Genomic DNA, 57,671 nt, shown 5'->3' with positions numbered 1-57,671 from the left:
CGAATGGCCCCCATGACCCCGACCCACGCCCCCCAGCTCGAACAGGACGCTCAGGATCCGGGACTGATCCGGCTGTCCGGCCACTGGACCCTCAAGACCGCGCTGGCCGCGGCCGAAGTGCTGCGTGGCGTTCCGGACAAGCTGACCGGCATCGACGCCACCGGCATCGAGCTGCTCGACTCGGCCGGCGTGCTGCAGGTGCTGCGCGTCGCCCATCGTGCCGATCTCGGTGAACACGCGCTGCAGTTCCGCCCGGACCACCAGGCGCTGGTGTGCACCATCGAAGAAGTGGCCGACGACCGTCCGAAGCCGAAGCGTGACTTCGGCGTGCTGGCGGCGCTGGAGCGGCTGGGCGTCAGCGTCCACGCCACGGGCCACAACATCAAGGCGCTGTGCAGCTTCCTCGGTGAGAACCTGGTCAAGGCCGCACGCCTGGTCAAGGAACCCCGGCGTTTCCGCCTGACCGCGACCGTGCACCAGATGGAGCAGGTCGGGCTGGATGCGGTGCCGCTGGTGGCACTGTTGTCCTACCTGGTCGGCGCAGTGATCGCCTTCCTCGGCTCGACCATCCTGCGCGATTTCGGCGCGGAGATCTTCGTGGTCGAACTGGTGAACATCGCCTTCCTGCGCGAATTCGCCGTGCTGCTGACCGCGATCGTGCTGGCCGGCCGCACCGCCAGTGCCTTCACCGCGCAGATCGGTGCAATGAAGGCACGCGAGGAAATCGATGCGATGCGCACCCTGGGGCTCGACCCCATCGACCTGCTGGTGCTGCCGCGCCTGGTCGCGCTGCTGGTGACGCTGCCGCTGCTGACCTTCATCGCGATGGTCGCCGGCCTGGCTGGCGGCATCACCGTCGGCGCGTTCGACCTCGACATTCCGCCGCAGATGTACATCGCGCGCATGCACGACACGATGGAAGTGCGGCACATGCTGGTGGGCCTGTCCAAGGCGCCGGTATTTGCGCTGGTGATCGGCCTGATCGGTTGCCTGGAAGGCCTGAAGGTCGAAGGCACAGCGCAGTCGGTCGGCGAGCGCACCACCTCCAGCGTGGTGCAGACGATCTCGCTGGTGATCATCATCGACGCCTTCGCGGCGTTGTGGTTCATGCACATGGACTGGTGACATGAGCACGCATCCGATCCCCGAAGAAGTGCCCATGCAGGACGACGCCGGCCACGACCTGGCCATCCGCGTGCGCGGGCTGGTCAACCGCTTTGGCAGCCAGACCGTGCACGAAGGGCTGGACCTGGACGTGCGCCGTGGCGAGATCCTTGGCGTGGTGGGTGGTTCGGGCACCGGCAAATCGGTGCTGATGCGCTCGATCCTCGGACTGCGCGTGCCGGATGAAGGGCAGATCGAAGTGCTCGGTCGCGACGCGCGTGCCGACGACGCCGAGAGCCGCCTGCACATCGAACGCAATACCGGCGTGCTGTTCCAGGACGGCGCCCTGTTCTCGTCGCTGACCGTGGGCGAAAACGTGCAGGTGCCGCTGAAGGAACACCACCGCGAACTGCCCGAGCGCTGGCACTACGAGCTGGCCCTGCTGAAGGTGAAGCTGGCCGGTCTGCCCGCCGATGCGATCAACAAGCTGCCCTCGCAGCTGTCCGGCGGCATGCGCAAGCGCGCCGGCTTGGCACGAGCATTGGCGCTGGATCCGCCGCTGCTGTTCCTGGATGAACCCACCGCCGGGCTGGACCCGATCGGTGCGGCCGCGTTCGACCGCCTGATCAAGACCCTGCAGGAAGCGCTGGGGCTGACCGTGTTCCTGATCACCCACGACCTGGACACGCTGTATGCGATCTGCGACCGGGTGGCGGTCATCGCCGACCGCAAGGTGGTGGCCAATGCGCCGCTGCCGGAAATCGAGAGACTGGATCATCCGTGGATCCAGGAATACTTCCACGGACCCCGCGCGCGCGCCGCGCGTGGCGAACAGATCGAGAGTGCCTGAGCCATGGAAACAAAAGCCAACTACGTGCTGATCGGCGCGTTCACCCTGATCACCGGCCTGGCCCTGCTGGCCTTCGGCCTGTGGGCCGCCAAGTACTCCTCCGACCGTACCTGGCAGGAATATCGCGTGGTGTTCCGCGAGGCCGTGACCGGCCTGTCGGTCGGCAGCCCGGTGCAGTACAACGGCATCGCGGTGGGCTCGATCACCGAACTGAACCTGGTGCCGGACGATCCGCGCCAGGTGGTCGCACGCATCCGCCTGAACTCGACCACGCCGGTCAAGACCGATACCCGCGCCAAGCTGGCGATCACCAGCCTGACCGGTCCGTCGATCATCCAGCTCAGCGGCGGCACGCCGCAGTCGCCGGCGCTGACCACGGTCAACAAGGACCCGGCACCGATCATCCCGACCACGCCGTCGGCGCTGCAGAACATCACCGATGTGGCCAACCGCATCGTTGAGCGCATGGACCAGATCCTCAGCGACCGCAATGTCGCCTCGATCAACGCCACCCTGGCCAACCTGGAAACGATCAGTGGCGGCCTGGCCGACCGCGACCAGGGCACGCAGTCGCTGCTGCTCAGCGCGCGCGATGCCGCGCGCAGCCTGGACACCACCCTGAAGACCACCAATGGCACCATCGAGCGCCTGGACAAGAACCTGGTGCAGCAGCTGCCGGGCATCATCGACAAGCTCGACGCCACCCTGGCCAAGCTTGATTCGGCCGCTGGCAATGCCGATTCGATCCTTGGCGAGAACCGCGCCGCCATCAACAGCTTCGCCAATGACGGCCTCGGCCAGCTCGGCCCGACGCTGGGTGAACTGCGTGGCTTGATCCGCGACCTGCGCCGGGTCAGCGACCGTCTCGAGAACAACCCCGCGCGCTACCTGCTCGGCCGCGACGCCCCGAAGGAGTTCGAACCCAAATGAGCCCGACCACCCTTCCGCGCCTGTTGTTGGCAGCGTCGCTGGCCACCCTGCTGGGTGGCTGCTCGATCCTCGGCAGCGGCGACAAGAACCCCGTCACCCTGTATTCGCCGGCCGTGCAGGTCAAGGTCGACCCCAGCTGGCCACAGGCCGACTGGCAACTGGTGCTGGCCAAGCCCAGCGCCGCGCGCATGGTCGACAGCCCGCGCATCAACGTGCGGCCGACGCCGTCGGAGCTGGAGATCTACAAGGGTGCCAGCTGGGCGCAGCCGGCCACCGACATGATCGAAGACACCCTGCTGCGTGGTTTCGAGGATTCCGGCCGCATCCACGGCGTGGCCCGCGTCGCCGCCGGCATCCGCGCCGACTACAAGCTGTCGACCGACATCCGTCGCTTCGAATCGGACTACCAGGGCCAGGCAACGCCGACGGTCGTCATCGAGATCAACGCCAAGCTGATCGATGTGACCAACCAGCGCGTGGTCGCCGACCGCACCTTCCGTCAGCTGCAGCCGGTAGGCAGCACTGATGTGTCGGCGGTGGCAGCGGCCTTCGAGCGTGGCCTGCAGCAGGTAGCGCAGGACGTGGTGGGCTGGACGCTGACCAGCGGGCAGAACGACAAGCAGGCGCTGAAGCGCTGATCGGTTTCCGCTGATTACGCCGGGCCTGGTCCCGCGATGCGGGTAGATCCACGCCATGCGTGGATGAATGCTCCGGGACCTGCGTCAGGTCCGCGGCGTGATCCACCGGAACGTCAGGTTGATGCGTTCACCCTGTATCCGCGCCATCTTCGGCAGCGCGTGCTGGTAGTGGCGCTGGGTCTGCCCGGCCATCAACAGCAGATCGCCGTGGCCGAGCAGGTATTCGGCCTTGCGCGCAGGATCGTCACGTCGACGCAGCAGGAACCGTCGCGCCGCTCCGAGGCTCAACGAAGCAATCAGCGGCGCCGGCCCCAGCTCCGGCTCGTCATCGCTGTGCCAGCCCATGTAGTCGGTGCCGCCGCGATAGCGGTTGAGCAGCACGCTGTTGAATCGACCCACGCCCTGCGCTTGCAGCCGGTCGCGCAATGCCCCCAGCACAAGCGGCCACGGATGGGGCACGAACTCGGCGCCTGAATAGCGGTAGCGCGCCTGCGGATCGCCGATCCAGCAGCTCAACCGGGGTGAGTCCACCCAGTTGCCGAACATGCGGATGCGGTGGGTTTCCCAAGGAATTTCCTGTGCCAATGCCTCCTGCAGAGCGTCGGCTTCAGCGGCGGGCAGCCACCCGGTCAGGTGGCGGACGTCGGCGTCTGGCAGGTCATGGGGGAACAGCATTGGCCAACGCTAGCACGGTGATGTTTGCCCCGACGGCCGCCAACGCTGAAAATGGAGAAATGACCGACATCTACGTTGCCAAACCCTGCTCACGCGCCCTCCTGAACGAGCACGTGAGATGACCGGCATCAACCTGCGCCGGGCACTGTTCCCGCTGCTGCGCGCGGCCTTTCGGGCGCTGCCGCTGTCACAGGGGCAGCGTGATCGCCTGCGCACCCGCTTTCTGGCCGGCCATGGCGACTGGGTGCCGCCACCGCCGAAAGGACAGCAGGACGCCGGCGGACCGCGCGCCAATGCCCAATTGCGGTGGCGCGCCGACGAACCAGCGATCGGCCACGTTCCCTGGCGCGAAGGCATCCTGCCCTCGCCACTGCCCGCCACCCTGGTGGCGTTCTACCTGCCGCAGTTCCACACGTTCCCGCAGAACGATGCCTGGTGGGGCAAGGGCTTTACGGAATGGCGCAATGTCACCCGCGCCCTGCCGCAGTTCGAAGGCCATGTGCAGCCACGTCTGCCTGCCGACCTGGGCTTCTACGACCTGCGCAATCCGCAGGTGATGCGTGACCAGGCGCGTTTGGCTGCGGAGTATGGCATCGGCGCGTTCTGCTTCTACTACTACTGGTTCAGCGGTCGCACGCTGATGGAAGACCCGCTGCGCCAATGGCTGGACGACGACGCCATCGACCTGCCGTTCTGCCTGTGCTGGGCCAACGAGAACTGGGCACGGCGCTGGGACGGGCGCGACGATGACATCCTGATCGGCCAGCAGCACAGCGCCGAAGACGATCTGGCCTTCATCGCCCACATCGCACCCTATCTGCGCGACCGCCGTGCATTGAAAGTCGATGGCCTGCCGATGTTGCTGGTCTACCGACCCCACCTGCTGCCCGATGCCCGGGCGACTGCCGAACGCTGGCGTCGCTGGTGTCGCGACAATGGCGTGGGCGAGATCCATCTGGCCTACGTTCAAGGCTTCGAGCGCCCCGACCCTCGTGACATCGGATTCGACGCTGCGGTCGAATTCCCTCCAAACATGAGCAACCCTTCCTCGCTGTCGGCGCGGCAGTGGCTGCTCAATCCCGATTTCAATGGCGACGTGCGCGACTGGCGTGAACTGGCTGCCGAGATCAGCGCACGTCCGCTGCCGGACTATCCGCTCTACCCCGGCGTGAATCCGGGCTGGGACAACGAGGCTCGCCGTTCGGGGCGCGGCCGGGTGTACCTGCATGCATCGCCCAGAGGCTATCGTGATTGGCTGCGCAGCACGATCGAGAAGCGCCTTGCTGCCGCGCCCACGAACAAGCGCATGGTATTCATCAACGCCTGGAACGAATGGGCCGAGGGCGCCGTGCTGGAACCGGATGCAAGGCTGGGTCATGCGTGGCTGCAGGCCACCCGTGATGCGCTGTCACCGACCGCTGCACCAGTCCAGCAGCCAGCGGTGCATCTCCATGCCTGGTACCTGGAGACGCTGCCGGAAGTCCTGTCTGCACTACACGATGCAGCGCTGCCCTGGCGGATCGTGGTGACCACTCCGGCGCAGCACGTGGACGCAGTGCATCAGGCGCTTGCCGCACATGGCCTGCAGGGCGAGGTCATGGCTGTGGAAAACCATGGCCGGGACATCCTGCCGTTCCTTGAAGTGGCTGAACTGCTGCAGGACCAGCACGATGTGATCCTGAAGCTGCATACGAAACGTTCCAGCCATCGGTCCGATGGCGATCAGTGGCGGCAGGAACTGCTGCAGCGCCTGGTACAGGGCGGGCGAGCCGCACGCATCCACGCTGCGTTCCAGGCCGATCCCAGCTTGGGCATGGTCGTCGCCGAGGGCCACCTGCTGCCGGTTGCCGAGTACATTGGTGGCAATGGTCCGGCACTGCAACGGCTCCAGGCGCGGGTCGGCCTGCACGCTGCAGCAGACGGCAGCCAGTTCGGTGCCGGCAGCATGGGCTGGTGGCGGCTGCGGGCCCTGCGCCCGCTGCTGGACGCACACCTCTACCGAAGCAACTTCGAGGCTGAGCACGGCCAGATAGATGGAACGCTCGCCCATGCCATCGAACGCGTGTTCGGTACATGCTGTGAACACGCCGGACTACGTGTAGCGACAGCGGCCGCATGCGTCGGCGAGCCCGACGCCCACGGCAGCGAATACGCCTACGCCCGACGCAGCTGACCGACAGGAGGGACCGCACACCTCCTGTCGCGGATCAATCAGGCGCGCTTGAAGGACACGCCCGTCTTTTCCTTCAACTCGCCATCGCCAACTCCGGGCGCGGCTTCCACCAGCACCAGACCGTCATCGGTCACATCGAATACCGCCAGGTCGGTGATGATGCGATCGACCACGCCCACACCAGTCAGCGGCAGCGTGCATTCGGCCAGGATCTTGTGTTCGCCGTTCTTGGCGGTGTGCTCCATCAGCACCACCACCCGCTGTACGCCGGCCACCAGATCCATCGCCCCGCCCATGCCCTTGACCATCTTGCCGGGCACCATCCAGTTGGCCAGGTCACCCTGGTCGGTGACCTGCATCGCGCCGAGGATGGCCAGGTTGACGTGGCCACCGCGGATCATCGCGAAGCTGTCATGGCTGCCGAAATAGCTGGCCCCCGCACGTGCGGTGACGGTCTGCTTGCCGGCATTGATCAGGTCGGCATCCACTTCGCTTTCGGTCGGGAACGGACCAATGCCGAGCAAGCCGTTTTCCGACTGCAGCCACACATCCACGCCGTCGGGAATGTGATTGGCCACCAGCGTCGGCAGGCCGATGCCCAGGTTCACGTAGGCGCCATCGGTCAGTTCACGCGCAGCGCGCGCCGCCATCTCGTCGCGGGTCCATGCCATCTCAGTTGCCCTCCGCACGGATGGTGCGCTGTTCGATACGTTTTTCGGGAGTGGGGTTGTGCACGATGCGGTGCACGTAGATACCCGGCAGGTGCACCTGGTCCGGGTCGATGCTGCCGACCGGCACCACCTCCTCCACTTCCACGATGCAGACCTTGCCGGCCATCGCACAGGCCGGGTTGAAATTGCGCGCGGTCTTGCGGAACACCAGGTTGCCGGCCTCGTCGGCCTTCCAGGCCTTGACCAGTGCCACGTCGGCGCGCAGCGCGGTTTCCATCACGTAGTGCTTGCCGTCGAACTCACGGGTTTCCTTGCCTTCGGCCACCACCGTGCCATAGCCGGTAGCGGTGAAGAACGCCGGGATACCCGCACCACCGGCACGCAGGCGTTCGGCCAGGGTGCCCTGCGGATTGAATTCCAACTCCAGCTCGCCGGCCAGGAACTGCCGTTCGAACTCCTTGTTCTCGCCCACGTAGGACGAAATCATCTTCCTGATCTGCCGGGTTTCCAGCAGCTGGCCCAGGCCGAAGCCATCCACGCCGGCGTTGTTGGAGATCACGGTCAGGCCCTTGGCCCCACTGTCGCGCAGTGCGGCGATCAGTGCTTCAGGAATACCGCACAGGCCGAAGCCACCCACGGCCAGAACCTGGCCATCAGCGACCACGCCCTGCAGGGCATCCGCCGCAGAGGCGAAACGCTTGCTGCGCGTGCCGCTGGAAGTCGATTGCTGCATCTCTACTGCCCTACCCGGTGAGAATGCCGCCATTCTAGCGGTACACCCGTTGCCGGCTGGGATGCGCCGCAGCATGAACCAGCATGCCGGGCCCTCAATCCGTAGAATGTCCGCTTCCCCGCTTGCGGTGCCCTCGGCAACGCGTGCTGCAGATGGAGAGGACAGGACGACGCATGGCCGTAGTATTCACCGGAGGGGAACTGTCCCGCTGGCTGGATGCCGGGACACTGGGAAAGGGCAACCACCTCGTTTCGGCAGTGCGTGAACTGCGCTACCAGTCACCGCTGCTGACCGCCCAGCTCGAGGGCTGGCAGGTGTCGATCGACCTGGATGCCAGCGCCCGCACACCGCACAGCCCCCTGCAGAGTCGCTGCACCTGTCCGGTTGGCGGGCACTGCGAGCATGTCGCCGCCGTACTGCTGGCCGCGCTGGCAACCTCCCTGGAGGGTACGCCGGGCCTGCTGCGCCCGGCCGCCAAGCCAACGCTGCCCACCCTGCAGACCCAGGCGATGACGCCGATCCTCCATCTGCACAGCATGGAATACCGTCCCGCCTGGCTCACCGAACGCGATGCCTCGCAGTGGCTCGACGTTGCCACCGTCGCTTTCGAGTACGGCGAACACGTGCGTTTTCTCGACGACCCGTCGCTGTTCGTGCATGGCGCCGAGGGCCAGCTCTACCTGCTGCCGCGTGACCTGGCCGGGGAGGCACGGCGTGAAGCGGAATTGCACAGCGTCCACCTGCACCGCGAGCGGCAACCGCGCATCGTGCTGGACGGCGGCGGTCCATTGTTCGAGCTGCGCAGTTTCGACTGGACCCGCTTCCTGCTGGAGGATGTGCTGCGGTTGGAAGCGCTGGGCTGGAAGATCGAGACTGACGATGCCTTCCGCCATCGCATTACCCGGGTGGAGGAGATCGACCTGGATGTGCGGTCGATGTCCACCGACAGCGCTGCGTTCGACCTGGCCCTGACCATCGACGTCGATGGCCGCAGCGTTGCACTGGTTCCGCTGTTGCAGGGCGTACTGCAGTCTGATCCGCGCTGGCTGCGCGGTCAGCTGGACGCGATCGGCGATGACGAGAACGTACTGCTGACGACGTCGGGCAATGAACGCCTGGCACTGCGCGCGGGACGTCTGAAACCGGTGATCGCGCTGCTGGCGGATCTGTTCGGCGACCACGGGCAACCGCTGCGCCTGCAGGTGCACGACCGCGGGCGCCTGCAGGCACTGCAGGACGCCGCGCAGCTGCGACTGCACAGCAGCAACGATACCCGCGCACGCGTGCAGCGCCTGCTGGACGCACCGGCGATGACCGCTGTCCCGGCGCCGCAGGGCTTGCGCGCGACGCTGCGCAGCTACCAGCTTGAGGGCCTGTCCTGGCTGCAGTACCTGCGCCAGCAGGGCTTGGGCGGCGTGCTGGCCGACGACATGGGCCTGGGCAAGACACTGCAGACCCTGGCCCATCTCCTGGTTGAAAAACAGAGCGGCCGCCTGGACAAACCGGCGCTGGTGGTCATGCCGACGTCACTGTTGCACAACTGGCAGAGTGAAGCTGCGCGCTTCACCCCGGATCTGCGCGTACTGGCCCTGCACGGACCTGCGCGTGACACGCAGTTCGATGCCATTGCCGCACATGATCTGATACTGACCACCTATCCCCTGCTCTGGCGCGACGAACAGGCGCTGCAGGCGCATTCCTATCACCTGCTGATCCTGGACGAGGCACAGCAGGTGAAGAACCCCAGGTCGCGTGCAGCGGCCACGCTGCGCACGCTGCAGGCCCGTCATCGACTGTGCCTGACCGGCACACCGCTGGAAAACCATCTGGGCGAGCTGTGGACGCAGTTCGACTTCCTGCTGCCCGGGCTGCTCGGCAGCGAAAAGCAGTTCAACCAGCACTGGCGCCACCCCATCGAGCGCGGCAGCGACCGCCGGCGCGCACAGCTGCTGGCCCAGCGCATGCGCCCTTTCATCCTGCGCCGACGCAAGGACCAGGTCGCCTCCGAACTTCCGCCGAAGACGGTCATCACCCGCACCGTGGCGATGGAAGGCGGCCAGCGCGAACTGTACGAAACCGTGCGCGCGGCAATGGAAAAACAGGTCCGCGAAGCGATCAACGGCAGTGGGTTGGCGCGCAATCACATCGTGGTGCTGGACGCGTTGCTGAAGCTGCGCCAGGTCTGCTGCGATCCGCGTCTGCTGCCGGGCCATGCACCCGCGCGCACTGCCGGCTCGGCCAAGCTGGACCTGCTGCGCGAGATGCTGCCGTCCATGGTCGAAGAAGGACGTCGCATCCTGCTGTTCTCGCAGTTCACCGGCATGCTGGCCCTGATCGCGCAGGCATTGGATGCACTGGGCCTTGCCTACGTGACCCTGACCGGCGACACCCAGAACCGGGTCACACCGGTGCAGCGCTTCATGGACGGCGAGGTTCCCGTGTTCCTGATCAGCCTGAAGGCCGGCGGCGTGGGCTTGAATCTGACCGCCGCCGACACCGTCATCCACTTCGATCCATGGTGGAACCCGGCCGCCGAGAACCAGGCCACCGACCGTGCCCATCGCATCGGCCAGGATCAGCCCGTGTTCGTCTACAAGCTGATCGCCGCAGGCAGCGTCGAAGAACGCATCGCCGAGCTGCAACAACGCAAGGCCGAGCTGGCCGATGCAATCCTGGAGGGTGCTGGTGGCGCAGGTCCGCGCTTCGACGCAGCAGACCTGGAGGCGCTGCTGGCGCCGCTGCCGGGAGCCCCGCAGAAGTCGCGCAGGGTACTGCGCAGATCCTGAGTTGCAATCCCAGCAATGCAGGCAGACAGGGCTGAATTTCTTCAGGCTGGCGCAATCTCCGCCATTACCCGCTTCAGGCCATCCTGCCACGTCGGCAGCGCGATGCCGAAATCCTGCTGCAGCTTGCGGTTGTCCAGCACCGACCATGCCGGGCGCTGAGCCGGCGTCGGATACTCGGAGCTGGGAATCGCCTCGACGGCCGGCACCTTCGCCAACACGCCGGTAGCCAGCGCTTCGGCGAAGATCGCTTCGGCAAACCCGTGCCAACTGGTCTGCCCATCGGCCGTCAGATGCCAGGTACCGGACAACGATCCCGGATGCTGCAGCGCTTGTGCGGTGACATCGGCGATCAGCGCCGCAGGGGTCGGCGTACCGATCTGGTCGACCACCACCCGCAGCTGATCGCGTTCGGCACCCACGCGCAGCATCGTGCACAGGAAGTTCGCACCATGCGAGGCATATACCCACGCCGTGCGGAAGATCAGGTGGCGGCCACCCGCCGCACGCACCGCATCCTCCCCATCGCGCTTGCTGTTGCCGTAGACACCCAGCGGCGCGGTCGGCTCGTCCTCGCGGTAGGGCGTGCTGCCCTGACCATCGAAAACATAGTCGGTGGAGTAATGCACGAAAGGCACGCCATGCGCCGCACACCAGCGCGCGATCACGCCGGGAGCCTGCGCGTTGGCCGCGAACGCGGCCTTCGCGTCCTGCTCTGCGCGATCGACAGCGGTGTACGCGGCCGCGTTGATCACGACCGACGGCTGCAGGCGATCAAGCAATGCTGGCAGGCTGTCGGGCTGGCTGAAGTCAGCCACTTCGCAGGCGCTGCCATCGGGAAGCTGGCCGCTACGGGTCGTCGCAATCAACGGGCCCAGCGGGGCCAGCGCGCGCAGCAGTTCCTGACCGAGCTGACCGTTGCCACCGAACACCAGCATGCTCATGGCATGTACACCGGCAGGCGATCTTCGGTGATGTCCTTCAGGAACGGTGCGCTCTCGTCCTTGGCTGACAGCGTCGGGGCGCTGAGCGGCCAGTCCACGGCGATGTCGGCATCGTTCCAGCGTACGCCGGCGTCCACTTCCTTCACGTAGACATCGGTGCACAGATAGTGGAACAACGCCGTATCGGACAGCACGGCAAAGCCGTGCGCGAATCCTTCCGGAATCCAGAACTGTCGTTTGTTCTGCGCACTCAGGACCACCGCCTCCCACTGGCCAAAGGTCGGCGAGCCGCGGCGGATATCCACGGCTACGTCATACACCTCGCCTTCCAGCACGCTGACCAGCTTGCCCTGCGGTCGCGGCCACTGGTAATGCAGCCCCCGCAGCACGCCCTTGCTGGACGAGGAAACATTGCTCTGCACGAAACGATCCGGCAGCCCCAACCCACCAAATCGAGCAGCGTTCCAGCCCTCGAAGAAGAAGCCGCGCTCGTCTCCGAACACTGCCGGCTCGATCACCACGCAACCAGGCAGCTTGGTTTGAATCACTTTCACGGAACGACTCCACGTAGAGCGAGCTTGTGCAGGTATTGGCCATAGCCATTCTTGATCAGCGGCGCAGCCAGTGCTTCCAGCTGCTCTGCGCTGATCCACCGCTGACCGAAGGCGATTTCCTCCGGGCAGCAGATCTGCAGGCCCTGCCGGGTCTGGATGGTCTCGATGAAGTTGGATGCTTCCAGCAGCGACTGGTGGGTGCCGGTGTCGAGCCAGGCGTAGCCACGACCCAGCGCTTCCAGGTGCAGGTTGCCTTCGGCAAGGTAGCGCTTGTTGAGATCGGTGATCTCCAGCTCGCCACGCGGTGACGGCTTGAGCTCGGCGGCGTAGGCGCTGGCATTGCCGTCGTAGAAGTACAAACCGGTCACCGCATAATTGGAGCGGGGCTGTTCCGGCTTTTCCACCAGGTCTATGACCCTGCCGCTCTTGTCGAATTCGGCCACACCATAGCGCTGGGGATCGTTGACCCAGTAACCGAACACCGTCGCCCCGTGATCGCGGGTATCAGCCCGCCGCAGCATTTCGCTCAGCCCATGGCCGTGGAAGATGTTGTCACCCAGCACCAGGCAGCTCGGCTTGCCGCCGACGAAGTCCTTGCCGATCAGATAGGCCTGCGCCAGGCCATCGGGACTGGGCTGCACGGCGTACTGGATATCCATGCCCCACTGCGAACCGTCACCCAGCAACTGCTGGAACAACACCTGTTCGTGCGGGGTATTGATGATCAGCACTTCACGGATGCCCGCCAGCATCAGCACGCTCAGCGGGTAGTAGATCATCGGCTTGTCGTACACCGGCAGCAGCTGCTTGCTGACGCCTTTGGTGATCGGATACAGCCGGGTGCCGGAACCGCCGGCGAGGATGATGCCCTTGCGTTGGGTCATGTCGTGTCCTTGGTTCAGGCCGTGGTGCCGATGCGCTGCAGGCGATAGCTGCCGTCGAGCACGCCGTTCACCCATTCCTGGTTGTCCAGGTACCAGTCAACGGTGAAGCCGATTCCCTGTTCAAAGGTGTAGGCCGGTTCCCAGCCCAGGTCGTTCTTCAGCTTGGAGGCGTCGATCGCATAGCGGCGGTCATGGCCCGGGCGGTCGGTGACGTAAGTGATCTGGCTGCTGCGCGGCTGGCCATCCGCACGCGGGCGGCGCTGGTCCAGCAGCGCACAGATTGCCTGCACCACTTCGATGTTCTGCTTTTCCGAGTTGCCGCCGACGTTGTAGGTCTCGCCGACCTGACCCTTGGCCAGCACGGTACGGATCGCTTCGCAGTGGTCGGACACGAACAGCCAGTCACGCACCTGCTTGCCGTCGCCGTACACCGGCAGCGGCTCGCCGGCCAGCGCCTTGGCGATCACCAGTGGGATCAGCTTCTCGGGGAAGTGATAGGGGCCGTAGTTGTTGGAGCAGTTGGTGGTCAGCACCGGCAACCCGTAGGTGTGGTGGAACGCACGCACCAGGTGGTCCGAGGCTGCCTTGGATGCCGAGTACGGCGAATTGGGGGCGTACGGGGTGGTTTCGCTGAACTTGCCGGTCTCGCCCAGGGTGCCGTACACCTCGTCGGTCGAGACATGCAGGAAGCGGAAGGCTGCGCCCTGTTCAGCCGGCATCGCCTTCCAGTAATCGCGTACCGCCTCGAGCAGGCCGAGGGTGCCGACGACATTGGTCTGGATGAACGCGCCGGGGCCATCGATGGAGCGGTCAACGTGGCTTTCAGCAGCGAAGTTCAGCACCGCGTCCGGCTGGTACTCGGCCAGCAGGCGGGCAACCAGCGCGCTGTCGCCGATGTCACCATGCACGAACACGTGGTTGGGATTGCCGTCCAGGCTGGACAGGGTCTTCAGGTTGCCGGCATAGGTCAGCGCATCGAGATTGACGACCTTGACGCCGCGGGCGGCAGCCTCGAGAACGAAGTTACCGCCAATGAATCCGGCGCCGCCGGTGACAAGCCATGTGGGCACTACCTGATTCTCCTGTTCAATATGCACCTCGGCGCTGGGCACTCCGGCAACCTGAAAGGATACATCGGGCGCTCGTTCAGCACTGCTTCCCGGCCGTGAACAGCGCGCAGGGATCCCCTTGGAATGCGGCGCCGCAGCAAAACCATACGCATTCGCATGGTCGCCTTCGGCCAGTTAGAATCGGGGTCCCACCCCCGAACCGGTTGCTGTCGCAGAGCCGGACGTTCTCCAGCAACTGTGAGCCGGCCAGCGACCGGCACTACAAGGATCTCGTACCAGATGAAAATCCTCGTCGCGTACAAGCGCGTGGTGGACTACAACGTCCGCATTCAGGTCAAGCCGGACGGTTCCGGCGTGGTCACCGACGGCGTCAAGCTGTCCCCCAATCCCTTCGATGAAATCGCCCTGGAAGAAGCGTTGCGCCTGCGCGACAAGGGCATCGCCAGCGAAGTCGTGGTTGCCACCATCGCGCCGGCCGACGCCCAGGCGCATCTGCGCAACGGCCTGGCCATGGGTGCCAACCGTGCCATCCACGTGGTCACCGACCAGGCCATCCAGCCGCTGACCGCCGCCCGCACCCTGCTCAAGCTGATCGAGAAGGAACAGCCGGATCTGGTGATCCTGGGCAAGCAGGCCATTGACGACGACGCCAACCAGACCGGCCAGATGCTGGCCACCCTCTGGGGCCGTCCGCAGGCGACCTTCGCCAGCAAGCTCGAGATCGCCGACGGCAAGGCCACGGTGACCCGTGAAGTCGATGCTGGCCTTGAAACGCTGGAAGTCGATCTGCCCGCCGTGGTCACCACCGACCTGCGCCTGAACGAGCCGCGCTTCATCAAGCTGCCCGACATCATGAAGGCCAAGGCGAAGCCGCTGGAGACCCTGCAGCTGGCCGACCTCGGTGTTGAAGCCGCCGATACCTTCAAGACCACCCAGTACGCCGCGCCGTCCAAGCGCAGCAAGGGTGTGATGGTCAAGGACGCGGCCGAACTGGTCGCCGCACTCAAGCAGAAGGGGTTGCTGTAATGAGCAGGATTCTCGTCATCGCCGAGCACCACGACGGCAAGCTCAACGCCGCCACCGCCAAGACCGTCAGCGCTGCGGCCGCCATTTCCGGCGCCAGCATCGATGTGCTGGTGCTGGCTGCCGACCCGAACGCCGTTGCTGCTGAAGCGGCGAAGATCGCAGGCGTCGCCAAGGTCCTGACCGTGGCCAACGCTGCCAACGCACAGGCGTTGGCCCAGGTACTGGCCCCGCAGATCGCGCAGCTGGCCAAGGGCTACACGCACGTGTTCGGCCCGTCGACCACCTTCGGCAAGGACCTGATGCCGTGCGTGGCCGCCCTGCTCGGCGTCAACCAGGTTTCGGACCTGATGGCCGTCGAAGGCAGCCACACCTTCAAGCGCCCGATCTACGCCGGTAACGTGATCATCACCGTCGAAGCGCCGGCCGACCAGATCGTGGTCGCCACCGTGCGTGCCGCGTCGTGGCCGGAAGCCGCCCAGGGTGGCAGTGCCTCGGTTGAAGCCGCCAGCGTCGATGCGGCCCTGCCGAGCCACACCCGTTTCGTCGGCCTGGCCGCCGGCGCCAGCGACCGCCCGGACCTGCAGAGCGCCAAGCGCGTGGTCTCCGGTGGCCGTGGCGTCGGTTCGGAAGAGAACTTCAAGGTCATCTTCCAGCTGGCCGACAAGCTCGGTGCCGCCGTCGGTGCCTCGCGCGCCGCGGTCGATGCCGGCTACGTGCCCAGCGATCTGCAGGTCGGCCAGACCGGCAAGATCATTTCGCCGGAGCTGTACGTGGCCGTCGGCATCAGCGGTGCGATCCAGCACCTGACCGGCATCAAGGATGCCGGCACGATCGTGGCGATCAACAAGGATGGCGACGCGCCGATCTTCGAGATTGCCGATATCGGCCTGGTCGGGGATCTGTTCACGATCCTTCCGGAGCTGGAAAAGGCGCTGGCCTGAACCAAGCTCGGAGATGCCATGTAATCAAAGGGTTACATGGCATCCCTGATCGTATTGAGGCTCGCAGGGACGCGGCGCCGGATCACCCGTCCATGCAGCGCCTGTCGTTATAATCCGGGGTCAACCCGTGTAAGGACTGCATTGATGACGCTTCCGTGTTTCAAGGCCTACGACATCCGCGGCCGCGTCCCGGATGAGCTGGATGAGCGCCTTGCCCGGCGCATTGGCGCTGGTACGGCAGGATTGCTCGGCCCGGGACCGGTGGTTGTGGGGCACGACATCCGGCTGAGCAGCCCGGCCCTGTTGCAGGCAGCCATTGAAGGCTTGACCGCCAGCGGGCGCGAAGTCATCGACATCGGCATGTGTGGCACCGAGGAAGTGTATTTCCAGACGTTCCACCGCAAGGCGGCGGGCGGGATCATGGTAACGGCCAGCCACAATCCAATGGATTACAACGGGATGAAGCTGGTGCGCGACAGCGCCAAGCCGATCAGCGGCGACACCGGCCTGTTCGATATCCGCGACTTTGCTGCTTCCGACGCCCCGTTGGGCGACGGCAAGGGAACCGTCTCCAGCGATACCGACAAGACCGCCTATATCCAGCACCTGCTGGGTTATGTCGATGTAACCGCGTTGAAGCCGCTGAAGATCGTCACCAATCCGGGCAACGGTGGTGCCGGCATGATCATCGACGAGCTGGCCCCGCACCTGCCCTTCGAGTTCATCCGCATCCAGCATGAGCCCGATGGCAGCTTCCCGAACGGCATTCCCAATCCGCTGCTGCCGGAGAACCGCGCAGCTACCCGTGACGCGGTGCGCGCCAACGGTGCGGACTTCGGCATCGCCTGGGATGGTGATTTCGACCGTTGCTTCTTCTTCGATGCCGACGGCAATTTCATCGAAGGCTATTACCTGGTCGGCCTGCTGGCCACGGCACTGCTCGCCCGCCAGCCCGGCGGCAAGATCATCCACGACCCGCGCCTGACCTGGAACACCGTGGAGATGGTCGAGCAGGCCGGCGGCGTGCCGGTGATGAGCAAGACCGGACATGCTTTCATCAAGGAGCGCATGCGCGCCGAAGATGCCATCTATGGCGGCGAGATGAGCGCACACCACTACTTCCGCGAGTTCGCCTACTGCGATTCGGGCATGATCCCCTGGCTGCTGATTGCACAGCTGGTGTCGAGCAGCGGAAAGTCGCTGGGCGAACTGGTCGCCGACCGCATGAAGGCGTATCCCTGCAGCGGTGAAATCAACTTCCGCGTCGAGGATGCCAAGGCGACCGTGGCACGCGTGCTGGCCCATTTCGAACCGCAGCACCCGGTGCTGGATCGTACCGACGGGGTCAGCGCGGATTTCGCGGAATGGCGCTTCAACCTGCGCAGCTCCAACACCGAGCCGCTGTTGCGCCTGAACATCGAAACGCGCGGCAATGAGGCCCTGCTGCAGGACCGCATCCGTGAACTGACCGACTTGATCGGCGGCACGCCGGCAAATCACTGAGTAAAGGACGCATCATGACTCCCATCGTTCCCGTCATTCTTTCCGGCGGCTCCGGCACACGTCTGTGGCCGCTGTCGCGCGAGGCATACCCCAAGCAGTTCCTGCCGCTGGTCGGCGATGACACGATGCTGCAGGCCACCTGGAAGCGCGTCGCTTCCATTGCTGGTGCCGCGCCGATCGTGGTCGCCAACCAGGAACATCGTTTCATGGCTGCCGAGCAGCTTCGCGAGTGCAAGGTCCTGCCGCAGGCGTTGATCCTGGAGCCCGTGGGCCGCAATACCGCTCCGGCCATCGCCATCGCGGCCCTGCAGGCGCTGGCCGGTGGCAATGATGCATTGCTGCTGGTGTTGCCTTCCGACCATGTCGTGCGTAACGAAGCAGCCTTCCATGCGGCCGTGAAGCAGGCCGCAGTAGCCGCCGAAGCCGGCAAGCTGGTGACCTTCGGCATCGTGCCGACTGCTCCGGAAACCGGCTATGGCTACATCAAGGCCGCCACCGGCGAAGGCGTACGCGCGGTCGACCGGTTCGTGGAGAAGCCCGACCAGGCCACTGCCGAGAAGTACGTCGCCTCCGGCGAGTACTACTGGAACAGCGGCATGTTCCTGTTCAAGGCCTCGCGTTACCTGAAAGAGCTGGAGACCCTGCAGCCTGCGATCCTTGCGGCCTGCCGCGCCGCACTCGACAAGGCCGCCCGTGACAACGACTTCATCCGCCTGGATGCGGAAGCCTTCGCCGCCAGCCCGAACGACTCGATCGACTATGCGGTGATGGAAAAGACCGCCGATGCCGCGGTGGTTCCGCTGGATGCCGGCTGGAACGACGTGGGCTCGTGGTCCGCACTGTGGGAGGTATCCGACAAGGATTCCGACGGCAATGCCTGCCACGGCGACGTGATCGCGCTGGACTGCAAGGACAGCTATGCCTATGGCAATCGACTGATCGCGATGGTCGGCCTTCAGGACGTGGTCGTGGTGGAAACCGATGACGCCGTGTTTGTCGGCCACAAGGACCGCGTACAGGACGTCAAGGAAATCGTTGGCCAGATCAAGCGCGATGGGCGCAGCGAAGCTGCTGCACATCGCAAGGTCTACCGTCCATGGGGCGCGTATGACTCCATCGACAATGGTGCCCGGTTCCAGGTCAAGCGCATCACCGTCAAACCGGGTGCGACCCTGAGCCTGCAGATGCACCATCACCGTGCCGAGCACTGGATCGTGGTCAGCGGCACGGCCGAGGTTACCCGCGGCGACGAGGTCATCCTGTTGTCCGAGAACCAGAGCACCTACATCCCGCTGGGCGTGACCCATCGCCTGAAGAATCCGGGCAAGCTGCCGCTGGAACTGATCGAGGTCCAGTCGGGCAGCTATCTGGGTGAGGACGACATCGTGAGGTTCGAAGATCAATACGGCCGCGCGGGGGCCTGATCGGTGAGCGCATCCGGTGCCGGCCAGACAAGGCCTTTGTGTATTGACCTGGACGGCACCCTGCTGCTCAGCGACCTGCTTTACGAGACCTTCCTGCGGATGCTTGCACGACGGCCGTGGATGCTGTTCTTGTTGCCGGTCTGGTTGTTGCGCGGCAAAGCACACCTCAAGCATCAACTGGCCGTATACGGCGCTGGCGATCCGGCACTGCTTCCCTACGACCCGCGCGTGGTGGAGTTGCTGCAGGCCAGCAGCAATCGCAGGCGCGTACTGTGCACAGCATCCGACGCGGCGCTGGTGGAGCCGATCGCGCGCCACCTTGGCGTGTTCGACGACGTGTTCTGCAGTGACGGGCAAACCAATCTGGCTGGCCATCGCAAGGCCGAACTGCTGGTCAAGCAGTTTGGTGAGCGCGGCTTCGACTACATGGGCAACGCCCGGGTCGATCTTGCGATCTGGAAACACGCCCATTCGGCCTGGGTGGTCAATGCCAGCGCAGGCGTGGCGCGTGCGGCGGCCGGCTGCTCGCAGCTCGCCGCACACTGGCCCCGCGAAGGAGGCGGCCTGCGGGCGTGGCTCAAGGCAATGCGCATCCACCAGTGGCTGAAGAACCTGCTGGTGTTCGTGCCGCTACTGGCCAGCCACCGCTTTCTTGAACTGGAGACCTCGCTCGAGGCGGCAATGGCGTTCCTGGCGTTCGGGCTGTGTGCGTCCGGCGTGTATCTGTTCAACGATCTGCTTGATCTTGATTCGGACCGCCAGCACCCGCGCAAGCGCAAGCGCCCCTTCGCCTGTGGCAGGTTGGACCTGCGCTCTGGACTGCTGGCCACGCCGGTGCTCACCCTGGCCGGCTTCGCATTGGCTGCGGTGGTGGCGCCGTCGTTCCTGCTGGTGCTGGGCATCTACTTCTGCCTCACTCTGGCCTATTCGTTGCGGCTGAAGCAGGTGGTGATGATCGATGTGGTGATGCTGGCTGCGCTCTATACCATCCGCATCGTCGGTGGTGCGGCAGCGATCGACGTCACCCTGTCGTTCTGGCTGCTGACATTCTCGATGTTCATCTTCCTCAGTCTGGCCATGCTCAAGCGCTACACCGAGCTGCGCCTCACCCTGGCCAGTGGCAAGCAGAAGCCCAGCGGGCGCGGCTACCACGTCGAGGACCTTGGCCTGGTGCAGAACCTGGGCACCGCTTCGGGCCTGGCCTCGGTGCTGGTGCTGTGCCTGTACATCAACGCACCGGAAAGCCAGAACCTGTACGGGCACCCACTGTTCCTGTGGCTGCTGTGCCCAGTGCTGCTTTACTGGATCTGCCGCACCTGGCTGCTGGCCCATCGTGGGCAGATGCACGATGACCCCGTCGTGTTCGCGGTCAAGGATCCCGGCAGCCTGGTGACCGTGCTGGTGGGTGGTCTTTCGGTGTTGGCCGCGATCTGAGCGGCCTTGGCCCGCCCGGCTGGCGAAGGCACGCCGGGCTGCGGCTCAGCGTGCCTGAGCGTCCCGTGCGCTGTTCAGCAGCATGGCTTCCTGCAGATCGAAAAAGCGCCGCAGTGGGTAGGCCCGCAAGGCCTGTTCGCGCACGCCGGCCCGGCTGAGCACCCCCTGGCTTGCCATCAGACGCTGCATTGCCCCGGCCAGCGCCACGGCATCGCCAATCGGCACGACCTCGCCATTGCCGGTGTTCTGCACGATGGTCCGGACGCCGGGCAGGTTTGAAGCAATCACCCGCGCGCCGCTCAGCATCGCCTCCAGCTGCACCATGCCGAATGCTTCGTAGCGGTTGACGCTGGGCAGGACCAGTACGTCCAAGTCCGCATAGAACGCCTGCAGCTCCTGCTCGCTGACGCGACCGCGCACTTCCACGGCATCACCCAGCGCTGCGATGCTGCCGTGGATGGCATCCATTATTCCGCCGCCCGCGATGTTGTGGGTATCGCCAACCAGTACCAAGCGAACACGATCGCCATGTTGGGCATGGACCTGGGCGAATGCGTCCAGCAGCACGGGCAGGCCTTTCTCGACCACGAATCGCCCGACGAAGCCGAAGCGGAACACGTCGTCCGTGGGGGCCTGGACTTCACTCCAGGGCATTGCCTTCATCGGCGCCAGCACCTCGTGCTGTTTGTCGCGGATTCCGGACAACCACGCCGACGAACTGGCGTAGTCATGGGTGAGGACACCGACGTCGCGAGCGCGCCGAGTAGCCAGCCAGCAGGATATGCGGGTGACATTGACCGCCAGCCGATCCAGCAGCCCCCCCACCACGGCCATGTCGCACTGGTAGTTCACCACCAGCTTGCGACGCGGAACCAGCATCGCCAACACGCCGGATTCAAGCATCGGCATGTGAAGGTTCACCACATCGTGCTGCTTGGCAAGCTGCCGGAACCAAGTGATGAACTTCCAGCTCAGCACGCCCTTGTGCATGCGGGCGAAGACCGGGGCGCGCACCACACGTACGCCATTGAGCGTTTCCTCCACCGGCAGCGCCACGTCGTGCTGGGTAGTCAGCACGGTGATCTCATGCCGATGGGCAAGGTCTTCGGCCAACATTCGCGCGAACTCGGTCACGCCGCTCATATAGGGCGTGTAGTAGGTCAGAACGATCAGGATCTTCATGCTCAGCTCGCGCTCACCAGAACCACACCCAGCACGATCAGGCCGATGCCGGCCATGCGCAGCGGGCCCACCTGCTCACCCAGGAACAGCACGGCCAGTACCGGCGTCACCACGTAGGTCAGAGCAATCATCGGCTGCAGCTTGGTGAGCGGCATGAACTTGAGCAGTACCACCCACGACACCAGCGGAATCATCTGCAGGATGAATCCACTCACCAGGGGGGCATTCTTGACCGCCGAGAGCAGCATCGGCATCAGGCCGTCGGCGTAGGTCACGCGTTCGGCCCCCACTTTGAGCAGCACCGTGCCGCATGCACCGAGAAGGACGAGTCCGAAGACAAGAAGGAGTTGCATGGAAGACCTCTTGCGCCGCAGTCATTGCTGGGCGCTGTTCGATGGATGCTGCCAGGGGCCAGTCATTCTGCCTGACGGGCCGGCACGTTGCAGCTGATGCGCGCCCGCGAGACGTCAGCAAACAGGGGGCGGGAGTCGCCGGAAATGCCCAGCGACTGCGGCGACGCAATCTGCCAGTCCGGTACCAGGGTTATGACGGAACTACCCTTCGGCAGGTCCAGGCTGATCTGACCGGTCTCCAGGCTCTGCAGCGTGGGGCCCTGTCTGCCGTTGACCGTTACCTGGATCCGCCCCGCTCCAGGGGGGTGCAGCAACCTCAGGTCGACCTGCAGGCGGGCACCGGCGCAGTCCTTCGGCACAAAGGTTTCCAGGCTGAAGCGCCCCTGGGTCCAGCAGTGATCCTGCTCGCAGGTATGCCAGCCCCTGCCCGCCTGTGCCAGCGGCAGCTGTCCTGACTGCAGCGAGTAAAGCGCGAAGGTTGGATCCTCTACCACGGGCGCCGCGCCAAGCTGCAACGCCGGCGCCGCACCCGGGTGCTTCAGCACCAGTAGCCAATCCGGCGAATCCGCACGGCGCAGGCTGTCGTTGAACAACGCATCGCTGTAGCCCACCGGATCACGGCCGCGGTCGGCCATGCGTGCACGCGCACCACGGCGGTGCAGCTCCAGGATGGCGAAGTCCTGCTTCACGTACTGATCAGGCCCGACCACCGCGGAAACATCGATGATCACCTCATCGCCTGCCTGCGGCAGTCTGAGCGCTGCGGACAGCGTGTGGGAAATTCCAGACGGCACGTGTGAGACCAGGATCGCGCGGGACCGCACGGCATAGGCCGCCGACAGCGCGGCCAGGATGGCCATGAGCAGAATGACCCCACCCATGCGTCCCCGGCGTCGTGAATGCCGCAGCAGCAACCAGGCCAGCAGGGCGCCCCAAGCGGGCCCAAGGACCTGAACCAGCTTGTGCTCGCCATACTGGTAGCCGTGGCTCTGCACATAGATGACCAGCAGTCCGCTGGCGGCCAGCAAGCCGACGAAGAAGCGCCAGCGCTGTTCACGGATCGACAACCAGCCCGTGGCCGCCATCAGCAACAGGCCCAGCATCACCGCTTCGGGGTTGACCGCGGGCTGTGCGGTCATCAACAGACCGGCAAACGGCGCAGCCAACCACCAGCCCCAGAACGATTGCTGGATGTACCAGCTCGGCCAGGAGGACTGCGCCACGATGCCGCTGACCTGCGTATAGGAGGCGATGAGCTCGGGCAGCATCCGGTTGAGCACCACGGCACAGGCCACCATTGTCATCACGCCGCCGAGCAGGAACACGCGCCAGGAACGCATCCACAGGGCCGTGGTCACCACCGCCAAGGCCACCACCAGGCAGGCGTGGACTGCTGCTTCGCCATAAACAATGCCGACGCAGCCCGCCGCCGCACCCAGCATGATCCATTTCACGAGCGGCGATGGCATCGGGCTGAGCGCCCACAGCACGATCATCATGAGCACAGCGCCGGCCATCGCCGTTCCGATGTTCTCGTTGATTACCGACAGCATCATGCCGGTGCCCGCCATGCACAGCACCGCCAGCAGGAACGCCACCACGCTGCCACGCGGAACCCGATGCCCACCGCCGAAGCGGCCGGCCATCGATGGCAGCATGCCAATCACCGGGAACAGCGCGGCGCCGCCGATCATCGCCCGCACCTGGTTGGGACCTGCGTCAGGCACGAAGCTGGATGCCAGTGCCAGCAGGGTGTACGCGCCATTGCGCTGTACGACGCAGCCATTGCCGATGAACTGCATGCCCTGGCCACATTGCCCCAGCGACCACTCGCGCACAACGGTCGCCTGGTCAACCGACAGCGGATGCTGCATGGCCCATTTGGCACCGCCGTAGAAGAACACCAGATCATGGTTGGTGCCTTCAAGCATCCACAGATGGCGTGTAGCGAAGGCCAGGTCCCAGCAGGCGACCACCAGCGTTCCGGCCAGCACGCTGATCGTGAACGCCCAGATCGATGCATGCGCCAGTGGATCGGCACTGCCCCGGCGCAACGCCACTGCAATGCCAACCACGCCTGTGACCAGGAACACCGGGAAGACGATATAGCCTGGCAACCAGGCATTGGCGTTCATCAGCAGCGCCAGCACGCACACCAGCGCCAGCAGCAGCGACTGCACCGGCCCGATCGACCTCACGCGCTGGCTCCAGCGGTTGCCCAGCGACGCCAGCAGGGTGGACGTACCGATGATTGCCAGGCACATCGCCAGCGCCGGCGCGATCAGTTGCCAAAGATGATGCACTAACGTCTCTCCCCTGCCTGAAAAGCCTGACCCAGCAAGTGGATCAGGCCTCTGTCAGGCCGTTGTACCGGCCTGGTAAATCCAACGAAGCGTCTCGCTCAAATCAAATTCCGGCAGTGGACCCACCGCGGCAAGCAGCTTGCCATTGTCGCCGCGCAACGACTTGACCTCGTTGGCGCGTACGAATGCGGGATTGACCTTCACTTCGATATCGCGACCGGAGATCCCGCGCATGCGTTCAATGACCTCCTGCAATGAATGCTCCTGGCCGGAACACACGTTGTATGTCTGGCCACTGCCGTCCATCGCCAGCAGTCCTTCATAGGCAGCAGCAACACCGCGCACGTCGTTGAAATCGCGTGAAACGTCGGTGTTGCCCAGTTCGATCACATCGGCGCCGCGGCGGAAATGCGCCACGATCTTCGGGATCAGGAACTTCTCGTCCTGGCCCACTCCGGTGTAGTTGAACGGACGCACCAGGGTCAGCGGCAGACGATCGGCCCACAGGGCAGCCATGGCCTCCATCGCCATCTTGCTGACCGCGTAATCGTTCTGCGGCGACAAGGGGGCCTGCTCATCCAGTACGCCGGAAGCATTGCCGTAGACATTTGCACTGCTGGCCAGCAGCACATTGGCCGGCATCTGCTCCAGCGAGGCCAGTGCCTCCAGCAGGTTGCGCGTGCCCACCACGTTGACCCGGTAGATCTCGTCAGCGTCGCCATGGGCGACGAATGAGATTGCGGCCAGGTGCACCACCCGCTGCGGCCGTACTTCGGCGATGCGCTGCTTGATGGCAGCGCGGTCGAGCAGGTTGACCGGCGCCCCGGCATCGCCGGGACTCAGGTCGTGCACTTCGCAGCCGGCAACCCGCAGGCGCTCGATCACGTAGCGACCGGTGAACCCGGACGCCCCGGTGACCAGCACGCGCTGGCCCGACAACTCAGAACGAGAAGCCACGCTCGTTCCTCTTCAGGTCGGCCTCGACCATCATCTGGCACAGCTGCTCCAACGAGGTCTGCGGCTTCCAGCCGAGGATACGCTCAGCCTTCTCCGGATTGCCGATCAGCAAGTCGACTTCGGCTGGGCGATGGAACTTTGGATTGATACGCATCACGGTCTTGCCGCTGGCGGTATCGATGGCGACTTCATCGACGTCCTGGCCCTTGAACTCGACATTGATGCCAGCACCCTTGAACGCCATGCTGACGAAATCACGCACGGTTTCGGTGCGGTTGGTGGCGAGCACGAAGGTATCCGGCTGATCGACCTGCAGCATGCGCCACATGCCTTCCACATACTCCTTGGCAAAGCCCCAATCGCGCTTGGCGTCGAGGTTGCCCAGTTCCAGCACATCCAGCTGGCCCAGCTTGATCTTGGCCACCGAGTCGGTGATCTTGCGGGTCACGAACTCACGGCCGCGCAGCGGGCTTTCGTGGTTGAACAGGATTCCGCTGGAACCGAAGATATTGTAGCTCTCACGGTAGTTCACGGTGATCCAGTGCGCGTAGAGCTTGGCCACGCCGTACGGGCTGCGCGGGTAGAACGGGGTGTCCTCCACCTGCGGCACGGCCTGCACCTTGCCGAACATCTCCGAGGTCGACGCCTGGTAAAAGCGAATCTTCGGGTTGACCAGGCGGATCGCTTCCAGCAGGTTCAGCGCGCCCACACCGGTGATCTGCGCGGTGGTGCTCGGCTGGTCGAAGCTGACGCCGACAAAGCTCTGCGCAGCGAGGTTGTAGATCTCATCCGGCTGGATCTTCTGCACCATCGCCAACGAGGCGCCCAGATCGGTCAGGTCGTACTCGACCAGGTGCAGGTTCGGGTGGTTGGTCACGCCCAGCTCATCCAGACGCCAGAAGTTGACCGAACTGGTGCGACGGTAGGTGCCGTGCACTTCGTAGCCCTTCTCCAGCAGAAGTTGGGTGAGATATGCGCCGTCCTGACCGGTGATGCCCGTGATGATCGCTTTCTTCGTCATTGCTTCTCTTCCAGATGATTGAACATGTTCGGAACCGGGCCCTGCCGGCGCTTGCGCACGAGTTGGCGCGCCATGGAATCCAAGCGGCGGGCCAGCGCAGGATACCGATGTTCGGCCCGCCATTGTGCGGCGCGGTGCTGTACCTCGGCCACGGCCGGAGTGTCTTCACGGCTGGCACGGAGCAGCTGCGTGAGGCCGGCCGCCAGGTCGGCGGGTGAAGTGCCTGGCAGCCGATGCACGACATCGCCGACGTTGTCGAAGATGGCCAGCGGCGTTACCGCCACCAGGCGGCCCGATGCAAGCCCGTAGCGGACGGCCGCACTGGATGATTCGCCCGTGCCCTGGTAGGGGAACACCACTACATCGGCCTGGACCAGCTCCTGCATGCTTTCCTGGTCGCGCAGGAATCGCGTGACCATGCGCACTCGCGATTGCAGTCCATGCTGAACCACGCGGGCCGCAGCCTGCTCGATCTGGTCACGCGAGACGCTGACCGGATACTCGGCATTGATCATGGCCAGTTCGACATCCACGCCCTGCCCTGCCATCAGCGCGACGGCGTCGATCAGCTCCAGCAAGCCCTTGTGCGGCAGGAAGAAGCCATAGGACACCACGCGCAGGCGCGCTCCGACTGGCCGGGCCGGTGTTTCGGCCGGTTCCAGGATGCCGTGCGGGAACATTGCCGTATTGTGCTCGACGCCGATGTCCTTGAGCCGGTTGAGGTCATGGATCGAATGGACCAGCACCCGGTCGCAGCGCGCCAGCACGGGCGCCAGATCACGCAGGCGCTTGCGCGGATTTTCCGCAGCGTCGACCGTGGCATGCATCATCAGGATGATCACGCGTCCTGCCGCCTGCTGACGATCCAGGAACGCCGCAAACGCCGGGAAATCGAAGAAGCCATATTGGAACTGGATGATCAGCGTGTCCAGCTTCAAACGCTCGACCTGCTGCTCCAGGCGCTCCAGCATGTCACCTTCACCCTGGCGCCAGCAGCGCACCACTTCCGGACCATCCTTGAAGGTGCGGTCCTCGGCCTCGGCCGCCAGGATCGCGGCGGGAGTACCGCCACTTTCCACCAGGTAGCTGGCGTAGCTGGCAACGCCGCAGCGGGTGTTCCAGCTGGTGACCCAACCGATCCGTGCCTCGGGCAGCGTCGGCTGGGCAGCGAAGGTACGTACATCGTGTTCCAGGCGCTCAGCGGCATCGGACCACTTGAAGCGGGACAGCAGCAACCGGCGCGCCGCGTCGACCTTTGCCTGGATTCGTGCCGGATCGGCGCTGCGTACCTCGCGCATTGCAGCGGCCAGCGCATCGACATCAGGCTCGGCCCAGACAGAATTGCGCAGGTTGAAGTGCGTCGCCGCCTGCACAAACCGATAGTCCACCATCCAGGCGGTATCGTCATTGCAGAAGTCCCGCTGTCCGCCCCAGTTGGTGGTGATCACAGGCAGCCCGCCCAGCATCGCCTCGGCCAACGGCAGGCCGAAGCCTTCGGCCCTGCTCGGCGCAAGCAGTGCATCGCAGGCGGCGTACAGGTGCTTGAGCTGGGCGTCGCTGACATCGTCCTCGATGATGTGCACGTCGGGATAGCGCGGATTGCCGCGGCGCGCATCCGCCAGCCAGCGGTGCACCTCATTGTGCGGGTTGGCGAAGGTCTTGATGACCAGGCAGACGTCATCATCGGCGCTGAACGCCTTGCCATAGGCCACCAGCATCGCATCCACGCCCTTGCGCGGGAAGCATGAGGAAACGTGCAGGAAGCGGAAACCGTTGCCGGGAACCGGATAGGTCATATCCGCCACGACCTGTTCCCAATGGTCCACGCCGTTCCAGCAGACGCCCAGCGGTACCGACACACCGTTGTCGATCATGATTTTCTCGACATGGTGTGAAACGCAGGAAATGCCCTGCAGGCTGTCGTTGAACTCCTCCACCCAGTCCTGCGGGAAGCCACTCTCCTCCCACGGGTAGGCATGCAAAAGGTTCATGCGTGCACGCGCGTCGGCCACCCTCGGCGGATACAGCAACCGGCTGGTGACATCCACCTTGTCCTCGGCCATGGCGACCACGGCTTCATGCAGCGCAGCCACACGGGGATTGCGCGCGAGGAAGTCCGCCGACGGCTCGAAATCGCCAGGGCCTTCGGTGGAATGCAGGCCAACGCGGTGCCCACGCTCGACCAGTGCTTCGGCCAGGCAGCGGTTGACCAGGGCAAGGCTGTAGCTGCTGTCGAAAGGCCCCTCCACGCGCCAGGCCAGAGAGGCAGGCAGCTCACCGCCCCGGGCAAGCGCTTCGTTGGTTGCCATGGCCGAAGAGATGAACGCCGCCGCCTGCTGCAGCTCGAACGGCTCGGGCTCACAGCCAACGTCCAGCCTACCCACCGACTGCACCAGGGTGCGATAGCTGGCGTCTAGCGCGGGGCGCGAGGTGATCCAACGGCGATCACGCGAAGATCGTTGCGAGGCGACGGCTTCCATCGCCTGCAACGCCGCTTTGGCCGAGTTGTCCCATGAAAACGATGCCGCCTGGCGTGGTGCATGAGCACGCAGCTCGTCAGCGAACGAGGTGTCTTCCAGCACCCGCTGCATGGAGCGGGCAATGGACGCAGGTTCCTTCGGATCGAACAGCGCGTCCTCGCGCCCGATGACCTCCGGCACACTGGTCGTGCCCGAACCGATGGTCGGCGCGCCACAGGCCATGGCCTCCAATGCCGGCAGACCAAACCCTTCGTGCAGCGACGGGAATACGAACGCCGCCGTCGCGCTGTACAGCGCGATCAGTTCCTCATCGGTGATGTAACCGGTGAACACCACCTGGTTGGCCACCCCCAGCTGCCCAGCCAGGGCATCGAAGTTGCGACGGTCGTGCTCGGATACCTTGCCAGCGATGACCAGCTGGGTCGATGCACGCACAGCCGGGTCCATCAACGCGAAGGCGCGCAGCAGGCCATCGGCATTCTTGCGCGGCTCCATCGCGCCGCTGTACATCACGTAGCGTCCACGCAGGTTGAAGCGCTCGTGCAGCATCGCCCGCTCGCGGTCACCGATGGCCATCGGCACGAAGTGCGGGGAGATGGCCGAGGAGATGTTGACCACGCGCGCCGGATCGATGTCCAGCGCCTGCAGGGCTTCCTGGCGGGCATGCTGGGAGATCGACAACAGCAGGTCCGCGCGCTTGAGCGACTCGACTTTGTCCATGTACCAGGAGCGCACCCAATCCGACGCCAGGTAGACCTCGGGGTTGAGCAGCGGAATCAGATCGTAGAGGGTTACCGCCGTGGCAGCCTGCACACCCGGCAGCTTTCCGATCGAGCCCACGGCGCCACCCTGCGAGCCTTCGAAAAGACTCGAGACATGCACAAAATCAGGCTGCAACCCATCCAGGAAAGCTTCCCACATCAACTCGGAACTACTGCGGCGCCACGCATTGCCCGCATTCGGCCAGCCGACGCGACTGAAGGTCTCGAACTGGCGGATGCGTTCTTGTGGCACCAGGCCATCAAGGGCCTGCCGGATTTCGCCGATACCATCGGGGAAGGTACCGTTGACCGCCACCCATATTTCGTGGTCGCCAGCGTTGCGGGCCATGGCTTCGGCCAGTGAGGTCGAATAGCGGCCGATGCCACGGAAGCGGCTCTCGGTCTGTGCACCCTGCAGGTCGATCAGAACTCTCATCGGACGGCCCTTTCATTCCTTGAACGCTTCAGGTCTTCCAGCACCCGCCAGGCGCGGCGGTCCAGGTGAACGACCGTGACATCGTGCTCATTGCCTTCCATCGCTGCCAGGTGCCCGCGTTCAATCTCGAACAACTGCTCGTGGATGGCGATCTTCTGCAGGCGGTTGTAGAGGAAGGGAACACGCGCCACCAGCGGCTTGGCCACTCGCCGCAACCAGGGCGCTGCCATGGCGAACTTCAGCGCGCGCACCGTCAACGGGCGCAGCGCGCGCTTCATGCGGCCCAGAACGCTCGCGGACAGCCGGCGACGCACAGCACGGAATGGCCGGGTCAGCTGCCAGGAACGGCTGCTCTCGATCGTATTCAACTGCGCAAGAAGCTGTTCGTGCGCGAGCCACCAGCGATGGGCTTCCTGCTTGCCTTTCGCAACCTGTGCGATCAGCTCATGCAATTCGCCCAGGGCCTTCTTGTCCAGCAGCGTTCGTTCACGCTCATGTTCGGCCACCAGCGTCTGCTGCGCCACCGCCATTGCATGGACCGCACCGTCATACTCGCTGCGCAGCTTGTCCAATGCCCTGGAATGCTGGTCTGCGGCTTCGGCAAGCTGTATCCGTTCGTTCTCCAGCTCCTCGTCCAGTGCACGGATGCGGGCATCCAGCTCCTGTTCGCGCTGGCCGGAAACCATCTGCAGGTCGTGGTATGCAAGGTTGAGCTGCGAACAGAACTGCGAGCTGGAGCTGAGACTGAATTCATCGAATACGTTCGGACCGCTTTCGAATGCTGCATCCAGCTCGGGATGCTGTGGGCTTGCATAGAAACGGTTCAGCCCATCGAAATACACGAAGCGATAGCCCTTGCCCAGCAGAATGGGTTCCCACTGCTGGTGGGATTGTTCGGAGCTCAATGGCCGGGTGCTTTCCACCACGACCAGCCAGGGCAGGCGGTCATCATGCTGCCAGCCGCGCAGCACCAGTTCCTCGGCACCCTCCACATCGACCTTCAACCAGTGGATTTCGCTTGCGACCACCTGCTCCAGCACGGCATCGAGCGTGAGTGCCGGCACGCGCACGTCGGACACGCTGAACCCTGCATCACGGTGCTCGGCGGCGATGAGCGGATCGGTGGTGCTCAGGCCAGTATCGGCGATGTTGAAGAACTGCAGGATGCCCGGCTGGTCGCTGACTGCGACCTGCAGGACCACTTCCTCCGGCCGACGTTCGCGCAGAAGGTTGGCGTACTGAGGAGTGGGTTCGACATGCACGCCGCGCCACCCATGTTCGTAGAACATGCGGCTGACCGAATCGGTATCCGGACTCTGTGCGCCGACGTCGACATAACAGCCGTTTGGCACGTGCGACAGCGCGCGCCACAGCATCACGTCTTCGAAGTTCTGCGCGTATGAAATCAGCTTTGACATGATTGTCCGTCAGTCCGCCTGCGCGCCATTGGCCAGAGCGTGGCCGCGCTCGACACTGAAGTGTGCGTCAAGCCAGTTTGATCCGATGAAGGTGGTCTTGTCGGCATTCATCACCTCGAACACCAGCAGGTTGTCCACCCACTCGAAGTTGTCGACCATGTGGGTCTCGGTACTGACCAGTGCCGGCGAAACCGAATAGGATCCTGGACCCAGCGTGCAGGTGAAGTCGAGGTGGTAGACCAACCTTTCACCTACGCGCACGTCGCGCTGGACCTGACCGGTGTGCCAGGTGTTGCTGCCCCAGATGATCTGTCCCTGCTTGTCGCGCATCATGAAACCCAGCACCAGGCTCGGCAGGTCTGAACCGACCTCGGCTTGCAGCTGCAGGCGCAGCTTCTGGCCTACCGTTGCCAGCTTGACCTCCTTGCCGGTCTCGCGATCGAGCAGCTCAAGCGACGCCACGCGTGCCTGGCCAGTCCCGCTGCGGGTGGTCACCCAGCCTGATTTGCTGCGGCGCTGCTCCACCGAAAGCATCTCGTTTTCCTTCTTGGCGATCAGCGCGTTGTAGAAGTCGATGACTTCGTCCGGCTCACCGTCCTTCAGCACCCGGCCCTTGTCCAGCAGGATGGCACGGTCGCACAGTGCCTTGACGTCACTGAGGCTGTGCGACACCAGCATGATCGACGTGCCCTGCTGGCGGAAACGGCGCATGCGGTCGAAGCTCTTGTGCTGGAAGTAGCTGTCACCAACGGACAAGGCTTCATCGACGATCAGCAGGTCGGGCGTAAACGCGGTGGCGACAGCGAACGCCACGCGCACCTGCATGCCACTGGAATAGGTGCGCACCGGCTGGTCGAAGTACTCGCCCACCTCGGCGAACGCTTCGATCTCCGGCATCGCCGTTTGAATCTGCTCCTGCGAGTATCCCATCAGCCCGGCGGAGTGGAATGCGTTCTGGCGCCCGGTGAGATCCGGGTTGAAACCCATGCCCAGCTCGAGGATGGCAGCAACCCGGCCGGTGCGGGTCACCACGCCCTCGGTGGGCTGGGCGGTGCCGGTGATCAGCTTGAGCAGGGTGCTCTTGCCAGCGCCATTCTGTCCGATCACGCCGACGGCCTCACCGGGCGCGATGGTGAAAGACACGTTGCGCAGCACCCAGTTCTCTTCCTTGGGCCGGGTCGGCACGCCGAACCAGCTGGCCGCGCGGAGCCATTCGCTCCTCCAGACGCGATACGCCTTGCCAACGTTGTCGACCTTCAGTTCACCACTCATAGCGCATCCACCATTTCCGGGCTGGCACGACGGAACATCACCAGCGAGGCCAGAGCCAGTACCAGCGTGGCAACCATCAGCCACATCAGATCGCCCCAGACCGGCGGCTTGTCGAAGACCAGAACGTTCTGGTAGCTGGTCACCAGGGGCAGCAAGGGGTTGAGTCGGAAGATCGTCTGCACGCGCTCGGGCAGGATGGTGATGTGGTAGACGATCGGGGTAAGCCAGAACAACGCCTGCAGGACCACAGGTACAACCTGGCCGATATCGCGCATGAACACATTGAGCACGCCCAGCAGCAGACCCAGCGACATCGAGAAGCCCAGCGTCAGCAGCATCAGCGCCGGCAGCCACAGCACTTCGGCGGTGGGCATGTGGCCCATCACCGCAAACACGGCAAAAATGGCGACCAGCAGCAACAGGTTGTTCACCAGCATCGTTCCACCGGCGATGAAAGGCAGGCAGATACGCGGGAACGACATCTTCTTCATCAAGTTGCCGCTGTCGACGAACAGGTTCACCGACTTGCCAATGGTCTCGGAAAACAACGTCCAGCACAGCGTGCCGGACATCAGGTAAAGCGCATACCCGTACTTGTCATTGATGCCCGGCAGCTTGGCGGACAACACCTCGGACAGGATCGTGGCAAAGATCAGCACCTGCATCAGCGGGTGGATGATCATCCACAACGCACCCAACCGACTGCGGATGAAGCGCAGCCTGAGCTCGTTCTTGATCGAGGAGAAAATGAAGTAACGGTAGTACCACAGGGCTTTCAGCATACCCAACATGTCGAATCCTCGTGCCCGGCGGAAGTGGTTCTTGCGTTCATCGTTCTTGTCGTTCTAAAGACTGCAATCGTGCCTGCATCGCCGTCGAGGCAGCCTGCAAGCTCATGGTTTCCAGAATGTCGCGGCGCGCCTGCGCACCGATCCGCTGCGCCAGGCCGGGCTCACGCACGAGCCGGACCATCCACGCCGCCGCCGCAGGCACGTCAGCCTCGGCCCACATGCCACCGTCGACGAAGGGGTACTCCCCCGCCCCGATCGGCGTTTTGCGGAAAGGCACCAGGCAGCTGTTGCCATCGTTCATGAAGTCGAGATTTCCCGACCATGCCGTGGCGATCACCGGCTTGCCCCGGGCCATGCTTTCGGCCAGGCCCAGGCCCAATCCTTCGGCGCGATGCAGCGAAACATAGGCATCGGCCGTTTCCTGCAATGCATGCAACTGGTCATCGTCAAGCACCTGGTCGCGCACCAGTATGCGTCGATCACCGGCGGCCTGCTTGAGGAGTTCACGCAGCAGCTGCGGGTAACGGAACCCATTGCTGCACTTCATCATCAACTGCACGTTGTCCGGCGCACCGTCGAATGCCGCGCGGAACGCAGCCAGCACGGCCCAAGGGTTCTTGCGATGGATCGACGAATTGAAGTCGAAGCTGCACAGGAACACGAATGCATCGCTGTCCAGGCCGAAGCTCGATCGTGGCAGAGCGGCGCCCGGTTGCGGCACGATCGGATGCGGAATGCGGATGACCGGCTTGTCGGTCGCGCGCTTGAATGCTTCCTCGACGAAACTGGTGGACACCCAGACTTCGTCGACCTGCTGCAATGTGTGCATCCATGCGCTGGGCACGATATCCAGTTCCCAGAACCAGAATCCGATGGTGTAGGCATCCTGCGGCAGGCGTGGAGCGATTTCTGAAAACCGATCCGGGTTCACGAAGGCCAGGGTATACGGATACGGGGCACCACGGCCCAGCTGTTCGGACAGACTCTGGTCATTGCAGGCATGCGCGATGTCGATTCCGGCATCGTTGACGGCGACCGGATACCCCTCATCCAGCAACGCACGGGCATACATCCGCGCGGTCTGTCCCAAGCCGAACTGACCATGGATGTAACCGTAGAGATTGACACCCGGGCCCAAGGCCGGATCCGTCGGAGGAAATACCAGCGCATCCCCGGCCGCGTCCCGCCCGTTGCCCACAGGCAACGCCGTAAAGCGCGCCTGTTCCAGCCCGCGCGCCAACCACCAGCGGCGCAGTCCGCCCACGCGAGCGCGCAGGGCGCGGACCAGCCGGCTCAATGGCCGAACTTTCCCGTCGCTCCCGCCGTTGGCTGCCATTGCGCGACTCAACCCAGCGCCCGTTCCAGATCCACCTGCAGATCCCCCAGATCCTCAACACCCACGCTCAGCCGCACCAGCGCATCGCTGATGCCCAGCTGCTCGCGGCGTGCCACCGGGATCGAAGCATGTGTCATCACCGCCGGATGGTTCACCAGGCTTTCCACCCCGCCCAGCGACTCGGCCAGGGTGAACAGTTCGGTCTTCTCGCAGAAGCGCTTGGCGGCCTCGAAACCACCCTTCAGCACGATCGAGACGATGCCGCCGTAGCCGGCCATCTGCTTGCCCGCCAGCGCATGCTGCGGGTGCGAGGCCAGGCCCGGGTAGATCACCTTTTCCACCGCCGGGTGCTTTTCCAGCCACTGTGCCAGCGCCATCGCGTTGGCGCAGTGCGCCTTCATGCGCAGCGGCAGGGTCTTCAGACCACGCAGGGCCAGGAAGCTGTCGAACGGGCCCTGCACGCCACCCACCGAGTTCTGCAGGAAGGCCATCTGCTCGGCCAGTTCGGCGTTGTCACCGACCACGACCATGCCACCGACCATGTCCGAGTGGCCATTGAGGTACTTGGTGGCCGAGTGCAGCACCAGGTCCGCGCCCAGCTCCAGCGGACGCTGCAGCATCGGCGAGGCGAAGGTGTTGTCGACCACCACGATCAGGCCATGGCGCTTGGCAATGGCGGCGACCGCGGCGATATCGACGATCTTCAGCATCGGGTTGGTGGGGGTCTCGATCCACACCATCTTCGTCTTCGACGTGATCGACGCTTCGAACGCCGCCAGATCAGTCAGGTCGACAAAGCTGAAGTCCAGCCCGGCGGTGCGACGGCGCACGCGCTCGAACAGGCGGAAGCTGCCGCCATAGATGTCGTCCATCGCCACCACGTGGCTGCCGGCATCCAGCAGTTCGATCACCGTCGAGCTGGCGGCCATGCCCGACGCAAAGGCGAAGCCGCGGGTGCCGCCTTCCAGCGAGGCCACACAACGCTCGTAGGCAAAGCGGGTCGGATTGTGCGTGCGCGAGTACTCGAAGCCCTGGTGCTCGCCCGGGCTGGACTGCGCATAGGTCGAGGTGGCGTAGATCGGCGGCATCACCGCGCCGGTGCTCGGGTCGGGCGACTGGCCGCCATGGATGGCCAGGGTGGCCAGCGCCAGCGCGCGGTCCGGGGAAGAAGCGTTGGACATGTCGTTTCCTGATTGGCGCCGATGACCGGCGCCGTCGAAGGAGCGGGAGTCTATCAGCGCGGCCTTAACGAGCTTTGACGCGGATAAACCGGAATTCAGCAGCGATCTGCGGCGATAAACGCCTTACTGAACGCGCCGACGCAGGTAATTCAGCAGATCGATGCGGGTGATCAGGCCGAGGAAGGCATCACCATCCATCACGATGGCCACCTGGCCACGGTCGAACACCGGCAGCAGCGCCTCGATGGGCGACTTCACATCCAGGCGGTCCAGCTTGCTGACCATGGCGGTGGCCACCGGGTCGCGGAAGCGTGCTTCATCGCCATAGACATGCAGCAGCACGTCGCTTTCGTCGACGATGCCGACCAGCTGGTCGCCATCCATCACCGGCAGCTGCGACACGTCGTACAGCTTCATGCGCTGGTAGGCGGTGGTCAGCAGGTCGTTCGGGCCGATCACCACGGTGTCGCGCTGGCCATACGGGCGCAGGATCAGGTCGCGAAGATCACCGTGCTGCGGGCGCTGCAGGAAGCCGTTGTCCAGCATCCAGTAGTCGTTGTACATCTTCGACAGGTACTTGTTGCCGGTATCCGGCACCAGCACCAGCACCTTCTTCGGCGTGGTCTGCTCCTTGCAGTACTTCAGCGCCGCCGCCAGCAGGGTGCCGGTGGAAGAGCCGCCAAGGATGCCCTCCCTGGCCAGCAGCTCGCGCGCAGTGTGGAAGCTCTCGGCGTCGGTGATGGCATAGGCCTTGGTGACGCGGCTGAAATCGGAGATCGAAGGCAGGAAGTCCTCGCCGATGCCTTCCACCAGCCAGCTGCCCGACTTGTCGTTGAGCACGCCGTCGTTGATGTATTCGGCCAGGATCGAGCCGACCGGGTCGGCCAGCACCAGCTCGGTCTTCGGCGACAGCTTGGCGAAGGCGCGCGACAGGCCGGTCATGGTGCCGGAGCTGCCGCAGCCGAACACGATGGCATCCAGATCGCCGCCCATCTGCTCGAGGATCTCCGGGCCGGTGCCGAATTCGTGTGCGGCCGGGTTGTCCGGGTTGCCGAACTGGTTGATGAAGTACGCGCCCGGGGTCTGCTCGGCGATGGTCTTGGCCAGGTCCTGGTAGTACTCCGGGTGGCCCTTGGCCACGTCCGAGCGGGTCAGGCGCACTTCGGCACCCATCGCCTTCAGGTTGAAGATCTTCTCCCGGCTCATCTTGTCCGGGACCACCAGGATCAGCTTGTAGCCCTTCTGCTGGGCCACCAGTGCCAGGCCCAGGCCGGTGTTGCCGGCGGTGCCTTCGACCAGGGTGGCGCCGGGCTTCAGGTCGCCGCGCTTTTCTGCCGCCTCGATCATCGACAGGCCGATGCGATCCTTGATCGATCCGCCCGGGTTGGCGCTTTCGAGCTTCAGGTAGAGCTCGCAGACGCCGGCATCCAGGCGCTGGGCCTTGACGATCGGGGTCTGGCCGATGAGTTCGAGGACGGAAGAATGGATAGGCATTCGGGGGACTTCGGTTCGCGCCACGCAGGGCCGGACCGATGATTATCCGACGGATGGCGACGAAAGTCAGGCCGGTTCGATGCCAAGGCGACAGCCCGCCCAAAAAGGGATGCGGACGGCCCCGGATCGACGAGGAGACCGGTACCGCCCGCATCGGGGGACGTGCCTGCAGGGCCAAGGCACCACCGCGTGTGGTGCCTTGGCGCGACGCCGGCGTTCAGCGGCGCCGCGTTGCCAGGTCAGGAGTGCCTGGCGGGGCCATCGATGGCCGGGTCATGCCATTCCGGGCACGACAGGGGTGCGTCAATGCGTGGGGGACGACGTTGCGAGCGGTGTTTCATACATTCGCAGAAGGCGTTGCTTGGCCAGCAGCTTCTCGCGCTTCATTCGACCCAGGGTGACATCATCGATCGGGAGTACACCCAACTCCGCATCCATGCACTTCTTGTTCAACTTGCGGTGCTGGTCATGGAGTGCCCGGAACTCCGGATCGCGCGCGCGACGGGCGTCGATCTCGCTCTGGGGCTGATCTTCAAACATGATGGACCTCCTTCGACAGATACACGAACGCCCCGGCCGCAAGGCACGGGGCGTTGTTCATGGAGGAGTGCCGGTCGATGCCCACATGGGTGCCCACGACGACATGCGGCACTGGCCTGCGCACGTCGATCTGCTGCGGTTCGCGCCCTGCTTGCATCGGCCCGGCCCTCCCATCGTCCGGTCCGCGTTATTGCGTCCCGGACAATTGACCCTACGCTTGCTCTGGACCGGGTTCAAGCCCCTGCGGCAAAAAGACCGAACCCCGCCGAGGCGGGGTTCAGGCTGAATACTCAACACAACGAAAAACAAACGATATCAAGTAATTACGGGGCGATCACGACCTCGGCCGAGCGGGCCCGGGTCGAAGCGGCCTTCTTGCCAGCGACCTGGATCCGGCTGCTGGCGACGCCGGCCGAGACCAGCGCGTCGCGCAGCGCCTCGGCGCGCTTCTGGCCGACGCCATTGGCACTGTCATAGGCCTCGATGCGGATCCTGCCCTTCTTGCCGATGTTCACGTACTCGGCCAGGGCCTTGGCCTGGTTGCGGGCGCCACCGGACAGGCTCGAGGCCCCGGCAGCGTAGGCGTCACCGGCAAAGGTGAAGACCTCGCCGCGGCCATCGAACCTGGAGCCCGGCAGCTTCTGCCCGGACACCAGCTCGGCTTCCTCACGGGCCAGCTTGGCCGCGTTCTGCTGGGCCGAGCTGAGGCGCTGCTGCTGCTTGCCGGCCACGCTGGTCAGGGCGTTCTCGGCGTCCTGGCGGGCCAGGGTCTCGGCCTCGGCCGCCTGGCGCAGGCGTTCGGCCTCTTCTGCCTGCATCTGCGCCTGCATGCGCAGCTGCTCGGCTTCCTGGCGGGCGCGGGCGGCATCGCGGCGGCTGGCTTCGATCAGCAGGTCGCTGCGGGTGCGTTCCAGACGGTCCACCTCGCGCGCGGCCAGCGCAGCCCGCACGGCGGTCTCGGCGATCTCGACCCGGCGCTCGGCCAGATAGGTAGCCAGTTCCTGGTCGCGGCGCTTGGCCTTCTCCAGGGTCGCAATGGCCTGCTGCGCCTGCATGCGCTCGAAGGCGCCCAGCTCGGCGGTGTCCGGATTGGCCTGGATCGACAGCAGGCGCTGGCTCAGCTGGCCGACCATCGGGTTGTCCGCGGCCAGGGCCAGCGTCGGCAGGGCCAGCAGTGTGGCCAGGGTCAGGGCGGAGATGGCCTTCATCGGCGGTCCTCCCCGGTCGACAACTGGCGTTGCAGCTGATTGACCTCGTTGCGGCGCAGCTGCAGCTGTGCGGTCGCCGTGGCTTCCTCGCTGCGGGCGCGGGCCAGATCGGCGTCAACGGCAGCGCGCAGGGCCAGGGCCGGTGCGTTCTTGCGCTCGCGGCGGTCGCCCGCGGCACGCTGGGCCTGCTCCAGTCCCTGACGGGCCAGCCCGATCAGGTCCGGGGCGTACTGGTCGGCATCGGCCTGGGTGGCTTTGTCCACCGCCTGCCGGGCCTGGGCCAGTTCCAACGCGCCGTCCTGCGCCCAGGCGGGGGCAGAGAGTGCGAATGCAAACGCCATCACATACAGGCTGTGGCGCATTCGTGCGAAGCTAAGTCGTTTCATTGGGGAGGCCGTACCGGTTGTCGGTTCGCGGCCATTGTCGTCAAGCCGGTACCGTGCTTGCAACGGGCACCGGCAGTTTCGTTGGGGAAAATTCGCAATGGATATCGGCTACTTCCTGAAGCTGATGACCGAAAAGAACGCTTCGGACATGTTCTTGACCACCGGCGCGCCGGTCTACATCAAGATCGAGGGCAAGCTGTATCCGCTCGGCAATACCGGCCTGCCGCCGGGTATGGTGAAGAAGATCGCCTACTCGCTGATGGACGAGGGCCAGGTGCCCCAGTTCGAGCGCGAGCTGGAGCTCAACATGGCCATCGCCCTGGCCGATGCCGGGCGTTTCCGCGTCAACGTGTTCAAGCAGCGCGGTGAAGTGGGCATGGTCATCCGCGCCATCCGCAGCCGGATTCCGAGCATCGAAGAGCTCAACCTGCCGCAGGTGCTGAAGGACGTCATCATGACTCCGCGCGGGCTGGTGCTGGTGGTGGGGTCCACCGGCTCCGGCAAGTCCACCTCGCTGGCGTCGATGATCGATCACCGCAACAGCACCACCACCGGTCACATCCTCACCATCGAGGACCCGATCGAGTACCTGCACAAGCACAAGATGTCGATCGTGAACCAGCGCGAGGTCGGGCTCGATACCCACACCTTCCACGACGCGCTGAAGAATGCGATGCGTGAAGCACCCGACGTGATCCTGATCGGCGAGATCCTGGATGCGGAAACGATGGAGGCGGCGATCGCCTTCGCCGAAACCGGTCACCTGTGCCTGGCCACCCTGCATTCCAACAACGCCGACCAGACCATCGAGCGCATCCTCAACTTCTTCCCGGAAAGCGCGCACAAGAACGTGCTGATGAACCTGGCGCTGAACCTGCGTGCGGTGGTCAGCCAGCGCCTGGTGAAGAACAAGGAGGGGCGCCGCCTGCCGGCCACCGAAGTGCTGATCAACACGCCGATGATCCGCGACCTGCTGCGTCGCGGCCAGGTGCACGAGATCAAGGCAGCAATGGAGGCGTCGCTGGAAGAAGGCATGGAGAGCTTCGACCAGTGCCTGTTCCGTCTGGCCAAGAACGGCACCATCGATCAGGAAGAGGCACTGCGTGCGGCCGACTCACGCGATGGGCTGGCGCTGAAGTTCCGCCTGTCCGAAGGCGGCAGCGGCGAGCATGATCCCTATGCGGACTTCTCGGCCGGCGCGCCGAGCATTACCCACGGGTTCTGACGGCCCGCCCGCCGGGCATGGCCCGGCGCTACCTGCCCGCCACTGGTAGCGCCGGGCCATGCCCGGCGGAATCCTGAAGGGTTAAGGGGCGGTCTCATCCAATGAGACCTCTTGTCCGTAGGTTCCTCCAATGGAAACCATACGCAAGCTGGCCATCCTTGCCGACGCCGCAAAATACGATGCGTCCTGCGCGTCCAGCGGCGCGGGCAAGCGCGATTCGCGCGCCTCCGGCGGCATCGGCAGTACCGAAGGCATGGGTATCTGCCACAGCTACACGCCCGATGGCCGCTGCGTATCGCTGCTGAAGATCCTGCTGACCAACTTCTGCGTGTACGACTGCGCCTATTGCGTGAACCGGGTGTCCAGCAACGTGCAGCGCGCGCGTTTCAGCGTGGACGAGGTGGTCACGCTCACCCTGGACTTCTACAAGCGCAACTATATCGAAGGCCTGTTTCTTTCCAGCGGCATCATCCGCAATGCGGACTACACGATGGAACGCATGGTGGAAGTGGCACGACGGCTGCGCGAGGAACATCGGTACGCCGGCTACATCCACCTGAAGACCATCCCCGAGGCATCGCCGGAGCTTCTGGCCGCTGCGGGTCGTTACGCCGATCGCCTGTCGATCAACGTTGAACTGCCCACCGAGGCGGGCCTGGCCACCCTCGCCCCGGAAAAGACCAGCACATCGATCCGCGGCGCGATGGGTGAGCTGCGCTGGCGTATCGAAGAGGCCAAGGAGGCCCGCAAGGCGCCGGCGGTGATCGCCCCGGTATCCACCCGCAGCGCACGCCCTCGCCCTCCCCGCTTCGCACCCGCCGGGCAGAGCACGCAGATGATCGTCGGTGCCGACGGTGCCAGTGACCAGCAGATCCTGACCAGCGCCGACAGCCTCTACGGCAACTACCGCATGCGCCGGGTGTACTACTCCGCCTTCAGCCCGATTCCCGATGCGAGCCGCCAGCTGCCGCTGCAACCGCCCCCGCTGCAGCGCGAGCACCGGCTGTACCAGGCCGACTGGCTGCTGCGTTTCTACGGCTATGGCGTGGAGGAGATCACCGACACTACCCAGGGCGGCATGCTGGACCTGGACATCGATCCGAAGATGGCCTGGGCGATACGGCATCCGGAGCGCTTCCCGGTGGACCTGAACCTTGCACCGAAGGAGCTGCTGCTGCGGGTGCCCGGGCTGGGCGTGCGCAACGTCAAGCGCGTGCTGATGGCACGCCGCCACGGTCGCCTGCGCGTGGCCGACCTGGCCCGGCTGAAGGCACCGATGAGCAAGCTGCTGCCGTTCGTGCAGCTGGCCGACCACCATCCCCGCAACGCGCTCGATGATCCGACGGCGCTGCGCGCGAAGCTGGCCCCACCGCCGCGCCAGGGCTCGCTGTTCGATGCCGCGCCCGCTGTCTGAGATGCAACGCTGGTCTTTGCGGGTGGACCCGCCGTGGTCACTGGACGCCTGGCGCAACGCGGCGCGGGAGGCGTTGCTGCGCGGCGTGCGCCCTGAACAGCTGGACTGGCTGGTGGAGTCAGAATCGTCCCTGCTGGATGCGCCAGCGGTGCAGCAGGCGCCGTTGCCCGACGGTGCCACCGCACCGAACGTGCCGCGCGACTTCGTGGAACTGGCCGCGACCTGCCTGTGCCATCGCGATCCGCAGCGCCTGCCGTTGCTGTACCGCCTGCTGTGGCGCATCGCCCACGGCGAACGTACGGTGCTGTCCAATCCTGCCGATGCTGATGTGCTGCGTTTGATGGCGCTGGCGCAGGCGGTGCGCCGCGATACGCACAAGATGAAGGCCTTCGTGCGCTTCCGCGAGGTGCCCGGCGAGACCGACGCGTTCATCGCCTGGTTCGAGCCCGATCACAACATCGTCGACCGCGTTGCACCGTTCTTCGCCCGCCGTTTCGCCGGCATGCGCTGGGCGATCCTGACGCCCACGCGCAGCGTGCAGTGGGATGGCAGCGCGCTATGGTTCGGCGATGGCGGCACCCGCCAGGATGCCCCCGCCGAAGACGCACGCGAAACGCTGTGGCAGACCTATTACGCCAGCATCTTCAATCCGGCGCGGCTCAACACGCGGATGATGCAGCAGGAAATGCCCGCCCGGTACTGGAAGCACCTTCCCGAAGCACAGCTGTTGCCTGGCCTTGTGCGCGATGCGGCCAACCGCGTGCAGGAGATGCACGATCGCCCGGCGCAGGCGCCGCAACGACGTATTCCAGCGCGGCAGAACGATGCCACTGATGCCGCTGCGGACGATGGCAGCCTGCAGGCACTGCGCCAGCAAGCGGCCGTCTGCCGGCAGTGTCCGTTGTGGGAGGCATCCACCCAGACCGTGTTCGGCGAAGGTCGTGCCGATGCACGCATCATGCTGGTGGGCGAACAGCCCGGTGATGTCGAGGACCTGAGTGGTCGCCCCTTTGCGGGACCGGCCGGCAAGTTGCTGGACCGCGCGCTGCAGGAACTGGGCATCGAACGCAGCACGCTGTACCTGACCAACGCGGTGAAGCACTTCCACCACGAACGGCGCGGCCAGCTTCGCCTGCACAAGCGCCCGGAGAGCCGTCATGTACACGCCTGCCGGCCGTGGCTGCAGGGCGAGATCGCACGGGTGAAACCGAAGGTGATCGTCTGCCTGGGTGCCACGGCAGCGACCGCGTTGTTCGGCAGCGGCTTCAACCTGATGCGCGACCGTGGCCGCTGGCACGTGCTGGACGATGGCACCCGTGGTTACGCCACGGTGCATCCGGCCTGGGTGCTGCGGCAGAAGGATGAAGCGCGGCGCGAGGACGCCTACAGGCTGTTCCGCGATGACCTGCGGCAGCTGCTGGTGGCCGATTCCGCGCGCGCCGGAGACCGGTAGCGCCGGGCCATGCCCGGCGAGCACAGCGGCACGTCAGGCGGCGTCGATCTGGTTTTCCGGGCGTGCACCGGTGAATGCGTCCAGCTGCTGGCAGGCGGTCTCGATCCGGCGGAGGATCGGGTACGGCGCCAGATCCAGACCGAAGCGGTGCGCGTTGTACAGCTGCGGCAGCAGGCAGATGTCAGCCAGGCCCGGGCGGTCACCGTGGCAGAACGTGCCTGTCTCCCCACTGGCTGCCAGCATCGCCTCCATCGCCGCGAAGCCTTCGGCCATCCAGTGCAGCGTCCATTGCGTGCGTGCATCGGCCGGCAACTGCAGGTCGCGCTCGAGGTACTGCATCACCCGCAGGTTGTTGATCGGGTGGATGTCACAGGCCACCAGTTGCGCCAGCGCCCGCACCCGTGCACGGCCAGCGGCATCGGCCGGCAGCAGCGGCACCTGCGGGAAGCGCTCTTCCAGATACTCCAGGATCGCCAGCGACTGGGTCAGCACGTGCCCGTCATGCAGCAGCGTCGGCACCAACTGCTGCGGATTGAGCCCGCGGTAGGCGTCATGGTGCTGCTCACCGCCCTCGCGCACCAGGTGCACCGGTCGTGCTTCGAAGGCCAGGCCTTTCAATGCCAGGCCGATGCGCACGCGGTAGGCGGCGCTGGATCGCCAGTAGGTGTACAGCACGATGCCGTCGTCGACCGGAATCTCCATCGCCGCCTCCATGCTCAGGGCTTGGCCGCCTGTTCGATGCGCTGCTCGATCGCACCGAAGATGCTGTTGCCGGCGGCATCGAGCATTTCGATGCGGACCACGTCGCCGAAGGACATGAACGGCGTGCTCGGCTTGCCGTCGCGCAGGGTCTCCACCACGCGCTGCTCGGCGAAGCAGGAAGCGCCCTTGCTGGTGTCTTCGTTGGCGATGGTGCCCGAGCCGACGATGGTGCCGGCACTGAGCGGACGCGTCTTCGCTGCGTGTGCGACCAGCTGGGCGAAGTTGAACTGCATGTCGACACCGGCTTCCGGCGCGCCGAACCACTTATCGTTGATGTGGGTCAGCAGCGGCAGGTGCACCTTGCTGTCCTGCCAGGCAGCGCCCAGCTCATCGGGGGTGACGAACACCGGCGACAACGCCGAGCGCGGCTTGGACTGCAGGAAGCCGAAGCCCTTGGCCAGCTCGCCCGGAATCAGGTTGCGCAGCGAGACGTCGTTGACCAGACCGACCAGTTGGATGTGGCCGGCGGCCTGCTCCGGCGTGGCCGCCATCGGCACGTCGTCGGTGATGACCACGATTTCCGCTTCCAGATCGATGCCGTAGTCCTCGCTGACCACCTTGACCGCATCGCGCGGCCCGTAGAAACCGGCACTGGTGGCCTGGTACATCAGCGGATCGCTGTAGAAGCTCTCCGGCACCTCGGCGCCGCGGGCGCGACGGACGCGCTCGACGTGCGGCAGGTAGGCGCTGCCATCGACGAATTCATAGGCACGCGGCATCGGCGCGGCCAGGGCCTGCGGGTCCAGGTCGAACACGCCATCGGCGTCACCGGCATTGAGCGAGTCATACAGCGCGTTCAGGCGCGGAGCCAGATGGCTCCAGTCCTCCAGGGCCAACTGCAGGGTGGCGGCGATGCCGGTGGCGCGCACGCCGTGGCGCAGGTCACGCGAGACGACGATGAGGGTGCCGTCGCGGCCGCCTTCCTTCAAGGAACCAAGCTTCATGGTGGGTGTCCGGAGTCGTGGGCAAACAAGTTTCAAGTGTAATCAAATATCCGGTGCAGCCAAGCTGCAGCGCGGCATCGCCTCACCCTACCGTAGTGGGGGGTTTCAGGCAGGGCTGCGCCCTGCACCTGCAGAGGCCTTCCAAGCCACAGCCGGAGCAACGGCCACAGCCGGCTCTGGGTTTTCTGTGGGTTGGGCGGGGCGGTGTGGGCCTGCAGGACACGCCGTGAACCCATCCATGGGGGCTTGTCCGCGGCATCCATGCCGCGGACACCCCGCAATCCGACACCGCCCCGCCTTCGACAGTTTCCCGGTGGCCATTAGATCCACGCCATGCGTGGATGAATCTCCATCGAAATCAAATATTTCGACAAGTGAACGTAGAACATCCACGCATGGCGTGGATCTACCGTGTCGACCAAGGTCGACACCCACCAAGCGCAGGCCATGCCATTCCGACAGATTGCGGAGATCTGTCGAAGGCGGGGTGGGNNGTCCGCGGCATGGATGCCGCGGCCAAGCCTACAGGGACGTACTTGCGGCGTCCCCCGCAACCGGACCCACCCCGCCATCCCACAGGAACCCGGCTTTTGCCGTTGCCGTTGCCGTTGCCGTTGCCGTTGTCATTGCCTTGGCCTCGGCAGGTGCAGGGCGCAGCCCTGCCGGAAACCCCAACCTGAACAGCCTGTTTTGCGTGAGGTCTCATCCTTCCGCTAGACTATGCGGGTCTGCAGCGGCCGTCCGTTTCCCTCCGGGATCGCCGGCGACAGGGGTCCGCCCCATCGCCCGCCCCCACTCCGACGCCGTTCGTCACGCATTCCAGCCTGCGCTTCGCGTTGGCTGCACCCAATTCTCGCAGCGCGGTTCACGGGAACGCTCCGAGTCAGCCGATCAGTTTGATCTGCCCCCGTCTGTCCGTTCGGACAGGCGTTAACTGTACTTGGAGCAATCTCGATGTCTTTTGAATCCCTGGGCCTTGCGCCCTTCCTGCTGCGTGCGCTCGCCGAGCAGGGTTACGAAACCCCGACCCCGATCCAGCAGCAGGCGATCCCGCTGGTGCTGGCAGGTCGCGATCTGCTGGCCGGCGCACAGACCGGCACCGGCAAGACCGCCGCGTTCGGCCTGCCGCTGCTGCAGCACCTGGGCACCGCTTCGCAGGAAGTGCGTACCGGCCCGCGCAAGCCGCGCGCGCTGATCCTGGCACCGACCCGCGAACTGGCCACCCAGGTGCATGACAGCCTGCGCGGTTACAGCAAGTACCTGCGCATCCCCAGCGCCTGCATCTACGGCGGCGTCGGCATGGGCAACCAGCTCGACATCCTGCGTCGCGGCGTGGACCTGCTGGTGGCCTGCCCGGGCCGCCTGATCGACCACCTGGAGCGTCGCAGCATCGACCTGTCCGGCATTGAACTGCTGGTGCTGGACGAAGCCGACCGCATGCTGGACATGGGCTTCCTGCCCTCGATCAAGCGCATCCTGGCCAAGCTGCCCAAGCAGAACCGCCAGACCCTGCTGTTCTCGGCCACTTTCGAGGACAACATCCGCCAGTTGGCGCTGGAGTTCATGCGCAACCCGGAACAGATCCAGGTGACGCCGAAGAACACCGTGGCCGAGACCATCACCCACAAGGTGCATCCGGTCGATGCCAGCCGCAAGCGCGACCTGCTGCTGCACCTGTTGGCACAGGACAGCCGCGAGCAGACCCTGGTGTTTGCCCGCACCAAGCACGGCAGCGACAAGCTGGCCGCGTTCCTGGAAAAGTCCGGCATCAAGACCGCGGCGATCCACGGCAACAAGAGCCAGGGCCAGCGCCTGCGCGCGCTCGGCGACTTCAAGGCCGGCCGTGTCACCGTGCTGGTGGCCACCGACATCGCCGCGCGCGGTATCGACATCAACGAGCTGCCGAAGGTGATCAACTTCGATCTGCCGATGGTGGCCGAAGACTACGTGCACCGCATTGGCCGTACCGGCCGCAACGGTGCTACCGGTGAAGCGATTTCGCTGGTTGCGCAGGATGAAGTGAAGCTGCTGCGCGCGATCGTGCGCCTGCTGGGCCGCGACATGGACATCCGCGATGTGCCGGGCTTCGAGCTGCAGACGCCGATCCGCTGGGGCAACAGTGCACCGGGCAAGGCCGAGGCCGATACCGGCGAGCGCGTGCCGCGCAAGACCCACGCCCGCCGTCCGCACGGCGATGCGCCGCGTCATGCACATGCAGGCCCGAAGAAGGCCGGCGGTGGACGCCGCGAGGGCGCTGGCAACGGCCAGCAGCGCGCGGGCGCAGGTGCCGGTCAGGGCCAGCGTCGCGGCGGCGGTGCCAATACGGGTGGCGGCCGTGGCCGCGGCCAGGGTGGCGGCGGCGGTCGCGCCAGCTGATCCCAGCTGACAGGGATGGCGTCGCCCGCTGCGCGGGGGCTGCTTATCGGGGGACGACGCTAACGCGTCGTCCCTTTTTTGTTGCTGGCTGCCGGGTGGTTTGAGAGCTGGCGGTGGGTTTCGTGTGGGCGCTGGGGAGCGAGGTCGGCGCAAAACACGCCGTAAACCCATCCATGGGGGCTCGTAGGCGCCATCCATGGCGCCTGCGGTTTTGCGCCGACCTCGCTCCCCATCGCTTCAGACATTTCCAGCGCCTTCTTGTCCCGCCGGGTAGCCGGGAGAAGAAGGATCAAATTCAAATTCAAATTCAAATTCAAAGACAAAAGCCGGAATTCCAGCTTTTGCTTTTGATTTTGCCCTTGCTCCCGCCTTGGGTTTGCTGCATCCGCGCCCGCAGGAAACTGTCTGGGGAGGACGGATGGGCCGCGCAGGACCGCAGGCGCCATGGATGGCGCCTACGAGCCTACAGGGACGTACTTGCGGCGTGTCCTGCGCGGCCCATCCGTCCTCCCAATCCCAGCGTCAGTTCGGCGCGTAATGCCTCAACCCCGCGCTTTACTCGGATTCACCAGATTCCCAAAGAAGATCGCATTGATCAGCAACCGGTCCGTGCCATGCCAGTACTTGCGATGCGCCGGATCATCCGCAAACAGGATCACGTTGCCCTGCCCCTGCGCCGACACCAGCAGCCACGCGCTGCCAGCCACGCGACTGCGGTTGCGCTCGGACAGATACCCGTTCACCCGTGGCGTGTCGTCGATCCGTACCACCGTGGAAAACCCGTTCGCGCTCGGCTGCAGGATGACCGTGTTCTCCTTGTTGATCGCCAGTTGCCGGCGCGGCACGCCGAATGCCAAAGGATGACTGGGGTCGACGTCGGCACTGAGGATGTTGCCGCTGACACGCTCGATGGCGGCGATATCGCGCTGGTCGCCGAAGGCGCGGCGCGCGGTGTCTCCCGCGTCCTCTTCCTTGCCCAGCTTCTCGCCCTCGGCGAGCTTCTGTTCGATCGCCCACTTTGAAGCGCTGCCATAGGTCACCAGTGACCCACCGGCCTGGATCCAGCGCTTCAATGCCGCTACCGCGGTTGCGTCGATCCCCGTGTAGGTGCCGCCGGAGAGCACGATCGTGGTGTAGCGGTCCAGCGATACCTTGCCCAGCTGCTGGGGGTCCAGCTTGCTGGCCGGCAGGCGCAGCTGCTGGTCGAGCAGGAACCAGGCCGAACCGATTTCGGTGGCGGCCACGCCCTCGCCCATCACCAGCGCCACTGCTGGCTTGCGTAGTGCCTTGACGCCGTCACTGCCAAGGTCGATGCCATCGCGGCTGCGGCCACTGGACAGCGCATGCACCTGCACGCCGGCTGCCCGCGCTGCGGCGGCGACCGCTTCCTGCAGCGCCGCGCCCTGCAGTGGCTGCCCGGCCACCGGTACCACGATGCTGCCACCGGCAAAGGCCACGTCACCCTGTGCGGTGCTGGCGGTGAACGGCTGGAAGGTGGCACGCGTGGACAAGCCCTTGGCCTGCAGACCGGCCAGTGCGCGGCCCGCGTTGTAGTCGCGCCAGTCGATCACGTAGGCGAAGCCCGCTTCACCACCAATCACCCCGCCCTGTACTTCGGGAACCTCGAGCACGCGGGCGCCGCCGTCGATGCGGGTGCGGCTGCCGGCAGAGGCCACGCCGTAGGCCGGGGCGATCGCATAGCTGGTACTGCCGTAGAACACGTCGCCCTTGATCGGCGGGGTCTCGGCGAAGATCGAATGGACCAGCCGGAACTGCGCCTGCTGCACCGGCACCACGTAGGCGCTGCCCGCTTCGAAACGCTGGCCATCCACGGTGACGGCGCGATCCAGCGCATGCACTTCAATCCTGTGCAGCAACAGCAGTTCCAGCAGGCGTCGGGTCAATGCCGGATCATGCGCGTCGCCGAACACGAAGCTCTTCACCGGCTGCTGCGCGGCCTGCTTCAGCGCGCTCTGGAAGAACTGCTTCTGCAGATCGAACAGGGCGCTGCGCTCGGTCACCGCACCGCGCACCGTGCCCAGGCCGGTGGCAACCTGGTTGCGGATGGTGAACGGGAACGTCAGCAGGCCATTCACCGATTCCTGCACGCGACCACGCGAGCTGGCCTGTTCGACGGTGACACCGACCGCGCCGTGGAAGTCCGGATAGGTCGAGCCGTACACGGGCGAGAAATTGTCGAAGTTCTCACCGGTGTAGTACAGCGAACCCAGCGCATCGAGCGCCTGGGCGTGGTACTTGGCCAGGGTCTTGTTGAACTCGTACGATGCCGCCGGGATCAACGGACTATGCATGCTCTTCGGCGATGGCTCGAAGTAGTACGTGCTGTCCTTGCCCATCTCGTGGAAGTCGATCTGCACGTTCGGGTACCACTGGTGGAACTGCGCCACCTTGGGCCGCGAATCCTGCTGGGTCAGCGCCAGCCAATCGCGGTTGAGATCGGTGAAGTAGTGGTTGGTGCGGCCCTGCGGGAACGGTTCTACGTGCTCCTTGTCGGCCGGATCGGCCGAGGCCGGATCTGACGCCCAGGCGTTGTGCCAGTTGGCGGCGCGGTCGCGGCCATCGGGATTCTGCGCCGGATCGAACAGCACCACCGCCTGCTGCAGCCACTGCTGCGTTTCCGCGCTGCGGTTGGCCACCAGGTAGTACGCGGTCAGCATCGCCGCTTCGCCGCTGGAGGTCTCGTTGCCGTGCACGCTGTAGCCCAGCCACACCACCACCGGACTGTCACCGGCAGCGCTGCGCGGCTGTGCCGGATCGACCAGGGTCGCGTGCTGCTGACGGATCTGTTCCAGCCGCGCGTGGTTGCCGGCAGCGGTGACCGTGGCAATCAGCAGCGGGCGGCCCTCATAGCTGCGACCGATCTCGCGCACGCTGATCCTGTCCGAGTGCTTGGCCAGCTCCTGGAAGTAAGCCACCAGCTGGTCGTGGCGGGTGTAACGGCTGCCGATCGGATAGCCGAGGAACTGCTCCGGCGTGGGAATGGCGGTATCGAATGCCGCTGCATCGGTGGTCTTCGGGAAGAAATAGGCGCTCTGCGCATGCACCGCAGACGGCAGCGATACGGCGGTGGCGACGGCAAGCAACAGCGGGAAAACAGCACGGCGGTGGAAGGACACGGTGACTCCCCAGAAACATGGCAACACGGCCGGCCACACGGGGTGGCCGGCCGCGGCGGGTGGATCAGAAGCGGTAATCGAAGCCCAGCGTGAAGTAGCGGCCACGCAGGTCGTACTGGCTGAAGTCGTACGGCGCACGGATGCCCGGGAACGAAGCGTCGTACGGCGGCGTCTTGTCACCCAGGTTCTGCACCTTGGCATACACGGTCAGGTTCTCGATGCCGGTGTAGCCCAGGTACAGATCGAACTGGTTGTAGGCATCGACGCGGCTCTGCACCGCGGCGGCGGCGGTGCTGGCCTTCTGGTCGTAGCCACTGGTGTAGTACCAGGTCACCGCAGCGGTGTAGTCGCTGTACTTCCAGTCGAGGGTGGTGGTGGCCTTGTTCTTCGGCAGGGTGGCGCCGAGGTTGCTGCCGGCATAGTCCACCAACGGGCCACCGACCACGGTCGGGCGCCGGTAGTCGCGCACGTGGGTGTAGGCCGAGGTCACGGTGAAGTCACCGAAGGCGGTGGTCGGGATGCGCTGGCGCAGCTCGACGTCGATGCCCGAAGTCTTCAGCTCGCTCAGGTTCTGGTAGCGGTTGTAGACCGCCTGCAGCTTGCCACGCTCATCGCGCTGCACGGCACCGGCGACGTTGTCGTTGACCAGGGTCTGGGTGTTGTTGGTACCCACCAGGTTGTCCAGCTGGATGCGGTAGTAGTCGATGCTCAGGTTGGTGTTCGCCCACGGCGACAGCACCACGCCGAAGTTCACGCTCTTGGTACGCTCCGGCTTCAGGTCGTTGTTGCCGACGGTGAAGAAGGTCGGGTTCTGCCGCGAGCCCGGCACGTCCGGATCACGTGGGTCGACCACGCTGCCGTAGGCGATGCTGGTGCTGTTGGAGTTCTCCGACAACGACGGCGCACGGAAGCCCTTCGACGCGGACGCACGCACCAGCAGGAAATCCAGCGGCTGCCAGCGCAGGCCGAGCTTGGGCGAGAACGCGTCGCCGAAATCATCGTAATGATCGGCGCGGGCGGCGGCGGACAGCTCCAGGGTCGATGCCAGCGGCACGTTGACCTCGGCATAGGCGGCGCTGACCTTGCGCTCGCCGTGCACTTCGGCAATCGCCGGGCGCACCTGCAGGCCGGCGTCGATCTGCCACGGGTTGTTCGAATCGAGCTTCTCTCGGCGCCATTCGGCACCGGCGGCGAAGCCGATGTCGCCGGCCCAGGTGTGGCCGAGGCTGCCGGAGATCTTCGCATCGATGCCCTGCAGCACCGACTCGGCCGGACGCAGGGTGGCGATGTTGATCGAATCGCGCACCGACTGCGGCGTCGCCGCCGGATTCAGCAGGTTGTAGCTGCCGGTCGCCAGTGCGTTGGCCAGCGCCCAGCGGTTGGCGAAGCCGCCGGAGACAGTTTCGCGCTCGCTGCTGCGCGCGCCGAATGCGGCCACTTCCCAGTCCCACTTCTCGGTGTTGCCACGCAGCCCGAACACACCGCGATAGGCGGTGGAGCGGTTGGTCTTGATGGTGCCGCCGAGGTCGAAGAAGGTGTATTCGATCGGAATCGCGCGGCCGTACGGGTTGTACGGATTGCTGGCCGGCAGGTTGGACGACACCGGCTCGGCCAGGCCGGTCTGCGCGTTCAGTGCGAAGCGACCGCTTTCCAGGGTGAAGAACGGGCTGCTGCCGAACCACGCAGCGCTCTTGATCTGGCTGTACAGCACTTCGCCGAACGCTTCGACGTTGTCGCCAAGGCGGAAGGTGCCGTTGGCGTAGGCCTGGTAGCGCTTGGTCGAGGGAATCAGGGTGGTGAACGGGGCCTGGTTGAAGCCGCAGGTATCACCGGCCAGACCGTCGATCGGCGCGCTGGCCACGCGGGTGGTGCCGGTGGGGCAGTTGCCGTTGGCATCGAGCATCGGCACGGAGGTGCCATTGACCAGATAGCGTGCGCCCTTGGCCGACCAGCCGTTCCAGCGACCGCCGGGCTGGTCGCTGTAGATGCCGCTCTTGGTCAGGTTGCGCTCGTCCTGGTCCAGTCGCTCGCGGTTGTAGGCCTGCAGGCTGAAGAGGATGTTGTAGCCATCCTTGTCGATGTCGCCCAGACCGCCGACGAACTTCAGGTTCTGCTCGTGCAGGCCGCCCTGGTCGGCGCCACCGAAGCTGCCGCCGATCTCGGCGCCTTCGAAGTTCTGCCGGGTGATGATGTTGACCACGCCGGCCACTGCATCGCTGCCGTACACCGCGGATGCACCGTCCTTGAGCACTTCGATGCGTTCGACGGCCACCAGCGGCAGCGCGTTGAGATCGACGAAGGTGTCCGACAGGCCGCCGGCCGGGAAGCCGTAGTTGGCCAGGCGACGGCCGTTGAGCAGCACCAGCGTGTTCTTCTGCGAGAGGCCGCGCAGACCGATGCCGGCCGAGCCCGATGCCCAACCGTTGTTGGTGGTCTCGTTGCTGGCGTTGCCGGTGTTGGCCGAGATCGAGCGCAGCACATCGGCCACGGTGGCCTTGCCGGTCTGTTCCAGCTGCTGGCGGCCGATCACCTGCACGGGGTTGGAGGCTTCGGTATCGGCGCGCTTGATGTTGGAACCGGTGACGCGCACGGCAGCCAGGGTACTGGCTTCGCCGCTGGCGTCGGCGGTGGTTTCGGCGGCGGCAGACAAAGGCGCGGCCAGAGCGACGGCCAGGGCCGCCACGAGCAGGGTGTGCTGGGGCATGACGATGTGGGGGAGGTAGTGGAAGGACGAGGTAAGTTCCGCAGTAATCCATGCCTGGCCGGGCTACGGCCAATAACATCTCTTCATACGGATATAAGAGAAACTATCATCTCTTCATCCGGATGGAAAGAATTTCTTCACGAAAGGACAACGCTGGACCGGGCTGATCGGGCGCCTGCGGCGTACAATCGCGACATGGAAATCTTCAAAGTCTTCATGCTCGAGGCGGCGCACCGCCTCCCCAACGTGCCGCCGGGGCACAAATGCGCGCGCCTGCACGGCCACTCCTTCCGGGTGGAACTGAAGGTGGAGGGCGAGCCGGGTGCGCAGACCGGCTGGATCATGGATTTCGGCGATGTGAAGGCGGCTTTCCAGCCGATCTACGACCGCCTGGACCACCACTACCTCAATGACATCCCCGGTCTGGAGAACCCGACCAGCGAGAATCTGGCGGTGTGGATCTGGAACGAGCTCAAGCCCATCCTGCCGGCACTGAGCGAGATCACGGTGCACGAAACCTGCACCTCGGGCTGCCGCTACCGCGGTCCTGCCGCCTGATCAACCCACTGATCTGAAAGGAATCCAGGCGCCGGAAACGGCGCCTTCATATTTTTTGTTGCAATGCCGCATGATCGGCGTATGCTGCATTGCATCAATACAAATGCACGGCGGATGCGACTGGCAACAGCCACTGGCGCGACGCCCACGCTCATTGCATGGGTCCCTCCCCCCATGCAATCCGGACCCGGCAGATCCCTCCCTCTGCCGGGTCTTTTTTTTCGCCTCCGCCAGGCAGGCTTCTTCGCCTGGATCAGCCGCGACCGGATGGGCCTCGCCGTGTCCGGTAAGGGTTTGGACAAATGTCCCCCGGCGCCGGCCTGCGGCCGCCCCCTCCTCCTTTACTTTGTCCAAACCCTTACCGGCCACGACGACGCTCGGCTTGCGGGGCCCAGGCGCGCAGATCGCTGCTTTTCCCGAGGCCACCGAAGATCTCCCCATGCAGGGCGGAGGCCCTTGCGTGNNCGCAAGGGCCTCCGCCCTGCGCCGCGCAGAATGAGTTCGTCGCGCAAGGAATACTCAGCGCCCGCGGTTGCCGTGCCAGTGCTGGTACCACGCCTGGAACATCAACACGTTCCACAGGTGCGTATGCCATTTGCGCTCGCCGCGCAGGAACGCCTCCCAGATCGCGCGCACGCGCACCGCATCGAAGCAGCCCTGATTGCGCAGCAGTTGCGGATCGAGCAGTGCTTCCGCCCAGTCGCGCAGTGGGCCGGCCAGCCAGCGCGCCATCGGCGGGCCGAAACCGCGCTTGGGACGATAGACCAGCGGTGCGGGCAGATAGCGCGACAGCAGATGCTTGAGGATCCGCTTGTGCTCACCGTCGTGGTATTTCAGGTGCTGCGGCAGGCGCCAGGCCAGGCGCACCACCTCCATGTCCAGCAGCGGCGAGCGCGTTTCCACGCCGGCCGCCATGCCTGCACGGTCGACCTTGGCAAGGATGCCTTCGGCCAGATCCATGCGGAAATCCAGCAGCTGGATGCGTGCTTCTGCCGGCAGTGCGGTGTCCTGCTGCTGGAAGATCGTCGCCGGCTCGCGTGCGCCCAACACCACCTGGGTCGGCTGCCGCCAGCGGGTGACGCGCTGCAGGTAATGCCCCTCCACATCGTTGGCCGCCACTTCGGCCACCAGTGCCCGCCAACCGCCAAGCCGCCCCCGCTCCACGTTCAAGCGGCTGCTGCCACGCCGCGCGAGATCACGCACCCAGTCCGGCAGGCCACCGCACAGGCGCGCATTGCGCAACGCGCGGCCGTAGCTTGGGTGGCCGAAGAACAGTTCATCGCCGCCGTCGCCGGTCAACGCCACCGGCTTGCGCGCGCCGAGCAGCTCGCTGGCCAGCAAGGTGGGCAGCTGCGAGGCATCGGCGAACGGTTCGCACCAGACCTGCGGCAAGCGCTGCAGCAGATCCAGGCCCTGCCGGCTGTCCATCCTGTGCAGGTGGTGATGCACGCCCAGATGGCGGGCGACCTGCGAGGCCCAGTCGCTCTCGTCGTGACCAGGGTCATCGAAACCCACCGTCCATGCTTCGACCGGCAACGCCGATTGCGCCTGCATCATCGCCACCACCAGCGACGAATCGGTACCGCCGGACAGGAACGCACCGCAGGCCACCGGTGAATGCATGCGCGCGGCGATCGCCTGCTGCAGCACCACCTCCAGCTGGTCGGTGGCCTGCTCCAGGCTGGGCGCCGGCTGCAACGGCTCCTGCAGCGCTGATTGCATCGCATCGCGCGCGCACCAGTAGCGATGGCCTCCCTGTGTCGCCTGCGTTGATCCGCCGGCGGCATGGTCGTTGAGGTCCACGCGCAGCATCGCTCCGGCCACCAGCTTGTGGATGCCGCGATAGATGGTATGCGGCGCAGGCACATAGTCATGGCGCAGCAGCAGGCTCAATGCATCCTGGTCGATGCTGGGAGCGAACCCGGCGAAGGCCTGCAGCGCCTTCAACTCCGAAGCGAACAGGAACTGGCCCTGATACCACCCGTAATACAACGGCCGTTCGCCGACCGGGTCGCGCGCCAGCCAGAGTTCATGCGCATGGCGGTCCCAGACGCTGAACGCAAACGCGCCTTCGATGCGCGACAGCGCACGCTGCACGCCCCACTCGACGATGGCCTGCAGCAGCAGGCGTGCATCGGTGCAGCTGCGCGGCAGATCGCGCAGCTGCGACTGCAGCGCCGCCCTGTTGTAGATGCGGCCATCCAGGCACAGCACGTAACGCCCACAGCTGGAACTGAGCGGCTGCAACGGCATGTCAGTCGGCGCGCGGCAATGACCAAGGGCCAGTCCTGCGTCGGCATCGGTCCAGTAACCGATGCGACCGCGGCCGCGCTGCTGCAGCGCCCGCAGCATCGGCGCCAACTGCTGCAGCAGCTGCTCGTCGTCGGCAGGCGGCAGCCAGGCCCCGACCACGCCGCTCATCGCTGGCCTCCATGGCAATGGCAATCAAGGGAAAGCACGGGACAGGAGGCGGACGGCATGAGGGCGGCACGCGGATGGGGAGAGCTGCCATGCTCCGCCCCGCCGCGCGCCACGTCAGTCGTAGCGCTGTCAGCGACCGTCACCGCAGGCGCGCCTTGCGTAACGTTTTGTAACAACCGGATTGCTACCCTGCAGCCAAGTCATTGCCCGGCCTGAGGCCCGGCCCGTGCGCCAGCAACCCCGGCTGAATGGCGCCCGCCCCCAGGACCCGGGCGGCCCGACAGCTGGGATAGCATCGCCGCGCTCGTGCCACGGCGGTACGGAAGCGCCCCGGAGGCCTTGTAAATGCTGGATATCGTACTGGTTGAAGACGACGCTCGGCTGGGCACGATGGTCAGCGACTACCTGCAGCGCCACGGTTACCAGGTCGCCCATGAGCGCTGCGGCCAGCGCGCGATCGCCCGGATCCTCAGCGAAAAGCCGGCGCTGGTCCTGCTCGACATCGGCCTGCCGGGCCAGGATGGTTTCGAAGTGTGTCGGCAGATCCGGCCCCACTATGACGGGATCATCTGCGTGCTGAGCGCCCGTACCGACAACATCGACCAGGTGCTGGGGCTGGAACTGGGCGCCGACGACTACATCGGCAAGCCGATCGAACCGCGGGTGCTGCTGGCCCGGCTGCGCGCCCATCTGCGCCGCCACCGTCGGGTCGAGCCACGCGATGAAGCGCTGCGTTTCGGTGAACTGAGCATCGATCCGTCCACCCGCAACGTGCACCTGCAGGGCCGCCTGCTGGAACTGACCACCGCCGAATTCGACCTGCTGTTCCTGCTGGCCGGCAACGCGGGCCAGATCCTCGACCGCGATGCGCTGCTGCGCGGCCTGCGCGGCATCGCCTTCGATGGCCTGGACCGCTCGATCGATGCGCGCATCTCGCGCCTGCGGCGCAAGCTGGGCGACAACCCGGAACAGCCCGAGCGGATCAAGACCGTGCGCGGCCGTGGTTACCTGTTCAGCCGATCGGCATGGGGATGAAGCACCCATCTTCGGCCATGCGTGGCCACGCCTTCCACTTCCTGCGCTACGGCATCGGCTTCCTGGTCGTCCACCTTCTGCTGATCGTCGCCGGGTTGTGGGCCTGGGATGCCCTGCTGGAAGATCGCACCGAGGCCAGCCTGCAGGCGGAAATGCGCGGCCCACATGCGATGCTGCAACATCGCT

Annotated in this window: 46 protein-coding genes (1 of these 46 cut by a window edge); 18 read left to right on the top strand and 28 right to left on the bottom strand. The window is 65.2% G+C overall.

Translation table 11 applies throughout. The features are described from left to right. Window positions 1-3 precede the first annotated feature (3 nt). The 4 genes from H3005_RS13355 to H3005_RS13340 are packed head-to-tail and all read left to right on the top strand — an operon-like array spanning window position 4 to window position 3,522. Window positions 4-1,125: an ABC transporter permease gene (locus H3005_RS13355; RefSeq protein WP_181393105.1), complete on the top strand. Its 1,122-nt coding sequence runs from the start codon at window positions 4-6 to the stop codon at window positions 1,123-1,125. A gap of 1 nt (window position 1,126) precedes the next feature. Continuing rightward, entirely contained in the window at window positions 1,127-1,954 is an 828-nt protein-coding gene (locus H3005_RS13350) for an ABC transporter ATP-binding protein (RefSeq protein WP_100551508.1), read from the top strand. Between the two features lie 3 nt (window positions 1,955-1,957). Then, complete coding sequence (locus H3005_RS13345; RefSeq protein WP_100551507.1) at window positions 1,958-2,884, top strand: MlaD family protein; 927 nt, start codon at window positions 1,958-1,960, stop codon at window positions 2,882-2,884. Further along, window positions 2,881-3,522 carry an ABC-type transport auxiliary lipoprotein family protein gene (locus H3005_RS13340; RefSeq protein ID WP_033830299.1) on the top strand — a complete coding sequence of 214 codons (642 nt, stop codon included), beginning with the start codon at window positions 2,881-2,883 and terminating at the stop codon, window positions 3,520-3,522. The genes H3005_RS13345 and H3005_RS13340 overlap by 4 nt, the downstream gene beginning before the upstream one ends. An 84-nt stretch (window positions 3,523-3,606) precedes the next feature. Here H3005_RS13340 and H3005_RS13335 read toward each other — a convergent pair whose 3' ends face one another. Next, window positions 3,607-4,197 carry an alpha-ketoglutarate-dependent dioxygenase AlkB gene (locus tag H3005_RS13335; RefSeq protein ID WP_191078388.1) on the bottom strand — a complete coding sequence of 197 codons (591 nt, stop codon included), beginning with the start codon at window positions 4,195-4,197 and terminating at the stop codon, window positions 3,607-3,609. Between the two features lie 118 nt (window positions 4,198-4,315). On the opposite strand from H3005_RS13335, the gene H3005_RS13330 reads away from it, so the two are divergent. After that, a complete protein-coding gene (locus H3005_RS13330; protein WP_191078387.1) occupies window positions 4,316-6,370 on the top strand; it encodes a glycoside hydrolase family 99-like domain-containing protein in 2,055 nt (684 codons plus the stop codon). Window positions 6,371-6,408: 38 nt separating this feature from the next. On the opposite strand, the gene H3005_RS13325 is transcribed toward H3005_RS13330, so the two are convergent. Both H3005_RS13325 and H3005_RS13320 read right to left on the bottom strand, forming a co-directional pair. Beyond that, window positions 6,409-7,041 (bottom strand): CoA transferase subunit B, encoded by a 633-nt coding sequence (locus tag H3005_RS13325; RefSeq protein ID WP_191078386.1) that lies wholly within the window; start codon window positions 7,039-7,041, stop codon window positions 6,409-6,411. 1 nt (window position 7,042) lies between these two features. Then, entirely contained in the window at window positions 7,043-7,774 is a 732-nt protein-coding gene (locus tag H3005_RS13320) for a CoA transferase subunit A (protein ID WP_100551502.1), read from the bottom strand. A 173-nt stretch (window positions 7,775-7,947) separates the two neighbouring features. Here H3005_RS13320 and H3005_RS13315 point away from each other — a divergent pair, with 173 nt between their 5' ends. After that, complete coding sequence (locus H3005_RS13315) at window positions 7,948-10,560, top strand: DEAD/DEAH box helicase (RefSeq protein ID WP_191078385.1); 2,613 nt, start codon at window positions 7,948-7,950, stop codon at window positions 10,558-10,560. 41 nt (window positions 10,561-10,601) lie between these two features. Here H3005_RS13315 and rfbD read toward each other — a convergent pair whose 3' ends face one another. The 4 genes from rfbD to rfbB are packed head-to-tail and all read right to left on the bottom strand — an operon-like array spanning window position 10,602 to window position 14,009. Continuing rightward, the gene (gene rfbD, locus H3005_RS13310; protein ID WP_191078384.1) at window positions 10,602-11,501 is read right to left on the bottom strand and encodes a dTDP-4-dehydrorhamnose reductase; all 900 of its coding nucleotides are present in this window, start codon (window positions 11,499-11,501) and stop codon (window positions 10,602-10,604) included. After that, window positions 11,498-12,055, bottom strand: a complete 558-nt coding sequence (rfbC, locus tag H3005_RS13305) for a dTDP-4-dehydrorhamnose 3,5-epimerase (RefSeq protein WP_191078383.1) — start codon at window positions 12,053-12,055, stop codon at window positions 11,498-11,500. Before rfbC ends, rfbD begins: the two co-directional genes overlap by 4 nt. Continuing rightward, window positions 12,052-12,939, bottom strand: coding sequence for a glucose-1-phosphate thymidylyltransferase RfbA (gene rfbA / locus H3005_RS13300; RefSeq protein WP_191078382.1), 888 nt, complete (start codon window positions 12,937-12,939; stop codon window positions 12,052-12,054). Before rfbA ends, rfbC begins: the two co-directional genes overlap by 4 nt. Before the next feature lie 14 nt (window positions 12,940-12,953). After that, a complete protein-coding gene (gene rfbB / locus H3005_RS13295) occupies window positions 12,954-14,009 on the bottom strand; it encodes a dTDP-glucose 4,6-dehydratase (protein ID WP_191078381.1) in 1,056 nt (351 codons plus the stop codon). 279 nt (window positions 14,010-14,288) lie between these two features. On the opposite strand from rfbB, the gene H3005_RS13290 reads away from it, so the two are divergent. The 5 genes from H3005_RS13290 (at window position 14,289) to H3005_RS13270 (ending at window position 20,337) form a co-directional block, all read left to right on the top strand. Continuing rightward, window positions 14,289-15,035, top strand: a complete 747-nt coding sequence (locus H3005_RS13290; protein WP_019660968.1) for an electron transfer flavoprotein subunit beta/FixA family protein — start codon at window positions 14,289-14,291, stop codon at window positions 15,033-15,035. Beyond that, on the top strand, window positions 15,035-15,976 hold the full coding sequence (locus tag H3005_RS13285; protein ID WP_191078380.1) for an electron transfer flavoprotein subunit alpha/FixB family protein: 942 nt from the start codon (window positions 15,035-15,037) through the stop codon (window positions 15,974-15,976). Before H3005_RS13290 ends, H3005_RS13285 begins: the two co-directional genes overlap by 1 nt. A gap of 144 nt (window positions 15,977-16,120) precedes the next feature. Next, window positions 16,121-17,479, top strand: coding sequence for a phosphomannomutase (locus H3005_RS13280; RefSeq protein ID WP_100554677.1), 1,359 nt, complete (start codon window positions 16,121-16,123; stop codon window positions 17,477-17,479). Between the two features lie 14 nt (window positions 17,480-17,493). Beyond that, complete coding sequence (locus H3005_RS13275) at window positions 17,494-18,903, top strand: mannose-1-phosphate guanylyltransferase/mannose-6-phosphate isomerase (protein ID WP_191078378.1); 1,410 nt, start codon at window positions 17,494-17,496, stop codon at window positions 18,901-18,903. Between the two features lie 3 nt (window positions 18,904-18,906). Further along, window positions 18,907-20,337, top strand: coding sequence for a UbiA family prenyltransferase (locus tag H3005_RS13270; RefSeq protein WP_279324091.1), 1,431 nt, complete (start codon window positions 18,907-18,909; stop codon window positions 20,335-20,337). A gap of 45 nt (window positions 20,338-20,382) precedes the next feature. Here H3005_RS13270 and H3005_RS13265 read toward each other — a convergent pair whose 3' ends face one another. From H3005_RS13265 to H3005_RS13195, 15 genes are all read right to left on the bottom strand, one after another. Then, entirely contained in the window at window positions 20,383-21,519 is a 1,137-nt protein-coding gene (locus H3005_RS13265) for a glycosyltransferase (RefSeq protein ID WP_191078377.1), read from the bottom strand. A 2-nt stretch (window positions 21,520-21,521) separates the two neighbouring features. Further along, on the bottom strand, window positions 21,522-21,872 hold the full coding sequence (locus tag H3005_RS13260; RefSeq protein ID WP_100554673.1) for an EamA family transporter: 351 nt from the start codon (window positions 21,870-21,872) through the stop codon (window positions 21,522-21,524). Between the two features lie 62 nt (window positions 21,873-21,934). Then, on the bottom strand, window positions 21,935-24,175 hold the full coding sequence (locus tag H3005_RS13255; RefSeq protein WP_191078376.1) for a hypothetical protein: 2,241 nt from the start codon (window positions 24,173-24,175) through the stop codon (window positions 21,935-21,937). A gap of 54 nt (window positions 24,176-24,229) precedes the next feature. Beyond that, window positions 24,230-25,132 (bottom strand): GDP-mannose 4,6-dehydratase, encoded by a 903-nt coding sequence (locus tag H3005_RS13250; protein ID WP_191078375.1) that lies wholly within the window; start codon window positions 25,130-25,132, stop codon window positions 24,230-24,232. After that, window positions 25,116-26,153, bottom strand: a complete 1,038-nt coding sequence (gene gmd / locus H3005_RS13245) for a GDP-mannose 4,6-dehydratase (RefSeq protein WP_191078374.1) — start codon at window positions 26,151-26,153, stop codon at window positions 25,116-25,118. Before gmd ends, H3005_RS13250 begins: the two co-directional genes overlap by 17 nt. Then, the gene (locus H3005_RS13240) at window positions 26,150-29,830 is read right to left on the bottom strand and encodes a glycosyltransferase (RefSeq protein ID WP_191078373.1); all 3,681 of its coding nucleotides are present in this window, start codon (window positions 29,828-29,830) and stop codon (window positions 26,150-26,152) included. The genes gmd and H3005_RS13240 overlap by 4 nt, the downstream gene beginning before the upstream one ends. Further along, window positions 29,827-31,248, bottom strand: a complete 1,422-nt coding sequence (locus tag H3005_RS13235) for an FkbM family methyltransferase (protein WP_100554668.1) — start codon at window positions 31,246-31,248, stop codon at window positions 29,827-29,829. Before H3005_RS13235 ends, H3005_RS13240 begins: the two co-directional genes overlap by 4 nt. Before the next feature lie 9 nt (window positions 31,249-31,257). Beyond that, window positions 31,258-32,520: an ABC transporter ATP-binding protein gene (locus H3005_RS13230; protein ID WP_100554667.1), complete on the bottom strand. Its 1,263-nt coding sequence runs from the start codon at window positions 32,518-32,520 to the stop codon at window positions 31,258-31,260. Next, window positions 32,517-33,311, bottom strand: a complete 795-nt coding sequence (locus tag H3005_RS13225) for an ABC transporter permease (protein ID WP_100554666.1) — start codon at window positions 33,309-33,311, stop codon at window positions 32,517-32,519. The genes H3005_RS13230 and H3005_RS13225 overlap by 4 nt, the downstream gene beginning before the upstream one ends. A gap of 37 nt (window positions 33,312-33,348) precedes the next feature. After that, a complete protein-coding gene (locus H3005_RS13220) occupies window positions 33,349-34,608 on the bottom strand; it encodes a glycosyltransferase family 4 protein (RefSeq protein WP_191078372.1) in 1,260 nt (419 codons plus the stop codon). 47 nt (window positions 34,609-34,655) lie between these two features. After that, entirely contained in the window at window positions 34,656-35,828 is a 1,173-nt protein-coding gene (locus tag H3005_RS13215) for a cystathionine gamma-synthase (RefSeq protein WP_191078371.1), read from the bottom strand. Between the two features lie 123 nt (window positions 35,829-35,951). Then, the gene (locus tag H3005_RS13210) at window positions 35,952-37,322 is read right to left on the bottom strand and encodes a pyridoxal-phosphate dependent enzyme (RefSeq protein ID WP_191078370.1); all 1,371 of its coding nucleotides are present in this window, start codon (window positions 37,320-37,322) and stop codon (window positions 35,952-35,954) included. Between the two features lie 303 nt (window positions 37,323-37,625). Further along, window positions 37,626-37,862: a YdcH family protein gene (locus H3005_RS13205; RefSeq protein WP_025878453.1), complete on the bottom strand. Its 237-nt coding sequence runs from the start codon at window positions 37,860-37,862 to the stop codon at window positions 37,626-37,628. Between the two features lie 323 nt (window positions 37,863-38,185). Continuing rightward, window positions 38,186-39,070: a hypothetical protein gene (locus H3005_RS13200; RefSeq protein ID WP_191078369.1), complete on the bottom strand. Its 885-nt coding sequence runs from the start codon at window positions 39,068-39,070 to the stop codon at window positions 38,186-38,188. After that, on the bottom strand, window positions 39,067-39,432 hold the full coding sequence (locus H3005_RS13195; protein ID WP_099820401.1) for a DUF4398 domain-containing protein: 366 nt from the start codon (window positions 39,430-39,432) through the stop codon (window positions 39,067-39,069). The genes H3005_RS13200 and H3005_RS13195 overlap by 4 nt, the downstream gene beginning before the upstream one ends. Before the next feature lie 121 nt (window positions 39,433-39,553). Between H3005_RS13195 and H3005_RS13190 the strand changes: the two genes are divergently transcribed. The 3 genes from H3005_RS13190 to H3005_RS13180 all read left to right on the top strand — a co-directional run bounded on the left by H3005_RS13190 (window position 39,554) and on the right by H3005_RS13180 (window position 43,548). After that, window positions 39,554-40,681, top strand: a complete 1,128-nt coding sequence (locus H3005_RS13190) for a PilT/PilU family type 4a pilus ATPase (RefSeq protein ID WP_100554661.1) — start codon at window positions 39,554-39,556, stop codon at window positions 40,679-40,681. Window positions 40,682-40,811: 130 nt separating this feature from the next. After that, complete coding sequence (locus H3005_RS13185) at window positions 40,812-42,095, top strand: putative DNA modification/repair radical SAM protein (protein ID WP_191078368.1); 1,284 nt, start codon at window positions 40,812-40,814, stop codon at window positions 42,093-42,095. 1 nt (window position 42,096) lies between these two features. Next, window positions 42,097-43,548, top strand: coding sequence for a UdgX family uracil-DNA binding protein (locus tag H3005_RS13180; protein WP_223880235.1), 1,452 nt, complete (start codon window positions 42,097-42,099; stop codon window positions 43,546-43,548). Window positions 43,549-43,581: 33 nt separating this feature from the next. On the opposite strand, the gene maiA is transcribed toward H3005_RS13180, so the two are convergent. Further along, window positions 43,582-44,250: a maleylacetoacetate isomerase gene (gene maiA / locus H3005_RS13175; protein ID WP_100554658.1), complete on the bottom strand. Its 669-nt coding sequence runs from the start codon at window positions 44,248-44,250 to the stop codon at window positions 43,582-43,584. Window positions 44,251-44,264: 14 nt separating this feature from the next. Continuing rightward, window positions 44,265-45,254, bottom strand: coding sequence for a fumarylacetoacetate hydrolase family protein (locus H3005_RS13170; protein ID WP_191078366.1), 990 nt, complete (start codon window positions 45,252-45,254; stop codon window positions 44,265-44,267). Window positions 45,255-46,208: 954 nt separating this feature from the next. On the opposite strand from H3005_RS13170, the gene H3005_RS13165 reads away from it, so the two are divergent. Beyond that, window positions 46,209-47,630 carry a DEAD/DEAH box helicase gene (locus H3005_RS13165; protein ID WP_089238573.1) on the top strand — a complete coding sequence of 474 codons (1,422 nt, stop codon included), beginning with the start codon at window positions 46,209-46,211 and terminating at the stop codon, window positions 47,628-47,630. Window positions 47,631-47,689: 59 nt separating this feature from the next. On the opposite strand, the gene H3005_RS13160 is transcribed toward H3005_RS13165, so the two are convergent. The 3 genes from H3005_RS13160 to H3005_RS13150 all read right to left on the bottom strand — a co-directional run bounded on the left by H3005_RS13160 (window position 47,690) and on the right by H3005_RS13150 (window position 53,471). Then, entirely contained in the window at window positions 47,690-48,076 is a 387-nt protein-coding gene (locus H3005_RS13160; RefSeq protein ID WP_191078365.1) for a hypothetical protein, read from the bottom strand. Window positions 48,077-48,172: 96 nt separating this feature from the next. Next, window positions 48,173-50,767, bottom strand: a complete 2,595-nt coding sequence (locus H3005_RS13155) for a M14 family zinc carboxypeptidase (RefSeq protein WP_191078364.1) — start codon at window positions 50,765-50,767, stop codon at window positions 48,173-48,175. 64 nt (window positions 50,768-50,831) lie between these two features. Then, window positions 50,832-53,471 carry a TonB-dependent receptor gene (locus tag H3005_RS13150; protein WP_191078363.1) on the bottom strand — a complete coding sequence of 880 codons (2,640 nt, stop codon included), beginning with the start codon at window positions 53,469-53,471 and terminating at the stop codon, window positions 50,832-50,834. Between the two features lie 195 nt (window positions 53,472-53,666). Here H3005_RS13150 and queD point away from each other — a divergent pair, with 195 nt between their 5' ends. Next, a complete protein-coding gene (queD, locus tag H3005_RS13145; RefSeq protein WP_108265045.1) occupies window positions 53,667-54,029 on the top strand; it encodes a 6-carboxytetrahydropterin synthase QueD in 363 nt (120 codons plus the stop codon). Window positions 54,030-54,548: 519 nt separating this feature from the next. On the opposite strand, the gene asnB is transcribed toward queD, so the two are convergent. Further along, entirely contained in the window at window positions 54,549-56,450 is a 1,902-nt protein-coding gene (asnB, locus tag H3005_RS13140) for an asparagine synthase (glutamine-hydrolyzing) (protein ID WP_100554651.1), read from the bottom strand. 345 nt (window positions 56,451-56,795) lie between these two features. Here asnB and H3005_RS13135 point away from each other — a divergent pair, with 345 nt between their 5' ends. Then, a complete protein-coding gene (locus tag H3005_RS13135) occupies window positions 56,796-57,485 on the top strand; it encodes a winged helix-turn-helix domain-containing protein (RefSeq protein ID WP_099821602.1) in 690 nt (229 codons plus the stop codon). Beyond that, a protein-coding gene (locus H3005_RS13130; protein ID WP_191078362.1) for an ATP-binding protein crosses the window boundary here: on the top strand, window positions 57,482-57,671 show its beginning. The gene runs 1,154 nt beyond the window's last position; 190 of the gene's 1,344 nt are visible here — the first part of the coding sequence; its start codon is at window positions 57,482-57,484; the stop codon falls past the right edge of the window. Before H3005_RS13135 ends, H3005_RS13130 begins: the two co-directional genes overlap by 4 nt.

It is taken from the genome of Stenotrophomonas sp. Br8 (assembly GCF_014763005.1).
Taxonomy (GTDB): domain Bacteria; phylum Pseudomonadota; class Gammaproteobacteria; order Xanthomonadales; family Xanthomonadaceae; genus Stenotrophomonas; species Stenotrophomonas lactitubi.
Note: the sequence above shows the minus strand (reverse complement) of the source record. Positions and strands in the feature narration are given on the sequence as shown.

Excerpts from the sequence above, each read along its gene's own strand:
- H3005_RS13355 (WP_181393105.1), top strand. The coding sequence starts at position 4 with ATGGCCCCCATGACCCCGACCCACGCCCCCCAGCTCGAACAGGACGCT.
- H3005_RS13350 (WP_100551508.1), top strand. The coding sequence starts at position 1,127 with ATGAGCACGCATCCGATCCCCGAAGAAGTGCCCATGCAGGACGACGCC.
- H3005_RS13345 (WP_100551507.1), top strand. The coding sequence starts at position 1,958 with ATGGAAACAAAAGCCAACTACGTGCTGATCGGCGCGTTCACCCTGATC.
- H3005_RS13340 (WP_033830299.1), top strand. The coding sequence starts at position 2,881 with ATGAGCCCGACCACCCTTCCGCGCCTGTTGTTGGCAGCGTCGCTGGCC.
- H3005_RS13335 (WP_191078388.1), bottom strand. The coding sequence starts at position 4,197 with ATGCTGTTCCCCCATGACCTGCCAGACGCCGACGTCCGCCACCTGACC.
- H3005_RS13330 (WP_191078387.1), top strand. The coding sequence starts at position 4,316 with ATGACCGGCATCAACCTGCGCCGGGCACTGTTCCCGCTGCTGCGCGCG.
- H3005_RS13325 (WP_191078386.1), bottom strand. The coding sequence starts at position 7,041 with ATGGCATGGACCCGCGACGAGATGGCGGCGCGCGCTGCGCGTGAACTG.
- H3005_RS13320 (WP_100551502.1), bottom strand. The coding sequence starts at position 7,774 with ATGCAGCAATCGACTTCCAGCGGCACGCGCAGCAAGCGTTTCGCCTCT.
- H3005_RS13315 (WP_191078385.1), top strand. The coding sequence starts at position 7,948 with ATGGCCGTAGTATTCACCGGAGGGGAACTGTCCCGCTGGCTGGATGCC.
- rfbD (WP_191078384.1), bottom strand. The coding sequence starts at position 11,501 with ATGAGCATGCTGGTGTTCGGTGGCAACGGTCAGCTCGGTCAGGAACTG.
- rfbA (WP_191078382.1), bottom strand. The coding sequence starts at position 12,939 with ATGACCCAACGCAAGGGCATCATCCTCGCCGGCGGTTCCGGCACCCGG.
- H3005_RS13290 (WP_019660968.1), top strand. The coding sequence starts at position 14,289 with ATGAAAATCCTCGTCGCGTACAAGCGCGTGGTGGACTACAACGTCCGC.
- H3005_RS13285 (WP_191078380.1), top strand. The coding sequence starts at position 15,035 with ATGAGCAGGATTCTCGTCATCGCCGAGCACCACGACGGCAAGCTCAAC.
- H3005_RS13280 (WP_100554677.1), top strand. The coding sequence starts at position 16,121 with ATGACGCTTCCGTGTTTCAAGGCCTACGACATCCGCGGCCGCGTCCCG.
- H3005_RS13275 (WP_191078378.1), top strand. The coding sequence starts at position 17,494 with ATGACTCCCATCGTTCCCGTCATTCTTTCCGGCGGCTCCGGCACACGT.
- H3005_RS13265 (WP_191078377.1), bottom strand. The coding sequence starts at position 21,519 with ATGAAGATCCTGATCGTTCTGACCTACTACACGCCCTATATGAGCGGC.
- H3005_RS13260 (WP_100554673.1), bottom strand. The coding sequence starts at position 21,872 with ATGCAACTCCTTCTTGTCTTCGGACTCGTCCTTCTCGGTGCATGCGGC.
- gmd (WP_191078374.1), bottom strand. The coding sequence starts at position 26,153 with ATGACGAAGAAAGCGATCATCACGGGCATCACCGGTCAGGACGGCGCA.
- H3005_RS13240 (WP_191078373.1), bottom strand. The coding sequence starts at position 29,830 with ATGAGAGTTCTGATCGACCTGCAGGGTGCACAGACCGAGAGCCGCTTC.
- H3005_RS13235 (WP_100554668.1), bottom strand. The coding sequence starts at position 31,248 with ATGTCAAAGCTGATTTCATACGCGCAGAACTTCGAAGACGTGATGCTG.
- H3005_RS13230 (WP_100554667.1), bottom strand. The coding sequence starts at position 32,520 with ATGAGTGGTGAACTGAAGGTCGACAACGTTGGCAAGGCGTATCGCGTC.
- H3005_RS13225 (WP_100554666.1), bottom strand. The coding sequence starts at position 33,311 with ATGTTGGGTATGCTGAAAGCCCTGTGGTACTACCGTTACTTCATTTTC.
- H3005_RS13215 (WP_191078371.1), bottom strand. The coding sequence starts at position 35,828 with ATGTCCAACGCTTCTTCCCCGGACCGCGCGCTGGCGCTGGCCACCCTG.
- H3005_RS13210 (WP_191078370.1), bottom strand. The coding sequence starts at position 37,322 with ATGCCTATCCATTCTTCCGTCCTCGAACTCATCGGCCAGACCCCGATC.
- H3005_RS13205 (WP_025878453.1), bottom strand. The coding sequence starts at position 37,862 with ATGTTTGAAGATCAGCCCCAGAGCGAGATCGACGCCCGTCGCGCGCGC.
- H3005_RS13200 (WP_191078369.1), bottom strand. The coding sequence starts at position 39,070 with ATGAAGGCCATCTCCGCCCTGACCCTGGCCACACTGCTGGCCCTGCCG.
- H3005_RS13195 (WP_099820401.1), bottom strand. The coding sequence starts at position 39,432 with ATGCGCCACAGCCTGTATGTGATGGCGTTTGCATTCGCACTCTCTGCC.
- H3005_RS13190 (WP_100554661.1), top strand. The coding sequence starts at position 39,554 with ATGGATATCGGCTACTTCCTGAAGCTGATGACCGAAAAGAACGCTTCG.
- H3005_RS13185 (WP_191078368.1), top strand. The coding sequence starts at position 40,812 with ATGGAAACCATACGCAAGCTGGCCATCCTTGCCGACGCCGCAAAATAC.
- H3005_RS13180 (WP_223880235.1), top strand. The coding sequence starts at position 42,097 with ATGCAACGCTGGTCTTTGCGGGTGGACCCGCCGTGGTCACTGGACGCC.
- maiA (WP_100554658.1), bottom strand. The coding sequence starts at position 44,250 with ATGGAGATTCCGGTCGACGACGGCATCGTGCTGTACACCTACTGGCGA.
- H3005_RS13170 (WP_191078366.1), bottom strand. The coding sequence starts at position 45,254 with ATGAAGCTTGGTTCCTTGAAGGAAGGCGGCCGCGACGGCACCCTCATC.
- H3005_RS13165 (WP_089238573.1), top strand. The coding sequence starts at position 46,209 with ATGTCTTTTGAATCCCTGGGCCTTGCGCCCTTCCTGCTGCGTGCGCTC.
- H3005_RS13160 (WP_191078365.1), bottom strand. The coding sequence starts at position 48,076 with ATGGCGCCTGCGGTCCTGCGCGGCCCATCCGTCCTCCCCAGACAGTTT.
- H3005_RS13150 (WP_191078363.1), bottom strand. The coding sequence starts at position 53,471 with ATGCCCCAGCACACCCTGCTCGTGGCGGCCCTGGCCGTCGCTCTGGCC.
- queD (WP_108265045.1), top strand. The coding sequence starts at position 53,667 with ATGGAAATCTTCAAAGTCTTCATGCTCGAGGCGGCGCACCGCCTCCCC.
- asnB (WP_100554651.1), bottom strand. The coding sequence starts at position 56,450 with ATGAGCGGCGTGGTCGGGGCCTGGCTGCCGCCTGCCGACGACGAGCAG.
- H3005_RS13135 (WP_099821602.1), top strand. The coding sequence starts at position 56,796 with ATGCTGGATATCGTACTGGTTGAAGACGACGCTCGGCTGGGCACGATG.